Raw genomic sequence first — 57,671 nt, 5'->3', positions numbered from 1 at the left:
CGCATATTGAAAAACACGCTGATTCTCGCCATTTACAGCTTAGGTTTTTCATTTCCTATTCCGATTATATTGGCGTTACTGCTGAATGAGGTTCGGAAAGTTTTCTTTAAGCGGACATTACAGACCATCATCTATATGCCGCATTTTCTATCATGGGTCGTTATTGGCGGAATAGCCATTGAAATCTTGTCACCTCGAAACGGTTTTGTGAACAATATCATTACATCGCTTGGGTTTGATTCCATTTACTTTATGGGTGAGAATTCGTTTATTCGCACCATTCTGGTTTCCTCCGGCATATGGAAGGATGCAGGCTGGGGAACGATTATTTATTTGGCAGCCCTGACGAGTATCAATCCGGATTTGTATGAGGCTTCGGAAATGGATGGGGCCAGCCGCTGGAGACAGACGCTATCGATTACCCTTCCGGCAATTATGCCGACCATTACGATTTTGTTTTTATTGCAGATTGGACATTTTATGGATTTCGGGTTTGAGCGAGTTTCTGTGTTTTTGAATACGCTTAACTCCAATAAGGGCGAGATTCTGGACACTTACATTTATACGATCGGTCTGCTCGATCGACAGTACAGTTATACAACGGCCATTGGGTTGTTCAAATCTGTAGTTGGGCTTGTGTTAATTATGTCAGGCAATGCAGTAAGCAAGAAATTGACCGGCGAAGGATTATATTAAGGAGGAGACCTCATGCTAAGAATAAGCACCGGGCAGCGGTGGTTTAACATTGTGAATTACGCATTTCTCATTATACTCGGACTAAGCATGATACTGCCGATTGTGCATGTTCTTGCTCAGTCATTAAGCAGCAATACCGCAATAAACAACGGCAAGGTTTTCTTTCTGCCGGTCGATTTCACGCTATCCAATTTCAAGGCGGTTGTCGGTGAGAAGCTCATCTGGCGTTCATTTGGAATTAGTGTATACGTTACGGCATTCGGAACTTTCATCAATCTTGCAATGACGGCTATGCTGGCTTATCCCTTGTCACGCTCGGAATACGTATATCGGAAGCCCGTACTCATTCTCGTGCTGCTTACGATGATTTTCACTGCGCCGCTCATACCGAACTTTTTGCTTGTTAAACAATTAGGACTTACCGATACGCTTTGGTCATTGATGCTTCCAGGGGCAATCAGCGCATTTAATCTCTTTGTAATGCGGTCTTTTTTCATGGCGCTGCCAGTGGAGCTCATTGATTCGTCACGAATTGATGGCTGCGGGGAAATGCGTATTTTATGGAATATTATATTGCCGCTTTCGAAGCCTGTTATGGCGACAATCGGAATTTTCTATGCGGTGGCACATTGGAACAGCTATGCGAACGCCCTTTATTTCATCAATAATAGGCAGCTGTATCCGCTGCAGGTGAGGCTGCGGGAGTTTATTATTACCGATAGCTCCTCTATTACAGCACCTGCGGAGGAAGTGTTGATGTCTTCGCCAGAGGGAATCAAGATGGCGGTAGTCATTATCGCTACTATTCCAATTATGCTCGTATATCCATTCTTGCAAAAACATTTTACTAAAGGGATGATGGTCGGCTCAGTGAAATCATAAGCAGCGTAAAAAAAACCATTAGACCATAAGTAAGCACATGTGAATAGATGGAAGGCCATGATAAGTTAGTAAACGAAAGATGTAAGCGCTACAAAAATAAGAAAGGGGATCTTAATATGAAAAAAAAGATGATAAGCTTCCTGTGCATTATGCTTCTAACTGGTTTATTAGCAGCTTGCCAAAACTCAAACAAGGGTGCAGAGAGCAGTAATAGCGCTAAGCCGGGCGAAGGAATTAATCCAACAGAAGCACCAGCGAAACCGACTAAATTCTCCATCGCTAGAGGAACACTCGCTTTGAAAGCAGTTGAATCAGTAGAGGATATTAATAAAGATAAATGGGTACTGGAACTAGAAAAGCGTACAAACACAGATATGGATATTCAACTGCTTCCGCATAAGGACTTCAAGCAAAAGGTTTCATTGATGTTCGCGGGGGGCGGCCTGCCAGACGTGCTTGTAGCATACCAATCGATGACGCCGGCAAGTAAAGATATGAAAGGCGCTGTAGAAGCTGGCATATTCATGCCGCTGGACGATATTTTGAAATCGCATGGGCAAAATTTGCTGAATGTTATTCCGAAGGAAGCATGGGATGAAGTTACTTATAACGGCCATATTTATTCGATTCCACAATACTTGAGCGTTCAATCTCGTCGTGCGACGTTTGTACGTTCTGATCTTCTGGAGAAAGCCGGAATAGAAGCGCCAAAAACGATTGACGATTTGCTTCCGATGCTTCGTGCATTTAAGAAGCTTGGTATTGAACAGCCATTTGGATTCCGTGAAAACTTCAAATATGCTGATTTCATATTGGGAGCTTATGATGTACTTCCTTACAGCACAATGTATGAGAAGCAAGGGGACGAGATCGTTCCGAAATTTTTCGACAGCGAGAACATGATGAAGGCGTTAGAGATGTATAAAGCTATGTATGATGAAGGCTTAATGGCGAAAGACTTCGCGACGATTACTGGTGCAATGTGGACGAAGAGCCGTGATGCAGGAAATCTTGGCATTTATAATGCCAATGCGAACCAACTAGGCACTTATCAGACTGAATTAACGAAGAGCGTAGCAGATGGGAAGCTGCAAATGATTCCATCGCCGACGGGTCCCGACGGCAAAGGCGGCATGATGCTCTACAATATGACCTTGGAGCAAGCCTATCTAAATGCAGAGCTAAGCAAAGAAAAAGCGGAAGCAATTGTCAGCTATTTCGATTATATGGTTAGTGAAGAAGGAAAGACGTTCTTCACATTTGGCAACGAAGGTGAGACGTATACGAAGGAAAACGGTAGAATCTCTTATCAGGTTCCAACGGATGAAGAGGAGCGTTATTCCGAACAGCGTCGAAATTGGTTATGGATTGCTCAAGATGGTGCATATAATGCGGACAGATTGCCTTTAGAAACAAAAGGCGAGGAAATGCTGAATGGCTTTGTATCGATTTTGCCAAATGAAGGCCGCGGCGGTGTATTTTTTGATCCGGAGTTGGACAGCTACACTAAATACCCTGATTTGGCTCCTAAATTCGATGAGCCTTCGAAGTTTCTTCTAGATCACATGATAAAAATGGTTTATGGTGATGAGAATATAGCAGATTGGCCAAAGGTCGTTGAAGCTTGGAAGAAAGCTGGCGGCAATGAAATTATTAAAGAAGCAACCGAACGCTTTAACAATAAATCAGGCGTTGTCATCGGGCCGGATGCTAATGTTCAATAATTCATAAGAAAGCTTAATGAGCGTCCGCGAGGGCGCTCTTTTCAAAACAAGAGATAGGAGAACGAGCATGCATAAACAAAGATTAATAGAGGGATGGCAGCATTTCACCGGAGGGCTCGGCGGAATCTGGGAAGTATGGCGAGCGGATAAAATAAACAATCACTATAATGTCCCTTGGCATGCTGTTGCGCTTCCACATAGCTATAATGCTCTCGATGTGATGGACCCCGATCGAACTTATTATCAAGGCCAAGGGTGGTATAGACTCAAAGCTCCTATTGCTAATCCATATCCGAGAGGGCGTACGCTGCTGCATTTCGAAGGAGCTGGGCAGCGAACGGATGTATACGTGTATACAACGAAAGTGGGTTCGCATCTAGGCGGCTATGATGAATTTACAGTGGATATCACAGAGGCGTCATTAGAAGAGAGTCAGATGGATCGTTATCCAGATGTCGTGCCTATTGCAATATGCTGCGATAACAGCCGTGATTTGGAGACTATACCGTCGGATGCTAATGATTTTCATGTTTACGGTGGAATCTACCGTTACTTGAACCTCGTCTATGTACCTGCCGTCTCTATTGAGCGTGTCCATGTTAAGACGGAATGGGCCGCCGCAGCCGAGGATGTGAAGGAAGGGACTTCGCGAGAGGTCAAAGTAACCGTAGACGTTTCTTTGTATAATCCGGAGCAGTACCAAGAAGAGCTGAAGGTTAAAGTAAGCTTGAAAAACCCTAATGGGGAAGAGATTATTTGCTTGAAGACTCGCATATCCCCGTGGGAGGGAATGGAAACAGCAGCACAATTTCATCTTAGTGATCCGCTCATATGGTCTACGGACACACCTCATTTGTATACAGCAGTTGTTTCACTGGAAAGTGTATATGGAGAAACATCTGTAAGTGAACGTTTTGGCTGCCGGACATTTGAATTTGTAACGAATGGTCCGTTTCGGCTCAATGGCGAGCGTCTGCTGCTTCGCGGAACTCATCGGCATGAGGATTATGCAGGGGTCGGGCCTGCGATGACGGAGAAGATGATCCGTGAGGAACTGCTGGTGATTAAGGAGATGGGTGTGAATTTCATCCGGCTAGGACATTATCAGCAGTCGCGTATCGTTCTGGAGCTTTGTGATGAGCTGGGCATTCTGGCATGGGAGGAAATTCCATGGAGCCGCGGCGGTTTGGGAGGAGCGGGATATCGGCAGCAATGCCGTGATATGCTGGAAGCTATGATTACTCAGCATAAGAACCATCCTTCCATTGTATTATGGGGTCTTGGCAACGAAAATGATTGGGAATGCGACTTCGATCATTTCGATCAAGAAGAGATTAGAGCTTTTATGAAGGAGCTTAATCGGCTCGCTCATCAACTGGACCCGTCCCGGCTTACAGCCATTCGACGCTGCGACTTCTGCAAGGACATTGTCGATGTGTACTCCCCTTCTATTTGGGCAGGCTGGTACCGTGGCATATATACCGATTATGAAGACAGCTGCATAGCGGCCGCCCAAGAGGTTAAATCCTTCTTTCATGCTGAATGGGGTGCAGATAATATGGCGACACGGCATGTGGAGGAGCCTTATACGGGGTTTGCAAGCATCGGCGCAGGGGCAGGCGCGACAGACGAGCGCGATGGGGACTATCTCTTGGTTGGTGGTGAGCCCAGAGTGTCTCGCGATGGAGATTGGTCAGAGACATACTTCTGCGACATGATCGATTGGTATTTAAGCGCGCAGGAAAGAATGGATTGGCTGACCGGCGCGGCTCAATGGGCTTTCAAGGATTTCGCTACGCCCGTGCGCCCGGATTCCCCGATTCCTTATCTGAACATGAAAGGAGTCGTGGAGCGGGACTTAACGAAGAAGGATGCATTCTATGTATTTCAATCTTATTGGTCGGAAGTGCCGATGGTTCGTATATATGGCTCGAATATGCCGGTTCGATGGGGAGCAGCAGGTGAGAGCAAAACGATTAAGGTGTACTCAAACTGTCCATCTGCCGAGCTTTTTCTTAATGATTCCAGCCTAGGAACAAAAAAACGTGATTCAAATAATTTCCCTGCTGCCGGACTGCGCTGGGAGGCTGTGTTTAAGCCGGGTTTGAACCGATTACGAGTAATCGCGGAACGGGATGGCATTCTCGTGGAGGACGAAATGACGTTCGAATACCAGACAGAGGTCTGGGGAGAACCTGTTTCTCTTCAATTGACAGCGGAGGAACGGAATGAAGGGTTATATGAAGTGTTAGTGGAAGCATACGATGCTAACGGAGTGTTCTGTCCAGATGCAGCGAGTTTCATTCGTTTTGCCGCAGCAGGAGACGGCAAGCTGCTCGACAATCTCGGCACCGTTCGCGGGTCGAGGCTGGTACAGCTGGCAAGCGGCAGGGCAAGCATTTATGTCGATCCTTATGGAGCGCCGCCTCCCCATATCGAGATAGGTGAGTTTTTCACGGCAGGTGGACCGGCTTCCTCGTTGTACAGTATTAAGGACAATGGGAAACAATCATCTACTATCGTTAGCGCAGCGTGTGACGGCATATCGACTGCTTTTGTAATCATTCATTCAACTAGAGAATCTCTAGATAAAGAAGGTGGATTAAATGATGCAAATCATGGATAAGATACAACATGATTATTCGGAACCATTAGCTATGCTTGTGGAGAAGGGGGAGCGAATGCTCCTTCAAATAGGTCATAAATCGCCTCATGCAGCGAAAGCAGACGGTATTTATGATGATATGCGGCTTGATTGGTGGACAGCAGGATTTTGGCCGGGAATTTTGTGGATATTATATGATGTTACAGGTAAGGAACAGTTCAAAGAAGCTGCATGGAGCTGGGATGAGAAGCTGGAGAGCAAGATGATGCAGGCTAATAATTTCCATCATGATGTAGGATTTCAATTTCTTCCTACAGCAGTGATCAAGCATAAATTAACAGCGGATTCGGATGCTCTGCGCCGCGGCTTGTTTGCCGCAAACTTTCTAGCAGGACGTTACAACATAGCAGGCCGCTTCTTAAGGGCCTGGAACCAAGACAAGCGAGGCTGGTCCATTGTCGACTCGACCATGAACCTATCGTTATTATTCTGGGCTGCAGAAGCCTCAGATGATCCAAGGTTCACGCATATCGCCAAAGCTCATGCAGATACAGTCGTAGAGCGATTTATTCGGGAAGACGGCTCTGTTTGTCATATTGTAAGTTTCGATCCCGAGACGGGTGAGTACTTAGGTGCAATTGGCGGACAAGGGGCAGGACCGGATTCAGCCTGGAGCCGAGGTGCAGCATGGGCTCTTTATGGAATGGCGAATGCGTATCGATATACGGGAGATGGGAAATATTTGCGGGCCTCTCAGCGCGTTGCCCATTTCTTTCTTGCGAACCTGCCTTCCGACGATGTACCGCATTGGGACTTTAGAGCTTCGGAAAGCTTGAATGGCGAACCAAGAGATAGCTCAGCTGGCGCATGCGCTGCATCCGGCCTCTTGGAGCTTGCAACTTTGCTTCCTGATAATGAGGGGAGTATATACCTTAGAGCAGCAGAGCGCATTCTTATGTCGCTGCATCATAACTACGCTACCTGGCATCTTCCGACTCACGAGGCTATTCTGCTTCAAGCAACGGGGCATCGACCTGCTGGAGAAAATGTTGATGTGTCTCTAATCTATGGTGATTACTTCTTTGTTGAGGCGATCGCCAAGCTGAATGGCTGGAACAATCGGATATTTTAAGCGGCGTGAATATAGCAGAAAGAGACTTTCCATAAGTTCACTGAACTTGTGAAAGGTCTCTTTTTAATTTCTTTTGATAAATATAATGACGAGGAAACGAGGAAATACTAAACAAACCGGCGTGGCGGAACCCCATAATGGTTCTTAAACAATTTGACGAAATAGCCTTTATTATCGTACCCCAGCATTTGTGAAATGACATCAATTGTTTTGTCTGATTCGTTCAGCAGCTCTTTGGCCTTCTCCATCTTCACACGCGTTACATATTCGGTGAAATTCTCGCCTGTTTCCTTCTTGAACAAACGGCTGAAATAGCTCGAATTCAGAAACAAACGTTCTGCGACATCTTCTAATGTAATTTTTTGATCCAAATTTAAAAGAATATATTTTTTGGCATCCACGATTTCGACTTTTTTGCTCTGTTTAGAAATTTCCTCCATTAACGTGACAGCCTCTTCAAGAAACCGAATGATCCATTCCTTCAGCTCTCTGACGTTAGTCATTTGATCCAGCTGGCGCTGCGTTTTCTCATTATTATATTGATGATTGAAGGTCAATTTCATTTGAATATCCAGCATCAGCTTAAACAAAAATTGTTTGACGGTGACAGGCTGGAATCTTCTTGCCGTAATGAAATCAAGAAATTGATCTACAGTTGGTTCAACATTCATATTTCCTTCTATTATAAGACGATTCATGCGCTCACTGTAGGTGGAGTAATGGGACAATAACTCTTCTTGATTCCCATTTGCTTGGATCTGGTTTAATTTGACGATTTCAGGCTCCGTGGAATAGAAGAATGCATCGGTTGTCTGAATTAATTGTAGAAATTGTTGTTTAATTCCGGAGTTGCTATGATCCATTGCCCCGATGAGAATGGAAACTTGAAGCTTTAGCACCTTAGTCAAGGATTGCTGAAGCTCTCTACAAAACCGATTAATTAAATCGTAAGGATCAAACTTCAAGTCTTTCCGGCAGGCAAACAGGATGAAAAATTGTTGGGCTGTATAGGAGAAATAGATCGCATGGGGTTCCTGCTGCAACAATTCTTCCACAGCATTATCTATAATGAACTTCAACATGTTTTCATTCTTAAAGCGAGCCAGAGCATCCTGATAACGATACACACTGCACACAATTGGAATGAAATAATCTAGATCTGATTTCAAGCCGTATTCTACTAATTGCTGGTTCCACATGGCTTGATCCATGAGCGGCGTACTCAAAAAATCACGAAGCCATTTTTCTTTCAGACTTGACTTGCTTTGGACAACTTGCAAATGAAGCTTTTCTACTTTTTGCAACAATCGATCTTCTTCATTTATTCGATCATATATACGCAGGAGTATATCCTGCATCGTTTCCATACTAAGTGTTTCCTTCAAAATATAATCCTGAACACCTAATTGTACGGCCTGCTGCGCAAATTTAAATTCATCATGGCAGGATAGAATAAGGAAACGAGGATGACTGCTGCAATCCTTCAGTACTTTGATAAACTCTATTCCATCCATGCCTGGCATGCCGATATCCGTAACCACGAGGTCCGGTGTTAATTCCTTGCTCATTTCGAGCGCATCGTGAGCGTTCGTATAGGCGCCAACTAAGCGGAAGCCGTATTTCTCCCAAGGAATCATTTTGCTTAAAAACTCAAGCACTGCCACATCATCATCAACTACAAAAACAGTATACATGGGCAGATTCCTCCTCATTTACGGAAAGTGGCAGGGCAATTTCATCGTAATCGTAACACCTTTGCCTGGCAAGCTTTCCAGATTCATTTCATATTTAGAGCCGTATATAATTTTAAGCCGCTCATTCACATTACGCAGCCCGATGCCCGATATATGCTCCCGAAGGTGCTGTGGGGAACCAACTTCAATCTTTTCTTTAAAAACATTCCAAATACTGCTTAATTCCTCTTCCGTCATTCCCTTACCATTATCCTGAACCGTAATATATAAGGACCCGCCTTGTTTTCGAGAGGAGATGGATATTTCACCGCTCTTCTGACTTAATCCATGAATATAAGCGTTTTCAATTAACGGCTGCAGCGTAAACCTTGGAATAGTTTCCAATAAAGTATCTGAAGCTAAATTGATTTCTAATCGAACCTCATCTAAATGTCTGAAGTTCATTAATTTCATATAATGCTCGACTGTACTGACTTCCTCGTGCAAGGGCAGGAACTCGTTATTCCGATTAATCGTCATTCGAAGCAGAGTCGAAAGCGACTCAATCGTTCGAGCAATGTCCGTTTCACCTTTCATCATGACCTGAAGACGAACCGAATTCAATGTATTGAACAAGAAATGGGGGTTGATCTGAGCTTGAAGCAGCTCTAATTCCGCAATTCTTTTCCGATTTTGTTCCCACTCGATTTGCAGCACCATTTCTTTAATTCGGTCCAGCATTCGGTCAAAGGATAAACCTAATTGTCCAATATCGTCTTGACCTTCGATCTTGGACCGCACATCTAGATTGCCGGCTTCTACCTTTCTAGCCGTTCTGGAGAGACGCGTAATGGGATAGGTCAACTGCCGCAATAAATAGAACATAACGATCGAGAAAACGAGAAAAAATAAAATTTGAAGAATAAAGGTATAGTTAATGAAATTTCCGATATTTCCTGTGACATCTTTGGATGCCGTTAAGCTCTGCATACTCCAGCCTGCAAAACGCAAGGAATGGTCTACCGAAATATATTCGGTACCGTTCCATTGAACGATTGTATCTTTCCCCTTCACATAAGAAGGAGGGATGGTTTGTCCGATAAGGCTTTCATCCGATTGGGAGAGAATTTTTCCTTCTGAATCCTCTAGCATCATAATCTGATCTGGCGCGTACTTATTGAAGATCTGATGAAACTGCTCTTCAGGCTTGCTTACAATAACGTACGCATTCGGCCTGTTGGCAAAGAGCTTAAAGGTACGGACTATGGATATGATTTTCGTATATTTATTAGCATCAGTAAGCACATAATTTTTTTGAGATCCTAACCAATGCGTTCGATTAATGGGATCCTCGGACATTTTCTTCAACCATGGTTCATCGTATAAATAGGTTAAATCAGATTTATACGTAGAATAGTTAGTGAAATACAACCCTCCGGGAAGCAGTATGGTTACATAAGTTTTTTCGCCGAAGGTAGTTAAATTGTCTAATTTCTCGGAAATTTGCTTGAAGGAGAAAAACTCAATCTTTTTGCTTTGTTGATCATATTTGCTCCAGGCTGTTCGCAAGTAAGTAATCATTTCGCTATCATATTGAATGGCGTTTAATGCGGTAACCATATCATTCAAAATATTGGAAATATATAGATCTGCTACCTCCAGCGATTGCTCGGATTTGAGAATAGCTTTTTTTTTGAATTCATTTTTAGCTTGAAATCCTGTAAGGGCAAGTGTAATGATCGATGGAAGAACTAAACATAAGAGAGAGGTATTAATTAATTTTTGCCTCCAGCTCATGGTAGGCAATAATTTCATGATGCCCACTCCCTTCTGAATAAAATGAAAAAAAGGGGGATGCCAGTAAAGGGCATCCTCCTCGTTAGTATAACTCAGAATCTACTTGTTTGCATCGATGATCTTCTGCAGAGAAGCCTTAATATTATTGATAGTTGTGTCAATATCTGTTTGACCTAGCATATATTTCTCGGATTCAGCTATATAAGCATTCTCAAGATCAGCGCTAAAGGATACAACAGTAGGAGGATTCGGCAGCTTAGTAACAGCTAGCGTATTCATCAATGAAGCTTTGTCGATTTTCTCAGGTGATTTAGTGGATGCAATAATCGCATCTACTTCCTTCTCAATATCTGCTTTCTTCCATGCTGACAGCTGTTTAGTCAACGACATGCCTTCAGTAGAAAGGAATCTGATAAATTCATAGGATTCTTTCTTATGCTTCGATTTCGCTGAAATTACAAGTGAATCCGCACCGCCGAACGAGTAGATATCGTCGCCCTTGTTATTGGAAGGCCAAGGTGCAAATGCCGATACGAATGTAGCAGGAATTTTATCCGTTCCGCCAGACTCGGCAATCATCCATGGACCTGTTGGAAGCATGCTTGCTTTTTGTTGGAAATACTGATCACGGTAAGGAATTTTTTGTGTAATAACATCTTGGTAAGGAGTTGCTGAAAGGTCAGTATACTCCATATCATATCGAAGCTGAAGCGATTGCTTCATCAGCGGGTTATCCGCATTCATTCCTGTACCTTCATCATTCATGATGCCTTGGTTGTTAGACGAGCTATAAAGACGTAATAAGAAATAGTCTTTCCAAGTATGGAAGAAGGTTCCGTAATGCTTGTTAACGCCTTCACCATTGGTTAATTTCTTGGAGTATTCGCGGAATTCATCCCAAGTCCAGCTCTTAGGCACTTCTAGACCAGCTGCATCCAGCTGCTCTTTGTTGAGCAGAATAAGCCATGGACCAAATTTACCAGGAAGAGAGTAGCGTTTTCCATCTACTTTCATTTGTTCAGCTTTGTATTGCTCGTCGTAGTTCATGCCTTCATCGCTAATATAGCTGTCAAGCGGCTCAAGCATACCGTTGTTAGCACGTTGACTGAAGTTAGGAGTGGAGTTTAGAGAAAATACGTCAAAAACCTCACCTGAAGCATACATAATATCAAGCTTTTTCAACGTTTCATTGGAGTCATTTTCTACAAGCGGTACATATTCTACTTTAATATTAGGAAATTTTTGTTCAAATGCATCGATAGCCGGCTGGTATACCGAAGGGCTTTCCCAGTTAATGAATTTAATCGTAACCGGTTCAGCTTTTGGTGCGTCCGTTTCCTTCGTAACATTAGTGCTTGGACTGTTTGTTGCTGTGTTCTTGCCCTGATTGGATCCGGAACTGCCGCATCCAGACAGCAGGCTAGTCATTAATGCGGTTAATGCAATCATTACTATCCACTTCTTCATTTAAAAAACCCTCCCTAGAAACTCTCTTTTCTTTACATCTGAATGTTAACACCTTAAGAGATGTGAACAAAGTTACTATTTTTACTACTATTGAATTTTTTTTACCATATCAAATTTATCCTTTCACGCCGCCTAAAGCGATACCTTCAATAACCTGCTTCTGACCAATTATAAAAATAATGATCAAAGGAATAATCGCAGACACGGTGCCCGCCATAACGAGTGAGAAGAAGGCGCCGCTTTCAGATGCGAATTTCTGAATCCCGATTTGTATCGTTTCCAGGTTATTGCTTCTAAGGAAGATAAGCGGATTGACATAGTCATTCCAAGTCCAAATAAATCGGAGAATGGCATAGGTGGCTAGAGCAGGCTGGACCAACGGCAGCGCTATCGTCGTAAATATTTTGAATTGTCCAGCACCATCGATCCTTGCCGCCTCAAGATATTCTTTATGAATGCCTAAGAAAAACTGCCGCAGCATAAATGTGCCTAGCGCACTGAAAGAGCCGATTATGATGAGTCCAAGATGGGTATCGATCAAATGAAGCTCTTTCAAAATCAAAAACTGAGGAACGATAATCGATGTGTTGGGCACCATAAAAGTCATTAATACAATAAGGAACATAAAGTTCCTTCCTTTAAACGCCAAATGCGAAAAAGCATAAGCGGCCATACTGGAAACGGTTAAAGAAACCAAGGTGGTAATGAGAGTCACTTTAATGGTGTTCCAGTAATAAAGGCCGAATGGATATTCGCCGAACCAGACATCGTGATAGTTCTGATAAATCTGCCAGTTTTTAGGAATCCATTCAATTGGATATTTAAATACATCGATTTCGGGTTTAAAGGAAGTCGAAATCATCCAGATGAAGGGCAGTAAAAAAAGCAATCCGATTAGCAGCATAAGTAAAGTAACGAGAATTCTCCCGAAATCATACGTCTTTTTCATAAGAACCCCCAGCTAATTTAATAATTCACCCATTTTTTTTGTCCGTACAATTGAACGAGCGTAATTAACATGACACATCCGAGCAATACCCAAGCCATGGACGAAGCATAACCCGTTTTCAGACCTTCGAAAGCAGTATTGTACAGATAGTGAGTCACGACCGAAGTAGAATGGGCAGGACCTCCATCGGTCAGTACTTTAATAATATCAAAGGATTTAAAGGTGCTGATCAATCCCGTAACAAGCAGAAAGAAAGTAGTTGGCGATACGAGCGGAAATGTTATTTTGCTAAACTTGGTCAAGGTGCCTGCACCATCAATATCTGCTGCTTCATAGAGATCCTTTGGAATCGCCTGCAATGCGGCTAAATAAATAATGAGACAGAAACCAATGCCTACCCAAACCAATATGATCATAACCGAAGGTAGCGCATAATGTATATCTGCAAGCCATTTCGGAGGATTCGCGAAACCAAGCGCTCTTAATGTCTGATTAATCGGTCCGAATGACGGGCTGAATAACAATTGAAATACAATCGCGACAGCTACGATACTGGATATATAAGGCATAAAGAAAACGATTTTCAGCAAGCTTTTTAGATACACATATTTATCGATAATAACTGCAAATATTAATGAAAAAATCAATTGCACTGGCACAACTAATAATAAGATGAGATTGTTTTTAAATGAAATTTTGAAAATGTCATCGTCTAACAACTGGGCATAATTACGTAAACCAATGAATCTGATTTTGTCGAACCCGGAGATAAAGCTCCAATCCGTGAAGCTTAGGATTAGGGTTAGAATAGTAGGAATAATGGTTAGCACTATTAATCCAATCATCATCGGAGCAACAAAGATATAACCGGCTAAGCTTCCTTTTTCTACCGACCTTTTAGTCCGGCGCGATGCTTTGCGGCTTGGCTCGGTTTTCAACATGATTTCCACCTCGATTTAGAAGATTTACTTTTGTTATTCTTGTTAGATTATTTATTCTTATAAAACTCCTGCATAGCGTAAAACGCAGGTTTTTTGTAGCTTTTGTCCTCAGATAGCAGACCCTTTGTATTGTAATAATTTTGGATAGTGGGATGCAATCTGCGCGGACAGCGGAAGTCATATAAGATCCAAGGACTCGTTCCTTTCACATAAGGAATTTGGCCCAGCACATCTATTTGTTTCTGGTAAATGTCGAGCTGGCAGTCTTCCGTTCCCTTCTCATCGACAGATCCTCTGTATCCCGCTTTAGCATCGGCACCGAATTCCGTAATGACAACGGGCTTGCTTGGGCGACTGTTCTCAAACAGCTTGATTAAATTATTGAAATCAGTTTGATACCAGCCGTAATATTGATTGGCGCCTATGATATCCAAGTAATCGGCTAATCTGTCATTAATGATATGGTTATCATGATCCAATAGACAAGCTGCGGATACTAAACGGGTCGGGTCCAATTCCTTCGCCTTCATGGCGAGTGAGCTCATGAACGTAAGTCTTGCTTCCGTATCTGCATTCTCATTGCCTACCGACCATATGATTACGCTTGCTCTATTGCGGTCTCTTTTGATGAGCTCGGTCAATTGATTCTCGGCATCTCGATACGTAGCCTCATTATGGAATTGAATAGCCCAGTAGACCGGGATTTCCTCCCACAGCATTATTCCCATTTCATCGGCAAGCTTAGCAGCCTTTTCGGTGTGAGGATAATGAGCCAATCGCATGTAATTGCAATTCATTTCCTTTGCCAGCTTGAAGTTTTCCATAATTTCTTCGTCTGACACAGCTTTTCCATTCAGGACACTTTCTTCATGCGCGCTAATCCCTTTCAAATAAATCGGGCTGCCGTTCAATAGAATGTCTGTACCATCCACGCGAATTTCTCTGAAACCGATTTTTTCTGAAATCGCGTCCCCGCTGAAAGCGATGGCTACGTCATAAAGCTTAGGATTGTCAGGACTCCATAATTCAGGATTTGCATCAATTACAGCACAGCCTTTGCCGTCAACTACTTCGATGGGGAATGAAATGCCAAGCTCTTGTATCGTTAAATGAGCTGTACCGGCAAGCACAGATCCATCTATTAGAAGCTCAACCTGTATTTTTGAAAATTGTGTGCCAGGTACAAAGCTGATAACGAAATCTTTAATAAAGGTTTGGGGAAGACGGATCAATTCCACATCCCGATAGACACCGCCATAGTTGAACCAATCTGTATTCTCATTAGGAACATGGCTCGGCTTGCGAGTGTTATTGGCTACCACAAGTATCCGGTTAGAATCCTTTAGGTCGTTCGTTACTTCAATATAAAAAGGAGTAGATCCGCCTTTGTGAAAGCCAACATATTGCTTGTTTAAGAAGATCTTGGCGTCATAATTGACGGCACCAAATTTCAGAAAAACCCTTTCATCGTCTTGGAACGTATATGGGAAGGTTCGAGTGTACACTGCACTGCCTTCATAGTAAAAAAATTTCTCTTTTTGAGTATTCCAACTGGATGGAACTTTGATTTGCTCCCATTCGTCGAAGCTGAAGTCCATGGGGTTCGTTCTACCCTCATCATCCACGTATTTTTCTTCGAACCATCGGGCTCTTACGCATGTATCATATTGATCAATTCCGAAATTCCAAAGACCATTTAGAGAAATCTTCTCTCTGCCGCTATCATAGACCATGCTATGGTGTGTAATGCTTTGCGATAAGTAGCGGTCTTCATAAGATTCATTATGGAGGTGATCGACAAAATTGGCAGCTTGTTGTTGCATCGGAAAACTCCTCTTTCTGTGATTAATTATTTATGATACCTATTTAACCGCGTACTGCATTCATTTAAAAGAAAGAGATTTGACCATTAATAAATTTTTTCTACTTTTAAAAAAGTTTTTATTTTGTCTGCGGGAAGGTAGTCAAATATTTTCTAGATCAGTCAAATTTTTAGCTTCTCAATTCCATAGTAAAACGGTTAAATAGGTAACTAGGCAAAGAAAGCGCTTACGAAAAAAGCGCGATAAATCAATCGAAAAGGGGCGATTGAATCTAGCCGATTGTAAGGACATCAAGTGCTTCACTAACTATTTTGGGGAGGTAAAGAAATTGCTAAAAAAAGGATTATCTATTATTCTCACTGGTGCATTATTCGTCAGTCTATTCGTCACTGGACCAAGCGTTTCCGTTGCTGCGGATGCACTAGAAGCATCAACAGGGCCTTTTGGTTCGAATGTGTATGTATTTGATGAATCAACACCACAATCAGAAATTCAACGAATTAGCACAGAAGTGTTTAAAAAACAAGAATCAAATGAATTTGGCAATGAAAGATATGCGATTTTTTTCAAGCCGGGTACATACAACGCTAACATCAGAGTAGGCTTCTACACACATGTAGCAGGACTTGGACAAAATCCCGATGATGTCACTATTAATGGCGGGGTAACCGTTGATGCAGATTGGTGGAATACACCGCCTGGAAATGCTACCAAAAACTTTTGGCGGGCAGCAGAAAATTTTGCAATTAAGCCTACATCAGGCACGAATAAATGGGCCGTCTCACAGGCTGTTCCTTTCAGAAGGATGCATGTTAAAGGTAATCTCCAGCTGCATGATGGAGGATGGGCAAGCGGCGGCTTCCTCGCAGATTCCAAAATTGACGGCCAGATCGTTTCTGGAGGACAGCAGCAGTGGTTCTCTCGAAACAGCAATATAGCGGGATGGTCGGGCGGACAATGGAATACCGTTTTTGTTGGTGTCGATAAAGCACCTGCGGTTAACTGGCCTACCAATGCGCATACTGTTGTTGACCAAGCACCTATTATGCGCGAGAAACCGTACCTCACCATTGATGCGAATAATAATTACCAAGTATTTGTTCCAGATCTTCAGACGAATGCCAAAGGCGCAAGCTGGGCGAATGGGCCTACGCCAGGCAAAGCCATATCTATCGACGACTTCTATATTGCAAAACCGGAGACATCCGATGCAGCAGCGATTAATGCTGCGCTCAGCCAAGGCAAAAATCTGTTATTTACGCCAGGAATCTATCATCTCAATGAAACTATTAAAGTAACAAGACCTGACACTGTCGTGCTTGGCATTGGGTTCGCTACTCTGATGCCGCATAAAGGCGTTACAGCATTATCAGTTGCTGACGTAGACGGCGTTATCGTTGCTGGCCTCCTCTTCGATGCAGGGACAGAAAGTTCACCCTCCTTATTGGAAGTTGGCCAAAAAGGCAGTTCAGCCGACCATTCTGCTAATCCTACCTCTCTACATGATCTATTCTTTAGAGTTGGAGGAGGAGAGGAAGTAGGGAAGGCTGAAGTAAGTCTGCAAATTAACAGCAATAATGTGCTTGGAGATCACTTCTGGATTTGGCGTGCAGATCACGGTAAAGACGTTGGCTGGGATCTTAACACGACCAAAAACGGCTTAGTTGTAGATGGAAACCATGTAACGATATATGGCTTGTTTGTTGAGCATTATCACGAATACCAGACGCTTTGGAATGGCGATCATGGCCGGATGTATTTCTATCAATCCGAAATTCCTTATGATGTTCCAGACCAAGAAAGCTGGATGAGCAACCATGCAACCGTGAATGGCTATGCTTCTTACAAAGTGGCTGAATCCGTGAGCTCGCATGAAGCCTGGGGTCTAGGTATTTATTCCTTCTTTAGGGATGCCGAAGTGAAGCTTCATAGCGCGATTGAAATTCCTGAAACCGCAGGCGTAAAAATTCATCATGCGACTTCCGTTTTTTTAGCGGGCAAGACAGGCAGCGAAATTACTCATATTGTGAATGAATTCGGAGAAGCTGTAACCTACGCCGGCAACAGAAAAACCATTATAGATTACAGCAGTGAGCTCGTCAAAGTTTCCAGTATTCATCTAACCAGCTTAGACGACGCAACGAAGATCGCTACAAGAGCGGGTACGCTGCAAATGTCTGCTTCGGTAATGCCTGTGAATGCGGACTATCCAGCGGTCTTCTGGTCCGTAGAAAACGGAACAGGCAAAGCAACCATTGATTCATCTGGAATGTTAAGAGCTCAAAGCGATGGTATAGTGAAAGTCATCGCAACAGCCCAGGACGGATCCGGAGTTAAAGCTGAAATGAAGATTCATATTACTGGTCAAACAATAATTCTAAACAGCGGATGGACATGGGTGAGAGAAAGTCAAGGAAACTGGGATGTTGATTCCAAAAATATAAATGTTTTAAAATTAACAACAGAGGAAGGAAGCTGGACAGGAACGAAGCCGAAAAATATTCTTCTAAGAAATCCTGGAACTGAAGCGGGTGACTTCACAATCTCCACCAAGCTGGAGTTTGATGCATCTCGCAATTTCGAATGGGCGGGCTTGATCGTTTATCAGGATGATGGCAATGCAATTACCCTAGGACGCTCTGCGGTTAATCAGATTCGGTTTTCACAAATAAAGGGCGGCTCGCAAACGGATAAAACCTTTGCTGATCCTACAGCTGCTTCTAAAGATATTTATTTGAAAATCCAAAAAACAGGCACCGATTACAGTGGGTATTATAGCAGCGATGGTGAAACCTGGACAAAGGTGGTCGACACCTTTACCAAGTTTACGGCGATAACAACCCCTAAGGTTGGAATGTTTGTAAGGAAATTAAACACAGCGATATCAGCCAAAACAGCTGTATTTTCAAATTTCCAAGTAAACGATGCTATTGTGCAGTTTTGGAATCCTGTTAAGTCCATAGAGGTAACTGCTGAGAGTGATGCTGCCGAGATAACGAGCTTTGGCGGGACCTTGCAAATGTCTGCTGGATTGCTGCCTGCGAATGCAGACAATAAATTGATCCTATGGTCCGTTGAAAACGAGGACGCTAAGGCAACTGATAAGGCAACGATTAGCAGTGAAGGATTATTATCAGCAGTGAAAAACGGTAGGGTCAAAGTGGTAGCCTCTGCCACTGACGGTTCTGGCGTAACGGGAAGCGCAATGATTGAAATTAGCGGACAAGAGATCGCAGTTGCTTCTATTCATGTAACAGGTGCAAACGGAGCAACAGAAATAACTTCCAAAGGCGGCACATTACAAATGATTGCCTCGGTGCTGCCGGAAGATGCAGATTTCCAAGACGTTACATGGTCCGTCGTGAATATGGACGATACGGCTACCGACTTGGCGACGATTAGTGAGGAAGGGATATTGACCGCTGTTGGAGATGGAACGGTAAAGGTTGTCGCAACAGCAAATGACGGCTCCGGTGTTGAAGGCGTATTGTCGATCAGCATAAGTGGACAAATGGTCGAGGAATGTACATCTGATTGCGGCATCGATCCGACACCGACACCAGAACCAACACCAGAACCAACACCAGAACCAACACCAGAACCAACACCAGAACCAACACCAGAACCAACACCGACACCAACACCAACACCGGTGCCAACACCGCCGACAAACAATGGGCATCAGCAGTTGGTTAGTGTCGCGGATCTGCAGAATGTGAAGGATGGCAAGGCAGTAGTGGCATTAAAGAACGGTCATATAGAGGCTGTTCTTCCAATCGGACTTACCCAGAACATCAAGCATTCCTTGGAAGTTCAAGCAGGTGCTGTATCGATTATTATCCCGCCAGCAGTACTGCGCGAAGCTGGAGCAAATGTAAGCATTGCGAATATTGTCGTACGGATCGAGGAGAACCAGAGCGGAATCCCAGGTATGGACGGCTCGAATCTGAAGCTCAACAAGCAGATTTATAATCTTGATTTCATACTAGTAGATAAGGACGGGAAGGAAACGAAATTAAATACGTTCTCGGAGCCAGTCTACGTCAGCTTGCCTTACGATGGGAACCTTATGGATGAAGAATTGCTCGGCATCTATGTCTATGATGAAGTGTTAAAAGAGTGGACATACACGGGTGGAGTAGTCGACTCTCATACGAATAAACTGACTGCGGCCGCACCACACTTTAGTAAATATGCAGTAATGGAATATAATAAAACATTCAAGGACGTTCCTTCCGAGCATTGGGCACATCGTACGCTGCAAGTACTGGCGGCAAAGCATATCATCTCCGGCCAGACGGAAACCGAGTTTAACCCAAGTGGAAAAACAACGCGAGCACAATTTGTGACGATGCTGGTTAAAGCACTCGGATTGAAAGCAACGAATGCGAATACGCCATTTACGGATGTTCATGCAACGGATTGGTATGCATCAGATATTGCGGCGGCCTATGAAGCAGGGCTCATCTTAGGCGTTTCTGATCATGACTTTGCACCGAAGGCTCAAATCACCAGAGAGCAAATGGCGGCATTAATCGTCCGGGCTTACGAGTATGCCAAAGGCGCGAAATCCTCAACTACTGATCATGTTTCATTGTTAAAAGATCAGAAGGAAGTGTCCTCATGGGCGACAAAAGAGGTGAACAAGGCTATCGAACTCGGATTGATGAAGGGAACAGCGGTTCATGTATTTGCGCCGCAGATTCACGCAAAAAGAGCGGAAACCGCACAGGCAATTTTGAATTTGTTCAACCTGATTCAAACAGTTAATTCATAGGCATTAATCAATAATAGATAAATTTTGCAAAATAGTACTAGAACACTGAAAGCCTTGTGAACCAAGGCTTTTTTTGTTTGCAAAAAAGTCCAATAGACGGGGCTCTTAACCAATAATAGGATGAATGTAGATTTAGTATATTTAAAGTGGTAGAGGTGGTGATGATGAGCAAGGTGGTTAGAAAGTTGAAAGTCACTTAACATGAATAAGGGAGTGAGATTGAACTTGGCTAATCGAATCAAAATAAGAGGAGCTTTAATTATTTTATTAATTTTTACTCTCATGTGTACATCTGTTCCCGCAGTATTTGGTGCAGACAGCGATACATTGGACAGCAGTCGAAATGATATATTAGCAGGCTATGATGTCAAATACTTTACCGATTTTGGCGACACGGAAGAGCTGATCCCCAATAATTGGGGTTTTACAACTGCCAATGCTGCTCTATCCATTAATACGAATGATTTGGGCGGCAATAACAGCCCCAAGCTGCAATACAGTATCGTCAATCAAAGCGGTGGGCGAGTTGCAAGTAAAATCTTTGATACCGCTGTTAAGGGAAACCAAATACTTGTTGCATTCGACTGGTATCCGGGCAAAGTCAATGATAAAGGCGGCAGCGCGAATGAAAACAGCGGCGAATTTAGAATTCTAGACAGCTCTGACCACATCATATTTACAATAAACAATACCAACAATGCTCCGCTCACCTATTTTACAGGCGGAAAGTCGGAAACAGCTGCGGTAACAGGCATGACGAATCAAGAGACCTGGTATAGAGTAGAGGTTGTTATCGATTTAAATACGAATGAAGTGAATTTAACGCTTACCGACCAAGCATCGGATACAAGTGAAACATATACCGTATCGCTTGCTGGGACAGCCTTTGACGGTTCAGTCGCTTCGGTCAGGCTGGTAGGTGTGCGTACATCAGGAAATAATATTACTTGGACGACATATATGGATAATTTCGGTGTTTATAATGTTTCTATCCCTGCCAATACCATCACAAAGGTAGATAGACTGCCTTATCATAGGGTTTATGTAAACGAAACGACAGATGCCATTGATTCAATCGGTTTACCGGATACGGTGACAGTTACGCTTGCGGATAATAGTAAGGTGGAAGCAGCTGTAACCGAGTGGAGCACTGTTGATAGATCATGGACTTCCGGAGAAGCAGGCGTCTACGAGTTTAAAGGCATTCTAGCTGACACAGAAGGATTGGTAAACAGCTTTGACCGTTTTGCAACAATCTATGTATATAACCGCCTTGCTCCCTCTGACTCTGCAAGGCAGACCGAGTGGCTAGACCTTGGAGTTATTGCGCTAAAATCGGAGGATGGCATTTTTATTAGCTGGCGATTGCTTGCGGATGAATATGATCAGGATGTGACTTTTAATATTTATCGCAATGGTGAGAAATTAAATACGGAGCCTTTATGGGTGACCAACTATGTTGATCGGGAAGGGACCCCCGGAGACATCTATAAGGTGGAAACGCTTCTTCAGGGGATTTCTGCCGAAACCAATGAAGCAACTGCAGCAGGTACGGATTATCTTTCAATCCCGATGCAAAAGCCAGAGGGAGGTACAACAGCCTCTGGAGCTTACACATATAGTGTGAATGATGCTAGTGTTGGGGATCTAGACGGCGACGGACAGTATGAGGTGATTGTGAAATGGTACCCGTCCAACGCCATTGACAGCTCGCAGGAAGCCATGACAGGGCCGACGATTTTTGATGCATATCGATTGGACGGTACGCTGCTTTGGCGGATTAATATGGGGCTTAACCTAACGTCGGGCGCCCATTACAATCAATTTATCGTTGCTGATTTCGATGGAGACGGGAAAAGTGAATTTCTTATTAAAACAGCAGACGCTACAACAGTATATGGAACAACAAATGGCAAGTACGATAGCAGCAAGGTGGTTAGCGTTATTGGAAACCCGGACGATGATGGGAAATGGGTTAACGATAGCGGGCATATCTATGGTGGACCAGAATATATGTCCGTATTCAATGGCGAGACAGGAGAGGTTATCGATACGATTGATTATGCGTTTCCGCTTGGGGATGTTGCATCATGGGGGGACACATGGCATAATCGTTCCGACCGTTTCCTAGCCGGCTTGGCGTATCTAGACGGAGTGAAGCCAAGCGCTGTATACGGCAGAGGCTATTACGCCCGAACAACATACGTTACCTATAATTTGGTTGATAACAAGCTTCAGGAATTATGGAGGTTTGATTCGGCTGTGGAAGGCAGAGGCGGCGGATTGGGCTATCATAGCTTGGCGACTGGCGATGTTGATAATGATGGTTTCGATGAGATTATAGCTGGTTCGTTGGTGCTGGATCATGATGGCACTATTCTATATACAATGGATGGCGATATGGGGCATGAACCGGGATCGCACGGGGATGCGCTTCATGTAGGGGCATTTGATCCTGACCGTGAAGGACTGCATGTCATAGGTGTTCATGAGGAGCCGGCAGTAGCATCCTTAGAATACCATGATGGGGCAACGGGAGAAACGATCAAATCGTTTAACGCTTATGTCGATGCAGGAAGGGGCCTCGCTGCCAATATCACTTCTCTTCCAGGATACGAGTTCTGGGGTGCCGCGGGTCCTGACGCGCAAACAGGGGGCGGCATTTATAATGTTCAAGGCAGCGTAATCGCAGACAGCTTCAGAAATGCCGGTCTTTCTGTTAATTTTGCGCTTTACTGGGATGGAGATTTGCTGCATGAGCTGCTTGATCAGACCTCCATTACGAAATATAACGAAACGACAGGCACTGTCGATGTAGTTAAAAGATTTGATGGAGTGGTAAGCAATAATGGGACGAAAGCAACGCCAACTTTGCAGGCGGATATACTGGGCGACTGGCGAGAAGAAGTGCTGTTGCCAACTACGGACAGTTCCGAGCTTCGAATATACAGCACAACAATTGCTACTGATTACAGACTGTATACATTAATGCATGACAGTGTATATCGGATGGGTATTGCTTGGCAGAATACAGCCTATAATCAGCCGCCGCATATAGGGTTTTATTTGGGCGAAGACATTAAAGAAAAGATATTGGCAGGCAAGCTTAAAGCGCCGAACGTCGCTTATACCAATAAACCTGCTGGAGCAGAACCGAATCCTGGCGATGGAGGATCAGCAGCTCCTGGTCAATCAAGCAATACGGGCGGTGTTCAAATCGTAGTAGGAGAAAATGGATCAGTATCCTTTAATCTTCCGAGCAAACTTAACGAAACCACGCAAAGGCTTGAAGCTGAAGTGACAAAGGAGACTTTCGATAACGCGCTGCAGAAAGCGCAGAGGGATTCGAATGGGGATAAGAATGTGATCGTTAAATTGAATGGTGAAGGACAGGCTTTTGCAATTCGATTGCCAGTAAGCGCGCTCCATTCTTCGTCAGGCAACCATTTATTAACGATTTCTAGTTTTCTAGGGGATTTCGTACTTCCTGCTAATATGCTGGAGCATGAAGCATTGAAAGAAGATGATATTGTTGAGTTCTTGTTTAATAGTCAAGAACCGGAAATGGATTCTGAGAAGAAGATTATTCAACTTTCGATTAACGTGAATGGTGTCAAAATAGAATGGAAAAATCCGAGTGCTTCCGTTCGAATTTCACTGCCATATTCGCCATCCGATCAAGAAAAAGCGCAGCATGAATACCTTACAGTGGTCTATGTGGATGAACAGGGCAAGCGAAGCCCCGTTTACAATGGAGCATATAATACGGCTGCGGGAACGGTAGATTTTACAACGAATCATTTCAGCAAATATGTTATTTCTTATGTTCATAAGACCTTCTCGGATCTAGGGAAATATTCATGGGCACAGAAGGAAATTGAGGTTCTAGCCTCCAAAGGAATCATTAGCGGAACTTCGGAAGTAACCCGCACCTTCACTCCAGAAGCTAATATTTCTCGAGCTGATTTTATCGTTCTGCTCGTAAAAACGCTTGGATTGCACGCGGAGTTCATAGAGAACTTCGAAGATGTGCTGCCCGGGAATTACTATTATGAAGCAGCTGGCATCGCGAAGAAATTAGGTATCGTGAATGGACTTGGGAATAATAATTTAAATCCAAAAGCAGCCATCACTAGACAGGATATGATGGTGATTACGGCAAGAGCGATGGAAATCGCTGAAACGGGATGGAAGGCTGGCGAGCTTTCAACGTTAGATGCGTATCTTGATCATAGTGAAATTGCAGACTACGCGCTTCAAGCTGCGGCAGCAATGGTAAATCATGAATGGATTGTTGGCGCGAATGGTAAAATCAATCCTCTAGGAAATACTTCTAGAGCAGAAGCGGCAGTATTATTGTATCGGATTTATAATAGGTAGTGAGCTATACAATGAAAATCGTGCATTTGCTGCACGATTTTTTTTGTGCGATAACTGTCTCGTTTAAGCACCTGCCAAAGTAGAAAACAAGACCGATCACATTATGCTTGTGATCGGTCTTATTGACGTTATCTATTTTTGGGGAGCCGCTTTATGCTGCTTGAGCTGAGCTTCTTTTTGAGCGAGCAGCTTGGATAAATCAGCTTGCAGTCTGGTTAATCTGGCAACCTCATCCGTTAATTTATTGATTTGAGTCATTTTACTGCTTAAATCGCTGGGGGATTGGCTAATCTTGCTGTCTTTTTGCAGCTGTTTGATCCTGGAAGCTGCCTTATCCAGCTTTTTTCTGTCGCTGCTGCATTGCTCCTTAAGCTCTGTAATTTCCCGGTTTAATCGATTTATTATAGACGACGTAAAACTAATAGCCATTCGAACACCTCATAATTAAATAGTGTAGCTTCGTGTTCATTCTACTATATATCGCTTATTTAAGCGAGGCTGGACACTAACATATACCTATGCTGACATGCTATAATAGAGCTTTACGGCAGGAGGGGAAAGGCTTGGCTAAGGCAAAGGGACCTAAACGTCCAACAAGAGATGAATTTGAGCTTGAAGAGCTGGGTGAGAGGCTGGTGGAAGCCATGCAGGAGAAAGCCGAGCTTCTGCTCACGATATGGGCAGCGGAGGAGCAAGTCCGTGGCGTCATAACAGAGCTGGACTCACGAACAAAAAAGGTGCATGTTGAATATATGGGTAACATCACGAAAATTCCTTTTTTGGATATTATGAAGGTAGATCATGCTCGTTAAATGCTAATTGTGCAATCACAGCAGTGCTTGATATGGTAAATAAAAACAGCTATTACTCAAAAACAGCCGAACAGGATGGCTAATCCTGCTCGACTGTTTTTTTGATGGGCTTATTAATAATAAAATTTCTGCATTTCAATGGGAACATCATTGCGCATCAGAAGCTCCTCCAGCGTCTCGCTGCGTGCAGGGGAATCACCGGCTGTGAGCAGTCGGACAGCGAACTTACTCGCTTGCCGTTCATACTTCCCGACATTGAAAAACGATTGTTCATCAAGCCAAAAACGGTTGAAGCCAGGGTGCAGCCTGTCATGTCCAAGCTCATGCGCACATACGAATCTGCGCCAATTATCAGGCAGGCTCTCATGTATAACGATAAATCGCAGCCGCAATTTTTTGAAATAGAGGCCCCGTGTGCCTTCCCCGAGATCCGCATAACGGATATGAATGCCAAGGCCTTCAGCGATAGTGAAGGGGTCATTGGTCTTGTATTTGCGGATGAGCCTCAAAATCATCTTATCCATAGCATCACCTACCCTTTGGCATCATCAGGAGCATCGTCGTTCGCATGCGGCTCGGTCTTTTTTTTGTGTTTATTCATTTGCTTAGCCTCCCAGAACAGCCCGGTAAGCACATCCATTACGCGCTGACGATCTGTTAAGCTCATGGGCACGCCGTCAAACATAATTTCTCCATCTTCTTCTAACAGCTTCTTGAAATCACGCTTATCTCTATACGTTGCCCAATCGGGAATAGTTGCCGAAGCAGCCTCTCGGCCAAGTAAATAATCGGTTGTTGTATTTAATATGTCGGCCATTTTTTGCAAATCTTCACTCGTTGGCGTTACCCGATCATTCTCGATATGCCCGAAATTCGATCTTCCCATCTCCAGCTTGGAGGCGACATCCTGCTGCGTTAATCCACGATCGACCCTCAGTTGTTTGATTCTGCTTCCCAATGACATTTTGAATACCCTCCACTTATTTAAATATGGTATTTTAAGTACTTGACGGTAATTAAAATACCAAATACAATAAATTACACGTCATGATTTTAAAATACTATATTAAAAACGGTATTTTAAATACTATCACATTTAGTATATTTTCGTTAGTAAGTATTGTCAATACCCAATAAAGACTAGAAATCTTTAACCCTCTATTATTTTTTTGTACAAAATAGAACATATGTTCCTATTTTGGTTGTGTGAATTCAACCATTCTACACTTTAATTGATATAACATTCATGAAGGAGAGATCGATATGAAAACACCCCTTGTTCTCGAACGAAAGCTCTCAGCAGATGAAGAAGCATTTCTTGCTTATCGTTCGACAAACCCGCACATATTCAAAAATAAAGTGATAAGTTACTTTTTTGAACAAAAGCAACATATTCAGTTGTTTGGAAAGCTGCTAACAGAGCCTTCAATAGAGATTAACGATGAACTAGAACAAGCATTTCGGCGTTTTTATTTCAATATACGATTCACTAAGTATTTAAGCTCTTTAGTTCAATATGCTGATATAGATTTCCACAGAGCATGCAGAAGAAATGCAGTACGGAACCCATTAATTTTTGATAGGGGGAGGGATGAAGCAGGTGAAATGGGATATGGGGAGTTATTAATAAGCTTATCATCTCAATCGGAAACTGAAGAAATTGGAAAAGTTTATTGCGATCCTGCGGACTTCCAATCTTCTATTGAGAACCCAAATCTATTCTCGGCCTTCACTGCTCTTACACAAAAGCAAAAAGTAGTAATAACGCTTGCTTATGCTGCAGGCATAATGGACACCGATATCGCATGTGCAATGAAGGTGACCCAGCAAGCGATTACGAAGACAAGAATTACGGCTCTGCGAAAGATGAAAGGGAGTTTAAAGTCTCAAGATGAAGGTATTTGCTCTAGAAAGGGGATTTGCTGATATGGAAGATACTTCACTTCTAACCCTCTTATCGACCTTGGTATCCAATCTAGGCTTTCCTATTGTGCTAGCCGGCTACCTTTTATTGCGTTTTGAGAAGAAGATCGAAAGTCTGAGCCAAGCGTTTCTAGAATTACTACATGTTATTCGAGAAGAGGTGCATAAGAGAAAATGATTGAGACCGATTTATTTCTGCTTGTTCTAAGAGCAAAGTCCGGTGATAAAGAAGCGTTGAGCAGCATAATCACTATGTTTCATCCCATCATCAAAAAGAACTCTCAACGAGCAGGGCCGAATGAGCAGAGCGATCTTCAGCAGCACCTTTCAGAGATGATTATTCGAGCCGTACTCCGTTATGATATGAATACGATACCAGACTATTCTGCTTTTATTGAAAGCATTAATTTTGAATAATTTGGGCTGAAGCGGTCAGCATGCATGATAGTCTTACAATTGGTAGGCAAATGCGCAAATTATTCAGAGGCCCATACACTTTCTGTCCTTATTCATAGGATATTGTACGCTAATAAAAAGGAGTTGAAAATATGGGCTATGGAGTAGCAGGTGTCGGTGCAGGAAATTGTGGAGCAGTGTCACCAGTGGCAGTGGGGCCAGTGTATGGCGGTGGATGCTCGAGCATAGGTTTTATTCTTGTGCTTTTCATTCTACTTGTCATTATCTCGCGTTCTTGGTTATTTTAGAGAAAACGAGGATAGCTCGGTAATCGTTCGGGCTTTCGAGAAAAATTGAGCAAAACGCACATTTTGTTTAGTCGCCTATACCCTTTTCGTCCTGAATCATAGGATACTGTACCTTAGTAAAAAGGAGATGAACAAATGGGCTATGGAGTAGGAGGGGTTGGCGCAGGCAGCTGCGGACCAACTTATCCAGTTGCAGGTGCTAGTTGCGGACCTGTTGTTGGCGGAGCATTCTCAAGTATTGGAGTTATTTTAGTTCTTTTCATTTTACTTGTCATTATTTCCCGAGCATGTTCTTGGTAATCAACGAAAATTGCTCGTAAATCGGTAGATTGCGTTTCCACTAAACCTAAATAAGCTAACAATCCCCAAGTGCCTGAGCCTTGGGGATTTGGCATAATAGCGTTACTCGCGTACCTCAGCGATAAGCTCAATTTCAACCGGTGTATGAAAGGGAAGGTCGCTTGTCCCTATAGCGGAGCGGGCATGGCGTCCGTTTTCGCCGAACACCTCGATTAGCAAATCGGATGCCCCGTTAAGCACATAGGGTTGGTCTCCAAAGCCGGGAGCGCTATTAATAAAGCCGAGAATTTTGACGATTTTGACGACGCGGTCCAGATCGCCTAAATGAGTCTTCATAGCAGCAAGCAGGTTGATGACGACTTGGCGGGCGGCTTCTTGCCCTTGCTCGATCGTTAGATCGGAGCCGATTTTCCCTTCGTACATCAGGACGCCGTCGATACGGCAGTCGAAGCCCGAAGTATAGATGAGATTGCCGGTCTGGTTGACCGGAATGTAAGAAAATTAGGCTTTGTTGTTTCAGGTAAAATAATGCCAAGCTCCGCAAGGCGTTTCTCAACAATAGACATAGTGAAACAGCTCCTTTTCATAGATTTTATTAGTTTGTGCAGCAATGCTGCGCGCGAATGAGCTGGCCGGCCACGATAACATGCGAGATACCGCTCGGATATTAACGCGGCTCCTCGAAGGTTGCCGTATCTTGGATTGTCGCCGGATCGAACACGGTAATATCTGCGGTGTAGCCTGGTACGAGCAGTCCTCTTTTGCCAAGCTTAAAGCGCTGACAGGGAATGAGGTAAGCTTTCGAACCGCTTGCTCAAGTGATAGAATCTTGTCATCGCGCACATATTTGGCAAATACGCGCGGGAAGGTGCCGTATGTCCGCGGATGCGGCTTGCCAATCTCGCAATTTAGACTATCGGAGGCGATCAACGATTTCGGCCGGGCTTTACGTCTGTTGCGAACGTTTTGCTGCCACCATCGATAATGATCAAATCGTCCGAGGGGCGGGCTATTTTCCGAGAATTGTTCAAATGCTTCATTAAGTAAGCCACCCTATTTATGTCTATACTGATCGTGGCAAATATTTCCTACAGGAAATTCAAGTAAAGCTTAAGGGATTATAAACTATTATTAAAAATTGATTCTATCCGGACCCCATATAAAAAGATGAAAGAGCGTAACAATTACGATATAATAATAGCAATCATGCTGCTTTAAAATATGGCATACGGGAGATATCACGATGAAAATTAGAGAACAAAATATACCGATACATCTGCTATCGGGCTTCCTAGGGAGTGGCAAGACTACGCTTCTCAGAAGGCTGCTTGACTATTATACAGCCCAAGGCAAGAAGCCAGCTGTCATTATGAACGAACTGGGAGATATTAATTTAGATGGCCAGCTGGTAGGCGACGAGGTGCCGATGGCGGAAATGCTGAGCGGCTGTATTTGCTGTACAATGCGGGGCGATCTAGGTATGGAAATTAGCGCGTTGATCAATGATCACCAGCCTGATGTCATTTTTATTGAATCGACAGGTGCTGCGAATCCGATGGAAACGCTGGATGGAGTAACTGAGGCGGCCATGTACAAAGCGATTGACCTGCGCAGCGTCATTACGGTAGTTGACGGGCCGGAGCTGCTTGAGCGCAGCAAAAACGGAAAAGGACGCACATTCAAGCTGATGGGGGAGCAAATCCGGTGCGCTACTATATTGCTCTTGAATAAAGCAGACAAGCTAGAGCCGGATCAGCTCGTAGAAGCGCAGCAGCAGCTCCGCGAGCTGAATGCCCATGCAGAGATCATTGCGACCGTACGCTGCGCAATCGATGATTGGAGCTGGCTGGATGCGGAGGCAGATTCACATTCAAGGCAGCACTCGCTTAAGAAGACGGATCATGCCAGTCCGCATACTCATAACGAAGGTGAGGCATGTACAGCGGTGGACTGTACGCATGATCATCATCACCGCGATCATGATGAAACGGTTCATCATCATTCGCATGATCATGTGATGGTCGTGACGCATTATTGGCGCGGTCCGGTCAGCAGTGAGGCCTTTGAGTTGCTGCTGCAGAAGCTGCCTGCTAACATTTATCGTGCGAAGGGTATTGTAACCTTTGCGGATACGAGAAGCCGCTTTCTGTTTCAATATGCATTTAAGGAATCAGACTTTATGAGAATTGAACCGCAGGGTCATGTTAATGATGTTGCGGTATTTATTGGTGAGCATTTCAATAAGGATTGGCTGCTTAGCGAGCTGGAGCTTTTAGAACAAACAGAGAATATAGATAATTAGGATTACTATGGAATGATCATTTGTTGGAATATGTCGAAATTCACAGATGGAATGTCTATTCACCGCGATGCATGGGTAAAATAATCCAGACGAGGCTTGCTCAGCCTCTGCATCACGATTGAATAGAAAGGTGTGACAACAAATGATTAGAAAATGGTTCGTTCCAGCTTTGGCTCTCGCTGTGCTGTTCTCGGTTGCCCCTGTTTGGGCTGCACAATCGGTAGCGGCACTGCCGGATACAGCGTTTGTCAATCAGCACCCTAAACTTTCCGATGAGGAGAGCGATCATAAACAACACAAGGGTAAAATGACTCGCAAGGATTTTGAAGCTTATCGTTTAGAGAGGCTGAAGGAATTAGCAGCGTATTTCGGCATTAAGAGCGAAGGTAAAACGGCTGAGCAGTTGAAGAAGGAAGTAGAGGCAGCGAAGGTAGCCAATAAAGATAAATGGGAAGCCTTCAAAGCAGAGCATCACGCCAAGCGCCTGGAGCAGCTGCGTAAAATTGCTGATGAACACGGCATTAAAACAGAGGGAAAAACGGCAGAGCAGCTCCGAGAGGAGCTTTATAAGCTGCATGGCGGCAAGGGAAGACGCCCGCATAAGCTAGAGGATCATGACCGCGCCATTGAAGACAAGAAAGACAAGCAGAAGGAACAGAAAAACCAAGTATAGCAGCAGGATATAGGACCGTCCCTTCAGTTCAACCGACTAGGGGCGGTCTTATTTTTGTCTATATTTATATTTGATTTAGCGAAACAAAGAATTGTTTCTAAATAAGTGACATCAGACTCTTGAGATGTCGACAACATGTGGTAAAAAGTAGGTTTATGTCGAATTTTATAGTAAATTTATCCTATGTTTTGCATTGTATTCAGGGTTAAATGTCAAGTATACTAGAACCATATCATAATTTGACATTTTACGTCGTTTTTTTGACTTTCTCCGACAACAAGGGGTTGATAGATGAGATGAGGAAGATAAAATTAAGCATCGCTCAAAAATTAATATTTTCACTAGGGATGCTTGTTCTTCTTTCATTTAGTATCTTGGTATCAACTCACCTCATGAAGCTCTATCATGCAAATCTTCGAAAAAGCGAGCTCCTTGCACAATCACAAGCTATGGAATATATTTATCCTTTTTCCCAAATGATGAACCAATCGATCGCATTGGTTGACAAGCTGGAGGCAACCATTCAGCAGATGGTTGAAGATGGCAAGCAGGATCGTGAGACGATTGTCCAGATGCTCCAGCAGGCGCTAAATGAAAACAATCAATTGCTGGCCGTATACACGCTTTGGGAGCCTAATGCATTTGATGGAAAAGACGCAATCAATCGAAATAACCATATATATAATGATCATACCGGCAGATTCATCCCCTATGTTGTTCGCGAGAATGACATCGTTAAAGTTATGGCCATAGAGCATTATGAAGATCCAGAACGGGGAGATTTCTACCATATTCCAAAGCAGACAAAAGCCTTCTCACTAATAGAACCCTATTCCTATATGGTAAACGGCAATTTAATAACGATGACATCTTTGGTGCTGCCTATATTAGATGAAGCAGGCCGTTATATAGGAATGGTAGGCGTTGATCTTTCACTACAATCCGTGCAAAAGGAAATCGCGGCTGTTCGTCCGTTAGGCGGTTATGCCAATATTATTACTTCAGAGAATATCTATCTAGCCAACGGTGGGAATCCAGAGCTGGTTATGCATCCCTACCAGGTATGGTCAGATGATTTTGATTTGGAATCTATGAAGGGTACAACCCTAAATTATCGATATACACCGGATGACAATGGAAGCGGAATTGTGCTTCACATGTTTTATCCCGTAGTGATTAAGGATTCCGTTTGGTATGTTGAAACGGTCATTCCAAAGAAGAATATGCTGTCTGATTATTATAGAAGCCTAAAGGAATCAATATTCATTACATCGATTGCTTTGTTCTTTATGACGATTATGATGGTACTGCTCGTTCGTAAAATTATATTAGTCAATATTCATAAGGTGGTTCAGGCGACTTCAGCTGTTGCACAGGGAAACGCAGACCATAAGCTTATCATTCAGACCAATGATGAATTTCAATTTTTGGCGAACCATTTCAATCATATGATTGACCAGCGCAAGGAAGCAGAGGAGTTAATTAAGTATCAATCGACGCATGATCTATTGACTGGTTTGCCTAATCGTTACGCTTACCATCAATATTTAAATGAAAAGGGTTCAAAAGATGCTCCTGCACAGGGACATCATGTTCTGCTTTTTATTGATCTGGATAGGTTTAAAACGATTAATGATACGATGGATCATGCTATGGGTGATGAATTGCTGCTGCAGGTCGCCAAGCGCATTGAGCGTGTTGTTGGCGATAAGGGTAAAGTTTTCCGCTTTGGCGGAGACGAATTTATAGCGCTGCTGGAAGAAGCAGCACAGATGCATCAAGCTATGCTTATTGCGGAAGATATTTTATCAGCTATTTCAGAGCCCATCATGCTTAAGGATCGCATATTTTATATGACTGCCAGCATAGGGATGAGCGTCAGGCATGAATTGAATCATAGCACCAGCAATGAACTGGTGAAAGAGTCGGACATTGCGATGTATGTGGCTAAGAAGGAGCGCAATACTTGTAAAATTTATTCTCCTTCCATGAACGATGTGCCAAAAAAAGAGCTAATGCTGGAGAATAGCATGTTCAAGGCTTTGGAGCTTGGACAATTCATGCTTTATTATCAGCCCAAAATCGATGTTTCAACTGGCAGCATCTATGGAGCGGAAGCGTTAATTCGCTGGATGCATCCCGATTATGGCATGGTATCACCGCTTGAATTCATACCGATTGCCGAGAAGACAGGCTTTATTATTCCGCTTGGAGAATGGGTGCTGCATAAAGCATGTCAGCAAATTAACGAGTGGGAGCGCATGGGGCTGCCGAAGCTATCCGTTAGCGTCAACATGTCGATGATACAATTCCAACAGAAGCAAATTGTTCATACAATTGAACGAATCATATCTAATTCCGGTATTCGTCCGGAGCAGATCGAGTTGGAAATTACTGAATCTATTTTTATGGATAATCCCGAGCACACGCTCAAAATATTGCATGAGCTCAATCAGTTAGGCGTCAAGCTTTCGCTAGATGATTTCGGTACTGGCTATTCATCGTTAAGCTATCTTCAAAATATTCCGCTGCATACGTTAAAGCTTGATAAATCATTTATGAATGATATTGTTCGCGATTTTAAGAAGCAAATGATTTTTAAATCCGTTATTGTTATCGCACATAATTTAAATTTGAAGGTTGTTACGGAAGGCGTCGAGACTGAGGATGAGCTTCGAATAATTCGTCAGCACAAATGTGATGCTGTACAAGGCTATTACTACAGCCCACCGGTGCCGGCACCAAGGTTTGTACAGATTTATATGGAATATGATAGAGAGAAATACTGATTTCATTCTGTCCTCCGCATGAAGCGGAGGATTTTTTTATGTCTATATACATTGTGAATGAAGATGATTTTTTACGGGGCGATAGGGTTGTGATGTTTATTTGCGTCTGTTAAAATGTAATTATTGTTCAGTAAATTTATTAACTAAATACGGAGCGTGTCATGGCGACTATTAAAGATATTGCAAAAGAAGCGGGCGTATCAGCTGCTACCGTATCTAGAGTGTTAAACAATGACGGTACTTTAGCAGTTAGTGAGGAAACACGGGAACGAATATTCAGCATTGCCGAGCAGTTGAAATATAAGCCATCGAGACTGCGAAGAATGAGACGGGAAGAGCAGCTTTCCAGGCAGCAGATTGGCCTGCTCCTTTGGTCAACAATTGAGGATGAGAATAACGATCCTTACTTCTCATCCATTCGCAAAGGAATAGAAACTAGATGTGAAGAACTTGGAATTACGATTGCGAAAGTGCTGCGGGGCAGGAGCGGCGCTGAGCTCCAGCCTGTCAATGAGCTGGACGGATTAATTGTCGTTGGATCTATCGATGAGCAGGATGTCTGTCAACTTTACGGACAGGGTAATCGCATTGTATTTGTAAACCATTCGAAAGAGTTGAGTGAATTCGATACGGTGAAGCTGCATTTTGAACAAGCTACCAGGGCTGTTATTACGCACTTGAGATCACTTGGACATGAGTCCATTGCGTATATTGGCGGCAGTGATGACGTTCATCGGCTTAACCGATTCGAAGAGGATGCTGTAGGAATCGAACCTCGCCGTGCTTATTTTGAACAGATATTAAGCGAATACGGACTTTTGGATAGGCAGCTCGTCTTCCAATCGGACTGGTCCTCTAATGGCGGGTATGAATCGATGAAGCAGCTATTGAATAGAGAGAGCTCGGCACGGCCGACAGCATGCTTTATTGGAAGCGATCCCATGGCGGTTGGCGCATTGCGTGCGCTGCATGAGGAGGGATTTAGCGTACCTCAGGATATGGCAATCATCGGTTTTGATGACATCGAAATTTCCGCTTTCCTCAATCCGCCATTAACTACGGTTCGGGTGCACACTGAGCTTATGGGCAAAACAGCGGTTCAACTGCTCCTTGAGCGGATCGAAGGCAGAGAGGCGGCTGTGCATATGACGATTAATACGACATTGGTCATCAGAGAAAGCTGCGGCAATGGCTTGCAATAATACGAAGCCACAAAACTTTGAGCGTATGCTTACGAAGCTAGTTTTGCTTCACAAAACTTTGGGAGGTATTCATTTGACTATTCTATATGATCAGCAGCGTTCATTATTTCATCTACAGGCTCGTGATACGAGCTATGTGATTCATGTAACGAGAACAGGCTATGTAGCTCATCTATATTGGGGAAAAAAGGTTCGCGATGTTCAGCTTGAGCGTTTACTTGAATTGAAGGAAAGAGCCTCGTTCACGCCTAGCACGGAGCTGGATCAGCTCTCCTTGTCTTTGGACACTCTCCCTCAAGAATATCCAGGCTATGGCAACTCTGATTTCCGGATGCCTGCTTATGCGGTTATGCTGCCGAACGGCACTACTGTAACGGATTTGCGTTACGAATCACACACTATTGTGAACGGAAAGCCGGCGCTTATTGGATTGCCTGCTACTTATGTGGAAAGCGACGAGGAAGCAGAGACGCTGGAATTGACGCTTAAGGATGAGCTTACAGGACTTCTGGTTGTATTGTCCTATACGGTATTTAATGCATTTAATGCGATTACACGTTCTGCAAGAATCGTTAATAATGGAGAAGAGACGCTTCAATTGCAGCGTGCATTCAGCTTGAGTTTGGATTTCGCTCATGACCGTTACGAGATGCTTCAGCTTTCAGGCGCTTGGACTCGCGAGCGTCATGTGCATAAACGGAAGCTAGAGCCGGGTCTTCAAGCGATAGAGAGCCGCAGAGGCTCCAGCAGCCATATGCAAAACCCGTTTATTGCCTTGCTTTCAGAAGGAGCGACCGAGGATCATGGCGATGTGTACGGGGTTAACCTTGTATATAGCGGTAATTTCACAGCGGGTGTTGAAGTAGACCAATTTCATTCCGCAAGATTGTTTATGGGCATCAATCCTTTTGATTTTAATTGGAGACTCCAGCCAGGTGAACAATTTCAAACGCCGGAAGCAGTTATGGTCTATTCGGAGCAAGGGCTTGGGGGCATGTCACGCAGCTTCCATGATCTTTACCGTTCCCGCTTAATACGCGGAGCGTTCCGTGATCAAGTGCGTCCAATTTTGGTTAACAACTGGGAAGCGACGTATTTCAACTTCAATGCGGACAAAATCGAATCAATTGCGCGCACCGGTAAGGAGCTTGGAATTGAGCTGTTTGTGCTCGATGACGGCTGGTTCGGCAAGCGTGACAATGACACCACGTCGTTAGGCGATTGGTTTGTTGATCGCAATAAATTGCCGAATGGCTTGGAGGACTTGGTAAGCCGTGTGAAACGTCTGGACATGCAGTTCGGACTATGGTTTGAGCCGGAAATGATTTCACCGGAAAGCGAGCTCTACCGTGCTCACCCGGACTGGTGTCTTCATGTAGATGGCCGCAGAAGAACACAAGCTAGACATCAGCTTATTCTGGATATGTCGCGGACCGACGTGCAGGATTACATTGTGAAGTCTATATCGGATATTTTGTCGAGTGCGCCGATTACGTATGTGAAGTGGGATATGAACCGGAACATGACGGAAATTGGCTCAGCGCTGCTGCCGCCAGAGCGTCAACGGGAAACCGCCCATCGCTATATGCTTGGTCTTTATTCCGTACTGGAGAAAATCACATCCTCCTTCCCGCATGTTTTGTTTGAAAGCTGCTCGGGAGGCGGCGGCCGCTTCGATGCAGGCATGCTCTACTATATGCCGCAAACATGGACAAGCGATAATAGCGATGCTGTATCCCGTCTCAAAATTCAGTATGGAACAAGCATTGTTTATCCTGTCAGCTCCATGGGTGCTCACGTATCTGCCGTTCCAAATCATCAGGTTGGGCGTATGACTTCTCTTGAAACGCGCGGGAATGTCGCTTTGTCTGGCAACTTCGGTTATGAGCTTGACCTTACTCGTTTTACTGAAGAGGAGAAGGTTGCGGTCAAAGCCCAGATTGAGCTGTATAAGGATGTGCGCCATCTTGTGCAATTTGGAGATTTCTATCGTTTGCTAAGCCCATTTGAAGGAAATGAGACTGCATGGATGTTCGTTTCGAAAGATCAAAGCGATGCATTTGTCGTATTTGTATCCGTCCTGCAGGAGCCGAATCCGAAGCTTAACCGGTTCCGTCTAAAGGGACTCGATCCGAACCGTGACTATAGGCTGCAAGGCGAAGAAACGGTATACGGCGGCGACCAGCTTCTATATGCGGGGCTTGCAACACCACAATTCAATAGCGATTACGCAAGCAAGGTTTATCGCTTCCGTGCGGTAGAATAGAGGATCAGGCAGCTGCCTATCTTAAAAAAAGGGGGAAGCCTCATAAGTAGATGGTCTACTTATGGGGCTTCCCCTGTTTGCTTATGTGTTTATTAACTAAAATTCGAAGATGCAGCAGCTGCGATTATAATAATGAAAATAATTAAATAAATAACTAAAACGATAGCAGCCCACAGAAGTGAAGCTTTAAAATAGTTTTTCTTTGTTGGGTTTCCTTCACCGAATGCCCAAACGAACATCATAATGATGTTTACGATAGGAATGATCATAATAAGTGTTGTCAGCATCCATTCTTTAACGGTAATGACAGGGGAAACCTCTTGCTGTGGGTTGCCGTAGCCGGGAACTCCGGGATTCACCGGTGGTTGTTGAAAATTATCCATTTCATTCTCTCCTCAGTTTATATATCTTTGTAACATTTTGTTCACAAATTTATTATACAGTTTACTCCATTCTTTACAACCCCTTCATTAGAAAAAATAATATAAAAATTACATAGGTTGTCCTCTATTTTTTAGAAATAATAGTAGTTTTTTTGTGGAATACAATGCTTCTATTAAAAAAATGTAAACGTAAATAATGGAATCGAAACAATAATAATATATTTAAGGAGCAAATAAAACTATTGTGCTGGATAATGGTTAAATATTTGGTGAGGGCACACACGTCGAACTGGTTGAAAACCATGCTTTGCGTTTATTTTGTTCAGTAGCAGCTATGAGCTCATTCGACGAAAGCCCCAAAGGCCACAAACTTCGAGTAGAGACCCCTGATATTATCTTTTTGGATCACTCGACAACACCTTTTGGTTTATTGGTTTCAAACGCTATGCAATCGAGTAATGGTTTAATGCAATTTGTATCCTATTTCCGATTGAAGGTGTGCGACTATGGGACCATTGACGCACTGAAAAATGCCATGTTACCCTAAATTTATATGGATACAAATGGAGGGATTGGCTTGATTGAAATTCGCTTATCGGTAGGCTACGACGAATATGAGGATGGCTTAAGAATGTCTGCTTTAATTGAAAAATTAGCATCAAGTGAGGATGGCAAGCAGCTTTCCATCTTGACGATTGGCGAGTGGGGCCAGGCTTACGAAAACTCTCCGGACAGCTTTCTCGATACGCTGATTCAATATAAGGATTCCTTCCCAAACTTAACAAAACTATTTATAGGAGATATGAGCTTCGAGGAATGCGAGGTATCCTGGATTAATCAGACGAACCTGTCACCTTTGCTGCAGGCATTTCCAAACCTGCTATCTTTATCGATCAAGGGAAGCCAAGGCTTAAGCCTGCAGCCGCTTGAGCATGGAAAGCTTCAAGAGCTTGTCATTATATGCGGAGGACTTCCGAAGTCCGTGCTTGACGAGATCGCCAACGCCAAGCTGCCGGAGCTGCAGAAGCTGGAGCTATATCTTGGCGTAGAGGATTACGGCTTTGATGGCGGCTTAGAACATATACAGCCACTTTTGCAACAAGGTCTTTTTCCAAAGCTGAAATATTTGGGTCTTAAGGATAGCGAAATTCAAGATAAAATTGCGGCAGCAGTTGCCGATGCGCCTATCTTGGATGGGCTGGATACATTGGATCTATCCTACGGAACTCTGTCGGATGAAGGGGCAGAAGCACTGCTTGCAAGTGCCCGTATTAAGAAGCTGAAGCATCTTAATCTAAGCTATCACTATATGTCTGATGAAATGATAGAGCGCTGGAAACAGTCCGGCCTATCCGTAGATGTGTCCGATCAGCAGGATACGGATGAGGATGACTGGCGTTATCCTTTTCTTACGGAATAATGCGCAATCTTTATGAAGACATCAGCGGAGCGGGCCCCTTCATACTAATAGGCAACCCGAATAATAAACGCACTTCTCTGCTGCAAGCAGCAAGGAACAAGCTGGGACTCAAGCCAGCGGTAGTCGTTTCTTATGAACAGCTCTTAAAGCGCATCATCCATATAGGTAACGTGCTTGAGTTATATGCAGGGCTTGGAACCGTTATCCTTCGCCTTGATGCGCCTGGTGAGGATGAAGCCGTGGAGCGGGAATTAATAGCTTGGGGCGCCTCTGACCATGAGGGAGACGACGCATTCTGGACTGCATCGTTTGTGCAGGACTCCATTTCGGCAGAACAGGCGCGCTCACTCCCCTCGGAGCATGGGAGAATCTTGTATCCTGGGCAGTGGTACCGCGGATATTGCAGATTTCTTGCAGCTATGCAAAAAGAAGTGAAGGCAGCGGGAATTGCTGCAAGGTGGATGAACCAGCCTGATCAGATCGCGAGCATGTTCGATAAAAGGAGCTGCTGGCAGCTGCTGTCGCGTCAAGGCGTATCCGTGCCGAGCTTGCCCGCGCCGGTCGGCTCCATTCAAAGCTACGATTCCTTAAGGGCTGCAATGGTTTCCAGCGGAATGAATCGTTTGTTCATCAAGCTCGCTTGCGGCTCGGGAGCTGCAGGCGTTTTGGCTTATCAATATAACCCTAGAACGGGTGCAGAGCTAGCGATTACAACCATTGATTTCGAGTTGCGTCAGGACGAATCGTTTTTTTATAACGCCGGCCGCATGCGGCGCTACCAAGAGCATGCGGTAATCCGAATGATCATTGACTATATATGCATGCAAGGAGCACATATCGAGCGCTGGATTGAGAAAGAGAGCCTGGATATGAAATCATTTGACGTAAGGCAGCTTGTTGTGAATGGTGAGGCATGCCACACCGTTCTTCGTCTAAGCAGCTCGCCGATTACAAACCTGCATTTGCGTAATGAGAGAAGAATGAACGAGGGAGAGCTGTTACCAGAAGAGGTGGAGCAAGCCGTTAGAAATACTGCTGAAGCTGCGCTGTTGTCCTTTCCTGGCTGCTCTACAGCAGGCATCGATGTTCTCGTTCAAAGAGGCAGCAGCATGACATACGCAATTGATATTAATCCCTTTGGCGATTTGCTTTACGGCGCTTTATATAAGGGCTTTAACCCATATGAGTGGCAAATGCTGCAGCTTCCCAGAAAGGAATAGGAATTATGCTGGACATGAATGAAATCGTGGGCTCCCACGATATTTTAATGATTACGCTCGATACGCTGCGTTATGATGTGGCGAAGCTGGAGGAGGATAACTGTCCTAATCTGTGCGCAGACGGCGGCTGGGAGAAGCGTCATACGCCTGGCAGCTTTACCTATGCGGCGCATCATGCCTTCTTCGGCGGCTTCCTGCCCACTCCGGCGGACACGGATAAGGCCTCTCATGTCAGGCTGTTTCATACGAAAGATACAGGGTTAAGAACACACCCTCACACATGGCTGTTTGACGCTCCGGACCTCGTGTCCGGCTTGCAGGAGGCGGGGTACCGAACGATCTGCATTGGAGGCGTTATTTTTTTTACAAAAAAGAATAAGCTGGCTAAAATACTGCCGGGCTACTTCCAAGAAAGCTACTGGCGAATGACCTTCGGCGTTACGAATCCGCGCTCAACCGAGCATCAGGTGGAGCACGCGCTTAAGCTGCTCGAGAAGGCCGATCCAGCAAAGAGACTTTTTTTATTCATGAATATTTCTGCCATTCACGGACCTAATCATTATTTCATTCCCGGCGCAAGGAAGGATTCGGTTGAGACGCAGCGTGCAGCGCTTCGTTATGTGGATAGTCAGCTCGGCGTACTGTTTGAAGCGATGCGAAGAAGAGGCAGGACACTATGCTTGGCATTCTCGGATCATGGAACAGCATATGGCGAAGATGGCTATGAGGGGCATCGACTCGCCCATGAGGTTGTATGGAATGTGCCTTATCGTCAATTTATATTGGAATAGAGGTGGTGAAAGCAGAATGTTCATAACTAATTCGTCACAACTGCAATCCTCGCATAAGGAACAGGTATTACGCTGGACTGGCGCTCCTTACCGTTCGTATTTGTACTCCTATCCGCATAAAACGGCATATCGCGAGCTGAAGCCCTCTCAGTCGCTTAAGGAGTTATGGGAGCGAGACGAGACGGACTATTACTTTCTATATATGCATATTCCTTTCTGCGGGGCTCGCTGCGGGTTTTGCAATTTGTTCACGCTGCCTGACCGGCGAGTGGATGTCCATGAGCAGTATGTGGATGCGCTCCAGCGTCAAGCTGAGCAGTGGGCGCCGTGGTTTCAGGGTCGAGCATTCTCGCGATTTGCGATCGGAGGCGGAACGCCTACATTGCTTGAGGCTGGGCAGCTAAATCGCTTGTTTGATATTGCTGAGGGAATCATGGGGCTCAATCCGCTGAAGGCGTCCATATCTGTAGAAACTTCGCCGGAAACGGTGACCGAGGCGCGTATGCGCGTGCTGAAGGATCGGCTTGTCGATCGTGTGAGCATAGGTGTCCAAAGTTTTATTGATGAAGAAGCTGCAGCTATCTATCGGCCTCAAAAGCCACATATGGCAGAGGAAGCATTAAATCAGCTGATGAGCTATTCCTTTCCGCTTGTTAATTTAGATTTGATATATGGACTGCCAGGCCAGACAGCTTCTACTTGGCTTTATTCACTTGAGAAGGCGATTAGCTATTCTCCTGGAGAAATTTTTATTTATCCTCTCTACACACGGGAGAATACGATTCTGAAGCCGGAGCAAATTCGAAGCGGCGGTACGGATATTCGGCTTGAGCTTTATCATATTGCTCGCCAGCGCCTTGAGGAAGCGGGTTATAAGCAGTATTCGATGAGGCGCTTTGCAAAGGATATCTCCTTCTCGCATAAGAATGTGCTGCCCTTCAGCTGCCAAGAAGAAGGAATGGCGGGACTTGGCTGCGGTGCGCGCTCCTATACCCGGGATGTTCATTATGCTTCGCGCTACGGAGTAAGCGTTGCAGCCGCCAAAAGTATTATTGAGGATTATGTAAAAGCTGAGCGATATGATACGGCTGATTATGGATTTATATTAAATGAATCTGAGCAGAAGCGCAGATTTGTACTCAAAGCGATTCTACACAGTGAGGGCCTTACACTGTCCCAATATGCCGAGCGTTTCGGGTCGGATGCCATGAGGGATCATAGCGATTTAACGGAGCTGATAACGATTGGGCTCGCAGAGCTGAGAGATGGGGAATTTACTCTTACTGCGCATGGAATGGCCTATTCCGATGCGATCGGGGATGAGTTTATTTCAGGTGATGTACGAGAGCTGATGAAAGGCTATATTGTAACATGAAGGCGACCCTTTATTATCGTGGAGTACTGTCGTCCTGCAATTATGATTGCCCTTATTGCCCATTCAGCAAAACCAAGGACAGCCGAGCAACGCTGGAGAAGGATAAAGAGCAGCTTCAAGCTTTCATGGATTGGGTTCGCGGGCAGGAGACAGCGGGACACAAGCTTTCGATTTTTTTCAATCCGTATGGCGAAGCGCTGGTACACCGCTGGTACCTTGATGCGCTGATCGAGCTGTCACATATGTCTCATGTTGATAAGGTAGCGGTACAAACTAATTTGTCAGTTAAGCTTGATTGGACGGAGCAGCTTAATCGGGAGAAGGCAGCTTTCTGGGCAACTTATCATCCGGGACAAACGACTGAGGAGCAATTTGTTAAACAGTGCATGAAGCTGTATGATCAGAAAATTGCTTTCAGCGTAGGAATAGTTGGGGTGAGAAGCGCTTTTGACGCTATCGCTCACATGCGAAGCCGACTCCCGAAAGATATCTATTTATGGATCAATGCCTTCAAGGATCAGAAGCATTATTATACATCAGCGGAAATTGACCAGCTAACGGGTATTGATCCTTATTTCCAGCTAAATGCAACGGATTATGACAGCTTCAGATTGCCATGTGATGCTGGCTCAACCGTGTTCTATGTGCAAGGCTCAGGTATGGTTAAGCGCTGCTACAGCGATCGGAGAGTTATCGGACATCTTTACCGTGACGGTCTGGAAGGCTTGTCAGCCGAACGTCCTTGCGGGATGAAGAAATGTGGCTGCTATATAGGATACATCCATATGCCTCAGCTTTCAATGAAGGAGATTTATGCGGAGGGGCTATTGGAGCGGATACCTGCTGGATATGCTGCTAGGTCCTAATGATGGTGAAATAAAATGCTTCAAAATGGTTCCATTTGGGTAAAGTAATATAAGTTTTGAAACCCGAAGGGAGCGCTGCAAATGACAGAAGCAAAGAAGGTAGCTTTTCTGCTGGCTAACGATTTTGAAGATTCCGAAATGAAAAATCCCTACGATGAAATGGTGAAAAACGGCCACGAGGCTGTTATCATCAGCTTGAATAGCAATGAAGAGCTGAAGGGCAAGAAAGGTACAATCTCATATAAATCCCATATGGGAATTAAAGAAGCAAATGCGGCTGATTATGCGGCAATCATTATTCCGGGCGGGAAGTCCCCTTCGCACCTGATGGATAATACAGACGTTCAAGCATTTGTTCAAAAGGCCGATCAAGCAGGTACGACTATTGCGGCTATTTGTCATGGTCCGCAAATATTAGCAGCTGCAGGCCTGCTTAAAGGCCGTACGCTAACCTCATATCCTGGTATTTCGGATGAGATTACAGCAGCTGGCGGACATTTTGTAGACAAAGAGGTCGTCGTTGACCGCAATTTAGTAACATCCCGTACACCAGAAGATGAGCCTGCTTTCATTCGTGAAACGATTGACAGGCTTGGCGTAAATGCCTGGTAATACGTATTTAATCTAGCAATATAGAGCAGGGGGCAGTTCACCATGTCTAAAGTAGACTCGGGAGAAACGGCCCCTTTTTTTGCGCCATCGTGGTTAGTTGGCCATCGAATGTGTTCACAGCTTCTGTGCTATAATGAGGATCAAATATAAATAATAGTGTAAGAAAGAGGACGGCGTATACCGATGCCCCAATTCATGAATAGCAGTAAGAAGGACGATTCAAAGGCCGAAACCCCATCATCCTTTCATATAAGCAGACAGAGTACGATTGAGCAGGGCATTGCCGCTTTTAATGAGCTAGGGATGAATCATATTTGTAAGGTTTGTATAGCAAATAGCGGCTCCTGCTGTCACGATTGCCTACATTTAAGAGACGGAATAGGCTGTCAGAAACGAAATACGAGCTGCACAGCGTGGTTATGCGGATTCCATAAATATTTTTTGTATGAGATTGATCAATTAAAGCACTGGAAAGAGTATTGGAAGCAAATACCGGGACAAGATTATCGTGAGGACTTCACACCGGAGATGGTGAAGCTCAAGCAGCCCTTGCTTATGGATACATTAAATGTAGAACATCTTGCTGAAGAGCTGGCATATGATTTGCAGGAAATTGCCCACACTCATCTCACAAGAGGCTTCATTCTTACGCTGCGGGAGAAGCTTGACAATAATATAGATCAGCTTCTTGATGGAGATTATGATGACAAGAAGAGAGCCGTTCTAAGAAGAAAAATAAAAGTGCTTTCCAGCCCGTTGTATCGGTTTCAAAGCGCATTAGCAGACTACCGTGAAAGCCGATCCCATACAATAAATTCATAGTGAGCGCATACCCTATTCTAAATTCGTAAGATAAAAGGGGCATTCCCAATAAAAGCAGCTTTATCTCCTTTTGGAAATACACCCTTACAGAATCGGCCTAGGAGCCAAGAAAATCGAGAAGCTCTTTATTAAATCTGACTGGCTCATCGAAGAGCATACCGTGACCGCTTCGCTCGAATGTAACTAGCGTTGAGCCGTCGATGCCGTTAAGCAGCAGCTTAGCGAATTCAGGAGGGCAAATGGAGTCAAGCTGGCCTTGAAATATAGTGGTCGGCGCTTTGATTTGTACAATATCGGCTCGCAGATCTTCATCGCGGAGCGATTCGAAAGTGCGAACCGTTCCCCAAGCCGATGCATCCAAGCCAAGCTGCTGCAGCCAGTTTCCGAAGGGCTCGCTTATGCCGTTATCGACTCCTTTCGCCAGAAAATGTTCGTTGAAGTCACGGATCATCTGCGGCCGATCCTTATAGATAGCGGCTATCTGCTCATTGGCAGCATCCTGTTCTATGCCGTACGGATAATCCTCCCGCTGAGTGAATACAGGGGCAGCAGCGCCAAGCAGTGCTAGCTTCTGTATACCGTATCCCCCATGGCGTGCCATATATCGGATTGCAATAGCGCCGCCTACCGAGAAGCCGATCAGAACAGCTTTATCCAGCTTCAAATAATGAATAACTGCCCTAACGTCATCAGACAGCCGATTATAATCATAGCCTGCTGCGGGTGCATAGGATTTGCCGAAGCCGCGTTGATCGATGCCGATACAGCGATAGCCTTGCTCGGTAAGCAAGGTGAATTGGTTCTCAAACATACGAGTATTTAATGGCCAGCCGTGCAGAAATATAACAGGCGTGCCTGTGCCGACATCCTCTACGAATAACCTTACACCCTTCTCAACCTCGATATAGTGTCCGATTGGAACCACTCCTCTCTTCTCATACTTACCCGTTCACAGCTTATTTGAAAATGAATTTACTCTCACCGAAGTTTACTCTTTACCCTTTTGCCTTTAGGAGTTAACATGTAACCTGCAATCTTATGCTGGCTTATAAAAAATACCATTCATGAAGCACGGAGGTGTAGCAGTGACAGCATGGCTGAAGACGGCAGTCGTAATTATTATCACTGCCTTTTTGACCCGACTGATTCCTTATTCTGAATTTTTTCGAAATGTAAATACATTAGTACATGAGCTCTCCCATGCGCTCGTTGCTTTGATGCTCAAAGGAAGCGTCATGCATATTTACTTATTTGCGGATCAAAGCGGTGTAACCTATACGAGCTATGCGGACAATTGGATGCTCATACCGATTGCTTTGGCAGGGTATATAGGCTCCGCTTTGTTTACACTGCTGTTATTTGTTATGCAAGCGAAGGGCAAGTTCCGTGCAGGATTAGCATTAATTGCTTTAGCTGCTGGTTCCGCGCTTGCGCTTTTCATCCGAAACGACTATGGGATGGCTTGGTGTGCTGGCTTTACGCTGCTTACAGCGATCATTTATGCTTGGGCGCCCAATTGGCTGCGCAAAGGCTATTATTTGCTGATTGCTTTTATATGTTTGGTAGAATCCATTATTAGTCCGATTATTTTACTAGTACTGGCTCTTACAGACCCTGCATCGGCGGGAGATGCGGCAAGCCTAAGCTCAATCACCTTCTTGCCCGCGTTCGTATGGGCAGCGGTATTTACTGTTTTCTCTCTATGGTGTGCCAAAACCTCGATCAGCCGGTTGTCTTCCTAGTTTGTACAGAAGGTGTACAGAGCCATCTATTATTCTCATATCAGTGTGAAAATGGCTAAGTACTATGCATCTGGCTTTCAAAGTGCCTCAGTCCAGGAAGGAACAGTCTAGGCTGAAGTAATTTTTTGTAAATCGCTCTTGAAATGAGGTACACTATACATATAGAAAATACGACTTTGATTCTAGAAGGGTGTGAATGATATGGCAAATCTGTTCGTACTGCCGCCTAACGAAAAGGTTAATTTATCTCGAATCGATCCGAAGGATACAGGACAATTTCAGTCTAAGGAAGATATCGCAGAAGAGATGGATAAACTGAAGGTGGAGCTTGAAGCGCTGCAAGAGAAGCTTGTTGCCGGTAAGAAAAAAGCGGTGATATTTGTTTTTCAAGGAATGGATTGCAGCGGCAAGGACGGAAGCATCAAGCATGTTTTCTCAGGGCTTAACCCGCAAGGGGTATATTCGCATAGCTTTAAATCACCTTCTGAAGAAGAGAAGCAGCATGATTTTTTATGGAGAGCTCATAACAAGGTTCCTCCGTTAGGCTACATCGCTACGTTTAACCGGTCTTATTACGAGGAAGTTCTCATTACTCGGGTTCATGGTACGGTTTCGGACAAAGAAGCTAAGCAAAGATTCAAGCATATTAATAATTTCGAATCGATGCTTGCAGATAGCAACGTGAAGGTCGTAAAAATCTTTTTACATATATCCAAGGAGTTTCAGCTTGAAAAGCTAAAAAGCAGGATTGAGGATCCCAATAAAAACTGGAAGTTTGATCCGTCTGATCTTGCGGAACGCAAGTCATGGGATCACTATCAAAGCTGCTATGAGAAGCTGTTCAAAAATTGCAGCAGCAGCGCTCCCTGGCATATCGTACCTTCCGATAACAGGTGGTACCGTAATTATGCCGTACTCAAAATCGCAGTAGAAGCTTTGAAAAGCATGCATTTAAAAGATCCAAAACCTATACCGGAGCTTCAGCTCTATTTGGATGAAATAACGAAAGAAGCAGAAATCGTGGAGAAACCTAAAGCTTTTAAAAACAAGGAAAAGGAAAAGGACAAAGACCAAGATATGGAAAAGAACAAAGACCAGGACAAGGAAAATGTTAATGTGTAATGTTCAATTATTCTATTCATAAGCTGGATTTAAACTAACCGACAGCCTGCATAAATCCAGTATAGACAAAAGAGCCCGCCTTAATGGCGGGCTCTTTTGCATAAAATGAATAGCTGCTTTTCGGTTTATGCATAGAAAAACATAAACCGTTTTTTATAGGTCAAATAGCAGGGGATTATTAATTCACCTTGAATAGGTATATAGGACTACGGAAAATAACAACAATGAAAGCAGTGATCACCATTGACAGTGCCTTTGAAAATAAGAGCAAGTTTACTGACGGACGAGCAGGTAGTGCATACACATTCTGGCGGATTTAGTTTTAGCTCGATATCGGTCGTAGGCACGCATACCCTCTGCTTGACTAATCAAGGCAGAGTGTTCGTACATGATACAGGCGGCTTATTCGGGACGGATACGGTCCATAATATAGCTTGCAATCCCGGGAAAATTCGCATAACACAATTTATGGACAGACTCGTTACTCTAGAAGGTAAGGACTCTTTTCCCTTTGGCTTCAAAATCCTCCTGTCTATCCCAGATTTCGAGAAGTGCCTAAACCAGATGCCTGCTGAATGCTTTCAATTTCCAATCGATGCGGCGAGTGAAATACCGGTATATGCCACCTATGGAAGCGAGACGAACGCCTATATGAAGCTTGGGCTGAAGGCCGATCAATTTGAGCTTATGACTGGCAGTGTGATTGCGAATAAGATATACACGATTCCCTATCATCGAATTACAGCTGCCAATCGCATAGATGCGTTCCACTTAAAGCTCGACGGCTTTTTCGATTTAGAATGGACGACTATACCATCTATCCAATTGTTCATTCCGCAGCAGGACAAGCTGCTTGCACTGCTAGCCTTGCAGCAGAAAGCACCTAAGCTGCAAGAACTGATCGGCTCATTTCAGGAGCTTTATCCAATGTCATACAGCGGAAGGTTTAATGGAATCAAACATGAAGGGCAGGAGGGGACACTCGCTTTAGGTAATGATTTGACGATAACTATCGTTGATGAGAGCAAGTGGAGCGTCATTCATCGATTTCAGCTTAAAATGGATGACTGGTATTACGAGAATGAACTAAACCGTACATTGGTGGTACAGCAAGGCACGCCCTATGTAATTGATGTCAAGAGAGCTGATGCTATCACTTTTGCGAGGAAGACATGGATGAAGCCCGAACAAATTTTTCATCAACAAATTGGTACGCTGCAAGGCGTGTTATTTGGTGAGCAGTATGATGGCCAAGAAGTGGGTTTTCTCCTGAACCGCACAAAAAATCGAATGCAACTGCTGCTTAACAAGCAGATGAAGCTGCTGCCAGCTGTATCTTTACAGGAGTGCGGAATGATTGAAGCGGATAATAGGCTGTTTATGCTGCGCGAGCTGGAGATCGCAATGATAGTTGGGCAGGAGAGCAGCTACAGCTTGCTTTTTGGTTCAGGGATTGTAAAGCCACCTGATAGCCAGATGATGGGGTACACTTTGATGAATCAGCCGTTTTTTTATGAGCTGTCGGAGCGGGGCCTTACCTTTAGACAAGGGCAGAACATGGTGCTTCAAAACGTGGATAATGAGGAAATTACAAATATTTCAGTTTCGGAGCCACTTTCTGAGAACAGCTATTTTGTTGGAGTGACTATACGAATTAATTCAAATAAAGAAGGAATCTTATACAAACTTCCCACGCATGCAGTACCTGGTCTTATTTACGAGAAGTATCGGCAGCGGAAAGCACCTCTTCTGCCTCAAATTCCCCCAGCACAACTGTATTTGAGCTGGTGCCGGCAGATGAATGATTTCGCGTTGTATAACATGTTTGGGCAAATATTTGCACTGCAGGCAGGAATTCGTGAGATTGAGGATAATGTGACCAATCGGGAAGAACGCAATAACCGTCTGCTTAATTTCTTGTATTATGCCATCCAGAATCAGAAACGCAGACTAGATCAGGTGTCCATTTATTTGCCAGCGATGCTGGAGAGTAATTCTCGTGAGCTTCTTACAGAAGCGGGGCTTACTTCGAGCGAAGAGCCGTTCCGTCTTATGCAGCGCGGATTTATGGGAATTGGCTCACAGCTTAAGCAATCATTGGCAGAGATAGAGAGCATCCTCTCAGCAGTATATCCACTCCTAATACCAAAAGCGGATATGGAGCGTTTCATTCGTAAGGAAGAAAAGCAAGGCTATGCCCGGGCAGCCGTAACGACGGGTATCGGTTTGGCTGTAACGATTGGTTCTGGCGGCTTGGCGCTTCCTCTTCTGCTGGGTGGCGCATTTCTTGGTGTAGGCGCGGCTAGTAAAGCAAGAGATACAAGGGAAAAGCAATTGCTGAAGGCTGAGTATGATCACGACCGACTGGATTTCTACATGACGAAGGCACTCGATACGCTGGAGCATCTGATGAATACGCTTATTCCTTTCCATGTGGCAGAGGCCAATCGGTATATGAGCGCCAGCTTCGAGCGGCTTGCACCGCCATATAAAACCGCGCTTCTTCAACAAGAAGCGGTCGAGCGATTGTTCACAGATATTGCACGACATTACACCTATAAGCAGCTTCCAATCGACGATTCCGTTGTCATGTCGAGATCGGAGCTAATGGAAAGCGTACAGGCCAGCACAGGTACAGCGAATGAACTGATACAACTATTCCAACAAGAGGTGAACTACGATGTTTCAAAACAAGCTAAGAGACCACAGCTCCGCAGCATCTGATCCATTCGCAACGATGGGGGGAGATGGCGAGGCGATTTTTTCGGAGGAAGGGGCAAATCCGTTTGAAGAGATGTTTACCCAGACGGAGGGTGATGCAGCATTTACAGTTAATCCAGAGCAGCATTTCGTAAATCCTCACTATGTTGAGTCCTATTATAGGGAGGATGGAACGTATGTCGAGGGCTATTGGCGTGATGGCGATGGCGATACGAGTGTAGATCTTCAGGTGGAGGATGGCGGCGGCTATATGCAAACGAATCCAGATGACGATCTTACTAATAATCTCGATTTTAGCAATGTGCTTGCGGATTTATTCTAACGACAAACAGTCCATGAAAGGCAAGGCTTTCATGGGCTGTTATTATTTTAAATGAGCTAAGAAATCTCCATAAGAATCGCATCCTTTCCTTCCTCGATTACGCAATATAAATGTCGCTATCGGTGATGAATGGTTCTATTGACTATAACCATTCATTACAATGACTATCCTCCTTATTCTGGATATAATTAGGGAATCAGAAGAAGCTTGTTAGGGGGATGCCAATGGAAATCAATAAGAAAGAATGGTTAGTAGAAGCAGATATTTCTAGTATGCAATCCGCAATGGAAGCGGGCTGGTTGAGCGCAGAGGAGTTAGTAGGGCTGTATCTTGGTCGAATTAGCAGGTATGATCATCTACTCCGTTCAATTCTGGAAATTAATCCGGATGCGCTTGAAATTGCTAGAGCTTTGGATAGGGAACGAGCAGAAAAAGGCAGCAGGGGGAGTCTGCACGGTATCCCTATTTTGCTGAAGGATAACATAGATACCGGGGACAATATGCACACGAGCGCAGGCTCAGTGGCATTGGCGAATTCTTTTGCGGCGGCTGATTCGTTTGTAGCTTCGCAATTACGCGCTGCGGGAGCTGTGCTGCTTGGAAAAGCGAACATGACGGAGTGGGCCAATTTTATGTCAGATTCGATGTGGGCGGGATACAGCTCCAGAGGAGGGCTTGTGTTAAATCCTTATGGTCCTGGAGATTTGTTCATTGGCGGTTCAAGCTCTGGATCAGGCGCAGCGATTGCAGCGAATTTGGGCGCAGCAGCGATTGGAACGGAGACATCGGGCTCAATCATTAGTCCTGCTTGTCAGAATTGCCTTGTAGGGATTAAACCTACAATTGGGCTTGTCAGTCGATCGGGCATTATTCCGATAACAAATAGTCAAGATACAGCAGGCCCGATGACTAGAACAGTCGCAGACGCGGCAATAATCCTTGGAGCATTGACGGGTGCAGACGAGCGGGATGAGGCAACGTTATCAGGAGCAAAGCATGCTTGCCGAGATTATACGCCATTTTTGGATGCCCATGCACTTAGCAGCGCACGTATCGGAATTCCGCGTTTTTATTATAAGCACTTGGATGAGTCTAGGCTGGCGATTATTGAAGCAGCGATAGAAGTATTGAAGCAGGCGGGGGCGACTATTGTTGATCCGGTTGAGCTTCCGTGCGAGCAAACGGAATGGGATAACCATGTGATGCGTTATGAATTCAAGAAGTATTTGAATGATTATTTAGAAAAGCTGGATGATACGGTTCCCATTCATTCCTTGCAGGAGTTGATAGCTTATAATGAAGAGCATGCACATATTGCTTTGAAATATGGGCAAGGCACGCTGATCTGGTCAGAAGAAACTAGCGGTACGCTGGCCGAGCAAGAGTATCTCGATAGTAGAAAGAAGGATAAAGAGCTGGCTGGTAAACAAGGCATCGACTTTGCGTTAGAGAAGCATTCTTTAGATGCGCTGCTGTTTCTTGGCAACGAGGAAGGTGATGATCTTGCCGCTAGAGCAGGCTATCCCGTCATCACTGTACCGGGAGGGTTCGCCGATAAAGGTATTATCGCACCAGGCGGCTATACAACCAAAGGACCACAAGGCATCACTTTTATCGGGGCGGCGTTCAGTGAACCTACGTTAATTAAATTAGCGTACAGCTATGAGCAAGCGACGAAGCACCGTTTCCCGCCGGAAGCTTTTAAATAATTATGATCCTGGAAAAAATAAACCCGGAATATCCTAATTGCAAGGAGTTCCGGGTTTTTCGTGAGCCTGTATGTTTTCGTTCATTCAGCGGTTTGAAGCAGCTAGTACCCTCGCCGGAAGGTCGGGTTATGGTAATTAATAATGCTCCTGAGATCGATTTAAAAGTATAATTTTACAATATATTCAATCGTTATGGCTCAATAGATGCTAGTCTGGTAATATAGTAGTAAGGCCTCTTTTGAAGAGGCCTATCTTTATATTATTTCAGGAGGAGATAAATATGATCAGCACATTTAGCAATCAAATTTGGTCTGGTAAGGCTCGTAAAGGGAGGGAAATCTACTATGAACCGTAGTCTTCAGCCTTCAGAACTTAAAGAGCAGCTGATCAAGCAGCTTATCGTGCTGGCAGAGGAAAAGAGCCGCTTCCTGGGTACATATTTCCCAAGGCCAGACAAAGAGCGTGCAGACATGGATCAATTTTTGAATCTTTATACGCACAATGTAGAAAATTATTTGGCTTCGAAGCAATTTGAGACGGAGTCTTTAGTGCTTATTGGCAGCAAAATAACGATTGAATATTTAGATTATCAAGCGAGTGATACGTTCACTATTGTATTTCCAGAAGAGGCTGATCCGGATGAGAACCGCATCTCATTCCTATCGCCAGTTGGACGGCAGCTGCTTCTCTCGAAGCTGAATGAAACATTGGCAATTGCAGCGCCTGCCGGCTCCATGCAGGTGCGAATTACGAATATTGAATTTGAAACAGACGAGAAGCTGGCTGAGGACGTTGTACGCAATGAATCGTAGAGGATTTGCTCCGCCGGAGTAAGCAGCTCACGAACACAAGTTACAGACGGAATAGATTATTCCTTTTAAAAACGAGTATAGCCCTTGACGCTGCGTCAAGGGCTATACTCGTCTCTTTGTCGAATCAAAATAAGTTCTTCTAAATTTTGTTGAAAGAAGCTCGAATCTGCACGATTTCAGAGCGGGATCCAGTTCGGATAGGAGGACCCCAGAAGCCGTAGCCTGAGGACACGATTGAATGGAATTGATCCAATTGCAAAAGTCCCCAATCATTATCAAATATACGCTTGGTGATAAGATGTGCAGGTGCGATCTGTCCGCGATGTGTGTGTCCGGAGAGCATTAAATCAATACCCTGCTCCTTCGCATGAGCAAGACCGTAAGGCTGATGGTCCAATAAAATAATCGCATTGGCATGGTCGATATTCGCTGTAAGCTTCGACAGCTCAGCCCTTCCGTTATCGCTGTAATCCTTGCGGCCGATTAGAGTTAGCCAGCCGTCAAGTGTAACGATCTCATCATACAATACGTGCATATGGCTCTCTTCTAGAAGTGAAATCAGCTCCGTCGTTTCCCCGCTAAATCGGTCATGATTGCCTAGAGAGGCATAAACGCCATAGGGTGATTCGATTTGAGCTAATACATTCCCAATATCCTTTTGCTTGTATGGCTCAATATCATCATCAATAATATCGCCTGGAAGAAGGACGATATCAGGCTTCAATGCATTAATTTCCTTAATCATTCGAATGGCGTGCTTCTTGCCGGATAAGTAGCCAAAGTGCATATCGGAAACCATTACAATATTAAGAGAACCGCTCGGTGGTCCTTGCTTTGACAGTGAAATATCATAGCTACGCACACTAGGACTATAAGCATTAAAGCTGCCGTAGGCAATAAGAGATACGAGAGCAAGGAGAGTGACAATGCCGGACCAATTCTTGACATGGTGGCGAGGAAGCGAGGTTAGCTTCGTAAGCCATACAAGGAGATGGATGGGCGGCAGAATTAGTAAGAGCAAGCAGAATACGGCCAGCCAATAAGAGCCGACAACATTTAGAAGAACGGAGCCTTGCACTACACGAGCCAGTATGAAGGAGCTTGCGAACAAGATCAGCATAATGATATACAACGGACGAAGACGCGGGGAAAGCACAGCCTTCAACCATGTCCAGCCGCTCCATCCGATATAAAACACAAGAGCAGAATAAATGACGATGAATATGATCCCTACTAAAATAAACATGAGCTCCTCCTTAATGATGTTGCTGCTATTATACCATTAGGCTTAATAAGAAATAGATTATAAAACGCGAGGTATAATCGTTCATAATAAATACGCAGGCTGTTTTTTGTCGGTGCTATAATATGAATAGCTTCAATATGAAAATAATGACATATGATTTGTGATGAATGGCAGATTATTAAAAATTCGGAGGATGCTAATGGACAAATTCAGACTTAGGGCAGGAGCTTTGATTTTGAAAGATGAGGCAATACTACTAATCGAATTCAAGAATGATCATGATGATGGCGTTCATTACAATCTTCCTGCGGGTGGGGTAGAGGCTGGTGAGACGTTAGTTGAGGCTGTCATACGCTAAGCGAAAGAAGAGGCTTCAGTTGATATTGAGGTTGGTTCAGTCGCATTTGTATATGAATATCAGCCTGCCAAAAACAATAACCTTTATGGTGATGTTCATTCTGTTGGCATTACATTTGAGTGCACTTTAGTAGAAAACTCCGTTCCAAAGCTTCCTGATTGTCCAGATCCTCATCAGACGGATGTTAAATGGATACCGCTCTCTGAATTAAGTTCAGTTCAACTCTATCCTGAAATAGCACATGATATTATTAATTTCCATAGTAGAAAAAGCTACCGGAATTATGTAGAGGAGCACGAAATTCAGGCGGAGAAGAGATTGATAGATTGACGTTTGAAAGATTACGGTCAAGTCTTGAAGTGATCAGATTCATAGAAAGCCTACTAACCAATCGAGTTGATTCTATATGAATACTCTATTATGATAGAAAATAATAGCTTGTGGCGAAGAACGTCCCGGGATTCCTCTTAAATGAGGGATTTCGGGATTTTTTTGTGCACATATGGAGGTTTGATGTGGATGGGATTTGTAGAAGAACATAAGCGTTGGCTTAATGGTCATATTCGAAGCAGAGTTGGTGAGCGTAAGGGAAGACTTGAACGGGGACATGGGCATGGTGAGAAAATGTTTTTGGAGCGAGTTTGGTGGCCGATTTTTGGCAGCTTAGAACATTTGCATCCGGAGTACGAGGTTTTGGATTGGCGTGGGAATGTGTATTTTGTTGATTTCGTGTGGTTTCAAGGACAATATAAATTCGCCTTTGAGGTGAAGGGCTATGGCCCGCATGTACAGAATACGGATCGAATTCGCTACCGGCGCGAACTGAATCGGGAAACCTTTTTGCAAGCACTTGGTTACCGGGTAGTGGCAATTCCTTATGATGATTTAGAAGAGCAGCCTCAGCTCATCATAACGCTGTTGAAGTCTTTGCTTTCTCCATATCTGGCTAATGAATCGCAAGGACAAGCTTATACGCGGTTGGAGAAGGAGGTGCTCCTCCTTGCAGCAAGGTCAGCGAAGTCCATCCGACCTAGTCAAATTCAAAGAGAGCTGATGATCAATCATCGGACGGCTGTTCGTTCATTAACGGGTTTATGCGAAAAAGGAAAGCTGAAGCCGATCGTTTCAATTAAAAGTGGAAGAGTTATGCAATATGAATATGTTCGTTCTATATTTGATAATTGGTTAGTTTAAGTACAGCTTTTAGTTTTGGAGCGCAGCGGCGGTAGAGCGGCGAAAGTGATGCAGAAATGCAGCATATGGTGCACGGAGCGGTGGTAGAGCTTCGAATGTGATGCAGAAATGCAGCACATGGAGCTCGAAGCGGCGGTCGTGCGGCGAAAGTGATGCAGAAGTGCAGCACATGGAGCGTGAAGCGGCGGTCGAGTGGCTAATGTGCTGCAGAAATGCAGCACATGGAGCGCGGAGCGACGGTCGAGCGGCGAAAGTGCTGCAGAAGCGGCTAGGCCCCCTAATTCTGGAGTCTTGCCCTACAATTTTACTGGTTTCGTAGACTCACTTGTTTTTTTGAGTTATTACATGGCTTTATGGAAGGCAGATGAGTCTTCCAGTGTATTGACCCACGCTGAAAACTTAACTGGAGGCATCAGCTTCAAGCTGCCGTGCATCTTGCGATTATTGTAAAAGTCCATATAGTGATCGAGTGCCTCATAGGCTTCCTCAAAGGTCATGAAGCTCTTAAGGCTGAAAAGATCTCGTTCAAGTAGGCTATGGAACGACTCGATGTAGGCATTCATATTCGGTGTCCGGGGTGGGATGCGTTCATGCACGACCTCCAGACTCTCGCACGTGTCTCCAAACAATTTGCTAACGAATTGCGGTCCGTTGTCTGTTCGAATCACCGGCATCGTATCGCCTGATTCTATGCGGTTCTGAAGCGCCCCATATAACGTTTGGACAGCATGCTTGGCTTCACATACCGGCCCCCTATATTGTCCAACGACAACGCGGTCAAACACATCGATGATACTGAGCACGAAAAAGAAACGCTCCTGTCCGATGACATAGCCGTATTTAATGTCCATTTGCCACAGCTGGTTAGCCCCCGTTACTACCCGGTTCTTTGGTAGTCTGCGCGGATGTGCCGGAATTCGTTTACGCTGTTTTTGAAGGATATCTAACTCATTGCAGAGACGGTACGCTTTCTTTTTGTTCAGAGGGAGCTCACGTTGGTTCCGGATGCAGTGTGCAAGCAACTTGTAGCCGTAGACGTGTTCTTCGCCTTCAATGAGCTCTAGCAGCCATTCCTTAATTTGTTCGTCACTAACTTTTTCCCCTGTTACTGTGAATGAATAGCCTGGAACAGGTCGACC

The 57,671-nt window shown here is 44.3% G+C and carries 47 protein-coding genes and 1 pseudogene (1 of these 48 cut by a window edge); 34 read left to right on the top strand and 14 right to left on the bottom strand.

Annotated elements, in window-relative coordinates; translation table 11 throughout:
- The 5 genes from CEF13_RS23550 to CEF13_RS23530 form a co-directional block, all read left to right on the top strand.
- Positions 1 to 696, top strand: partial view of an ABC transporter permease gene (locus CEF13_RS23550; protein ID WP_102714524.1) — the 3' portion only. It extends 264 nt beyond the left edge of the window; the window shows 696 of its 960 coding nt (coding positions 265-960); its start codon lies beyond the left edge, outside the window; the stop codon is at positions 694 to 696.
- Positions 697 to 708: 12 nt separating this feature from the next.
- Positions 709 to 1,578, top strand: coding sequence for a carbohydrate ABC transporter permease (locus CEF13_RS23545; RefSeq protein ID WP_102714522.1), 870 nt, complete (start codon positions 709 to 711; stop codon positions 1,576 to 1,578).
- A 116-nt stretch (positions 1,579 to 1,694) separates the two neighbouring features.
- The gene (locus CEF13_RS23540) at positions 1,695 to 3,302 is read left to right on the top strand and encodes an extracellular solute-binding protein (protein ID WP_102714520.1); all 1,608 of its coding nucleotides are present in this window, start codon (positions 1,695 to 1,697) and stop codon (positions 3,300 to 3,302) included.
- A 67-nt stretch (positions 3,303 to 3,369) separates the two neighbouring features.
- Positions 3,370 to 5,928, top strand: coding sequence for a glycoside hydrolase family 2 TIM barrel-domain containing protein (locus CEF13_RS23535; RefSeq protein WP_102714518.1), 2,559 nt, complete (start codon positions 3,370 to 3,372; stop codon positions 5,926 to 5,928).
- Positions 5,912 to 7,039: a glycoside hydrolase family 88 protein gene (locus CEF13_RS23530; RefSeq protein WP_102714516.1), complete on the top strand. Its 1,128-nt coding sequence runs from the start codon at positions 5,912 to 5,914 to the stop codon at positions 7,037 to 7,039. Before CEF13_RS23535 ends, CEF13_RS23530 begins: the two co-directional genes overlap by 17 nt.
- Positions 7,040 to 7,146: 107 nt before the next feature.
- Here the strand turns inward: CEF13_RS23530 and CEF13_RS23525 are convergent, their stop codons facing one another.
- From CEF13_RS23525 to CEF13_RS23500, 6 genes are all read right to left on the bottom strand, one after another.
- A complete protein-coding gene (locus tag CEF13_RS23525) occupies positions 7,147 to 8,733 on the bottom strand; it encodes a response regulator transcription factor (RefSeq protein ID WP_166742908.1) in 1,587 nt (528 codons plus the stop codon).
- 18 nt (positions 8,734 to 8,751) lie between these two features.
- Complete coding sequence (locus tag CEF13_RS23520) at positions 8,752 to 10,527, bottom strand: cache domain-containing sensor histidine kinase (RefSeq protein WP_102714512.1); 1,776 nt, start codon at positions 10,525 to 10,527, stop codon at positions 8,752 to 8,754.
- Between the two features lie 81 nt (positions 10,528 to 10,608).
- Complete coding sequence (locus CEF13_RS23515) at positions 10,609 to 11,976, bottom strand: ABC transporter substrate-binding protein (RefSeq protein WP_102714510.1); 1,368 nt, start codon at positions 11,974 to 11,976, stop codon at positions 10,609 to 10,611.
- A 115-nt stretch (positions 11,977 to 12,091) separates the two neighbouring features.
- Positions 12,092 to 12,925, bottom strand: coding sequence for a carbohydrate ABC transporter permease (locus tag CEF13_RS23510; RefSeq protein ID WP_102714508.1), 834 nt, complete (start codon positions 12,923 to 12,925; stop codon positions 12,092 to 12,094).
- A 17-nt stretch (positions 12,926 to 12,942) separates the two neighbouring features.
- Positions 12,943 to 13,866, bottom strand: coding sequence for a carbohydrate ABC transporter permease (locus tag CEF13_RS23505; RefSeq protein WP_102714506.1), 924 nt, complete (start codon positions 13,864 to 13,866; stop codon positions 12,943 to 12,945).
- A gap of 47 nt (positions 13,867 to 13,913) precedes the next feature.
- Entirely contained in the window at positions 13,914 to 15,689 is a 1,776-nt protein-coding gene (locus tag CEF13_RS23500) for a glycoside hydrolase family 2 protein (protein WP_102714504.1), read from the bottom strand.
- A 328-nt stretch (positions 15,690 to 16,017) separates the two neighbouring features.
- Between CEF13_RS23500 and CEF13_RS29075 the strand changes: the two genes are divergently transcribed.
- Positions 16,018 to 20,466 carry an S-layer homology domain-containing protein gene (locus CEF13_RS29075; RefSeq protein ID WP_208414686.1) on the top strand — a complete coding sequence of 1,483 codons (4,449 nt, stop codon included), beginning with the start codon at positions 16,018 to 16,020 and terminating at the stop codon, positions 20,464 to 20,466.
- 225 nt (positions 20,467 to 20,691) lie between these two features.
- Positions 20,692 to 24,846, top strand: a complete 4,155-nt coding sequence (locus tag CEF13_RS29525; protein ID WP_146022755.1) for a rhamnogalacturonan lyase family protein — start codon at positions 20,692 to 20,694, stop codon at positions 24,844 to 24,846.
- 132 nt (positions 24,847 to 24,978) lie between these two features.
- On the opposite strand, the gene CEF13_RS23450 is transcribed toward CEF13_RS29525, so the two are convergent.
- Positions 24,979 to 25,275, bottom strand: a complete 297-nt coding sequence (locus tag CEF13_RS23450) for a hypothetical protein (protein WP_102714498.1) — start codon at positions 25,273 to 25,275, stop codon at positions 24,979 to 24,981.
- Positions 25,276 to 25,409: 134 nt separating this feature from the next.
- Between CEF13_RS23450 and CEF13_RS23445 the strand changes: the two genes are divergently transcribed.
- Positions 25,410 to 25,658 (top strand): YolD-like family protein, encoded by a 249-nt coding sequence (locus CEF13_RS23445; protein WP_102714496.1) that lies wholly within the window; start codon positions 25,410 to 25,412, stop codon positions 25,656 to 25,658.
- A 113-nt stretch (positions 25,659 to 25,771) separates the two neighbouring features.
- Here CEF13_RS23445 and CEF13_RS23440 read toward each other — a convergent pair whose 3' ends face one another.
- Together CEF13_RS23440 and CEF13_RS23435 are read right to left on the bottom strand one after the other, a co-directional pair.
- On the bottom strand, positions 25,772 to 26,182 hold the full coding sequence (locus tag CEF13_RS23440; RefSeq protein WP_102714494.1) for an ImmA/IrrE family metallo-endopeptidase: 411 nt from the start codon (positions 26,180 to 26,182) through the stop codon (positions 25,772 to 25,774).
- Between the two features lie 8 nt (positions 26,183 to 26,190).
- A complete protein-coding gene (locus CEF13_RS23435) occupies positions 26,191 to 26,622 on the bottom strand; it encodes a helix-turn-helix domain-containing protein (RefSeq protein WP_102714492.1) in 432 nt (143 codons plus the stop codon).
- Between the two features lie 299 nt (positions 26,623 to 26,921).
- Here CEF13_RS23435 and CEF13_RS23430 point away from each other — a divergent pair, with 299 nt between their 5' ends.
- The 5 genes from CEF13_RS23430 (at position 26,922) to CEF13_RS28950 (ending at position 28,585) form a co-directional block, all read left to right on the top strand.
- Entirely contained in the window at positions 26,922 to 27,584 is a 663-nt protein-coding gene (locus CEF13_RS23430; RefSeq protein ID WP_102714490.1) for a sigma-70 RNA polymerase sigma factor region 4 domain-containing protein, read from the top strand.
- Positions 27,550 to 27,759, top strand: coding sequence for a YvrJ family protein (locus CEF13_RS23425; RefSeq protein ID WP_342352591.1), 210 nt, complete (start codon positions 27,550 to 27,552; stop codon positions 27,757 to 27,759). The genes CEF13_RS23430 and CEF13_RS23425 overlap by 35 nt, the downstream gene beginning before the upstream one ends.
- Entirely contained in the window at positions 27,756 to 27,998 is a 243-nt protein-coding gene (locus CEF13_RS23420) for a helix-turn-helix domain-containing protein (RefSeq protein ID WP_102714486.1), read from the top strand. The genes CEF13_RS23425 and CEF13_RS23420 overlap by 4 nt, the downstream gene beginning before the upstream one ends.
- 131 nt (positions 27,999 to 28,129) lie before the next feature.
- Positions 28,130 to 28,285, top strand: coding sequence for a sporulation protein YjcZ (locus tag CEF13_RS29760; RefSeq protein WP_166742894.1), 156 nt, complete (start codon positions 28,130 to 28,132; stop codon positions 28,283 to 28,285).
- Between the two features lie 135 nt (positions 28,286 to 28,420).
- Positions 28,421 to 28,585, top strand: coding sequence for a hypothetical protein (locus tag CEF13_RS28950; protein WP_166742909.1), 165 nt, complete (start codon positions 28,421 to 28,423; stop codon positions 28,583 to 28,585).
- 102 nt (positions 28,586 to 28,687) lie between these two features.
- Here CEF13_RS28950 and CEF13_RS23410 read toward each other — a convergent pair.
- Positions 28,688 to 29,151 (bottom strand): annotated as a pseudogene (locus CEF13_RS23410) (RidA family protein).
- Positions 29,152 to 29,828: 677 nt separating this feature from the next.
- Between CEF13_RS23410 and CEF13_RS23400 the strand changes: the two are divergent.
- The 5 genes from CEF13_RS23400 to CEF13_RS23380 all read left to right on the top strand — a co-directional run bounded on the left by CEF13_RS23400 (position 29,829) and on the right by CEF13_RS23380 (position 37,817).
- Positions 29,829 to 30,887, top strand: a complete 1,059-nt coding sequence (locus CEF13_RS23400; protein ID WP_102714484.1) for a CobW family GTP-binding protein — start codon at positions 29,829 to 29,831, stop codon at positions 30,885 to 30,887.
- A 142-nt stretch (positions 30,888 to 31,029) separates the two neighbouring features.
- A complete protein-coding gene (locus tag CEF13_RS23395; RefSeq protein WP_102714482.1) occupies positions 31,030 to 31,560 on the top strand; it encodes a hypothetical protein in 531 nt (176 codons plus the stop codon).
- A gap of 296 nt (positions 31,561 to 31,856) precedes the next feature.
- Positions 31,857 to 34,349, top strand: a complete 2,493-nt coding sequence (locus tag CEF13_RS23390) for a bifunctional diguanylate cyclase/phosphodiesterase (RefSeq protein ID WP_166742910.1) — start codon at positions 31,857 to 31,859, stop codon at positions 34,347 to 34,349.
- Between the two features lie 161 nt (positions 34,350 to 34,510).
- Positions 34,511 to 35,551: a LacI family DNA-binding transcriptional regulator gene (locus CEF13_RS23385; protein ID WP_102714478.1), complete on the top strand. Its 1,041-nt coding sequence runs from the start codon at positions 34,511 to 34,513 to the stop codon at positions 35,549 to 35,551.
- A gap of 73 nt (positions 35,552 to 35,624) precedes the next feature.
- Positions 35,625 to 37,817: an alpha-galactosidase gene (locus CEF13_RS23380; protein WP_102716523.1), complete on the top strand. Its 2,193-nt coding sequence runs from the start codon at positions 35,625 to 35,627 to the stop codon at positions 37,815 to 37,817.
- Between the two features lie 92 nt (positions 37,818 to 37,909).
- Here CEF13_RS23380 and CEF13_RS23375 read toward each other — a convergent pair whose 3' ends face one another.
- Complete coding sequence (locus CEF13_RS23375; protein WP_102714476.1) at positions 37,910 to 38,200, bottom strand: hypothetical protein; 291 nt, start codon at positions 38,198 to 38,200, stop codon at positions 37,910 to 37,912.
- A gap of 580 nt (positions 38,201 to 38,780) precedes the next feature.
- Between CEF13_RS23375 and CEF13_RS23370 the strand changes: the two genes are divergently transcribed.
- The 7 genes from CEF13_RS23370 (at position 38,781) to CEF13_RS23340 (ending at position 45,306) form a co-directional block, all read left to right on the top strand.
- Positions 38,781 to 39,620, top strand: coding sequence for an STM4015 family protein (locus CEF13_RS23370; protein ID WP_211297067.1), 840 nt, complete (start codon positions 38,781 to 38,783; stop codon positions 39,618 to 39,620).
- Positions 39,620 to 40,840, top strand: coding sequence for an STM4014 family protein (locus CEF13_RS23365; RefSeq protein ID WP_102714472.1), 1,221 nt, complete (start codon positions 39,620 to 39,622; stop codon positions 40,838 to 40,840). The genes CEF13_RS23370 and CEF13_RS23365 overlap by 1 nt, the downstream gene beginning before the upstream one ends.
- Before the next feature lie 5 nt (positions 40,841 to 40,845).
- Complete coding sequence (locus tag CEF13_RS23360) at positions 40,846 to 41,631, top strand: STM4013/SEN3800 family hydrolase (RefSeq protein WP_102714470.1); 786 nt, start codon at positions 40,846 to 40,848, stop codon at positions 41,629 to 41,631.
- Positions 41,632 to 41,647: 16 nt separating this feature from the next.
- Positions 41,648 to 43,006, top strand: a complete 1,359-nt coding sequence (locus CEF13_RS23355) for an STM4012 family radical SAM protein (protein ID WP_102714468.1) — start codon at positions 41,648 to 41,650, stop codon at positions 43,004 to 43,006.
- Positions 43,003 to 43,872, top strand: a complete 870-nt coding sequence (locus CEF13_RS23350; protein ID WP_102714466.1) for an STM4011 family radical SAM protein — start codon at positions 43,003 to 43,005, stop codon at positions 43,870 to 43,872. The genes CEF13_RS23355 and CEF13_RS23350 overlap by 4 nt, the downstream gene beginning before the upstream one ends.
- A gap of 81 nt (positions 43,873 to 43,953) precedes the next feature.
- Positions 43,954 to 44,484: a type 1 glutamine amidotransferase domain-containing protein gene (locus tag CEF13_RS23345; RefSeq protein WP_102714464.1), complete on the top strand. Its 531-nt coding sequence runs from the start codon at positions 43,954 to 43,956 to the stop codon at positions 44,482 to 44,484.
- A gap of 183 nt (positions 44,485 to 44,667) precedes the next feature.
- Positions 44,668 to 45,306, top strand: a complete 639-nt coding sequence (locus CEF13_RS23340; RefSeq protein WP_102714462.1) for a hypothetical protein — start codon at positions 44,668 to 44,670, stop codon at positions 45,304 to 45,306.
- Between the two features lie 97 nt (positions 45,307 to 45,403).
- On the opposite strand, the gene CEF13_RS23335 is transcribed toward CEF13_RS23340, so the two are convergent.
- Complete coding sequence (locus tag CEF13_RS23335) at positions 45,404 to 46,231, bottom strand: alpha/beta fold hydrolase (RefSeq protein ID WP_341806393.1); 828 nt, start codon at positions 46,229 to 46,231, stop codon at positions 45,404 to 45,406.
- A gap of 160 nt (positions 46,232 to 46,391) precedes the next feature.
- Between CEF13_RS23335 and CEF13_RS23330 the strand changes: the two genes are divergently transcribed.
- The 6 genes from CEF13_RS23330 (at position 46,392) to CEF13_RS23305 (ending at position 53,734) form a co-directional block, all read left to right on the top strand.
- Complete coding sequence (locus CEF13_RS23330; protein ID WP_244917115.1) at positions 46,392 to 47,048, top strand: M50 family metallopeptidase; 657 nt, start codon at positions 46,392 to 46,394, stop codon at positions 47,046 to 47,048.
- 201 nt (positions 47,049 to 47,249) lie between these two features.
- Positions 47,250 to 48,170, top strand: coding sequence for a PPK2 family polyphosphate kinase (locus CEF13_RS23325; RefSeq protein ID WP_102714458.1), 921 nt, complete (start codon positions 47,250 to 47,252; stop codon positions 48,168 to 48,170).
- Between the two features lie 243 nt (positions 48,171 to 48,413).
- The gene (locus tag CEF13_RS23320) at positions 48,414 to 50,894 is read left to right on the top strand and encodes a hypothetical protein (RefSeq protein WP_102714456.1); all 2,481 of its coding nucleotides are present in this window, start codon (positions 48,414 to 48,416) and stop codon (positions 50,892 to 50,894) included.
- Positions 50,851 to 51,213, top strand: coding sequence for a hypothetical protein (locus CEF13_RS23315; protein WP_102714454.1), 363 nt, complete (start codon positions 50,851 to 50,853; stop codon positions 51,211 to 51,213). The genes CEF13_RS23320 and CEF13_RS23315 overlap by 44 nt, the downstream gene beginning before the upstream one ends.
- 224 nt (positions 51,214 to 51,437) lie before the next feature.
- Positions 51,438 to 52,922, top strand: a complete 1,485-nt coding sequence (locus CEF13_RS23310; protein WP_102714452.1) for an amidase family protein — start codon at positions 51,438 to 51,440, stop codon at positions 52,920 to 52,922.
- Positions 52,923 to 53,266: 344 nt separating this feature from the next.
- Entirely contained in the window at positions 53,267 to 53,734 is a 468-nt protein-coding gene (locus CEF13_RS23305; protein ID WP_102714450.1) for a GreA/GreB family elongation factor, read from the top strand.
- Between the two features lie 139 nt (positions 53,735 to 53,873).
- Here the strand turns inward: CEF13_RS23305 and CEF13_RS23300 are convergent, their stop codons facing one another.
- Entirely contained in the window at positions 53,874 to 54,980 is a 1,107-nt protein-coding gene (locus tag CEF13_RS23300; RefSeq protein WP_102714448.1) for a metallophosphoesterase, read from the bottom strand.
- A 199-nt stretch (positions 54,981 to 55,179) separates the two neighbouring features.
- Here CEF13_RS23300 and CEF13_RS29600 point away from each other — a divergent pair, with 199 nt between their 5' ends.
- From CEF13_RS29600 to CEF13_RS28605, 3 genes are all read left to right on the top strand, one after another.
- Entirely contained in the window at positions 55,180 to 55,338 is a 159-nt protein-coding gene (locus CEF13_RS29600) for an NUDIX domain-containing protein (protein WP_341806395.1), read from the top strand.
- Positions 55,339 to 55,857: 519 nt separating this feature from the next.
- Positions 55,858 to 56,532 carry a hypothetical protein gene (locus tag CEF13_RS23290; RefSeq protein ID WP_102714446.1) on the top strand — a complete coding sequence of 225 codons (675 nt, stop codon included), beginning with the start codon at positions 55,858 to 55,860 and terminating at the stop codon, positions 56,530 to 56,532.
- 100 nt (positions 56,533 to 56,632) lie between these two features.
- Positions 56,633 to 56,851, top strand: coding sequence for a hypothetical protein (locus tag CEF13_RS28605; RefSeq protein WP_146022754.1), 219 nt, complete (start codon positions 56,633 to 56,635; stop codon positions 56,849 to 56,851).
- A 22-nt stretch (positions 56,852 to 56,873) separates the two neighbouring features.
- Here the strand turns inward: CEF13_RS28605 and CEF13_RS29065 are convergent.
- Positions 56,874 to 57,671: DDE-type integrase/transposase/recombinase (locus CEF13_RS29065; protein WP_211297047.1), on the bottom strand; the 798-nt coding region annotated here is incomplete at its 5' end.

The sequence above is a fragment of the Paenibacillus castaneae genome (genome assembly GCF_002884445.1).
In the GTDB taxonomy this organism is placed as follows: domain Bacteria; phylum Bacillota; class Bacilli; order Paenibacillales; family Paenibacillaceae; genus Pristimantibacillus; species Pristimantibacillus castaneae.
Note: the sequence above shows the minus strand (reverse complement) of the source record. Positions and strands in the feature narration are given on the sequence as shown.

What these genes read in the sequence shown, in the direction of transcription:
- CEF13_RS23545 (WP_102714522.1), top strand. Translation starts at nt 709, where the DNA reads ATGCTAAGAATAAGCACCGGGCAGCGGTGGTTTAACATTGTGAATTAC.
- CEF13_RS23540 (WP_102714520.1), top strand. Translation starts at nt 1,695, where the DNA reads ATGAAAAAAAAGATGATAAGCTTCCTGTGCATTATGCTTCTAACTGGT.
- CEF13_RS23535 (WP_102714518.1), top strand. Translation starts at nt 3,370, where the DNA reads ATGCATAAACAAAGATTAATAGAGGGATGGCAGCATTTCACCGGAGGG.
- CEF13_RS23530 (WP_102714516.1), top strand. Translation starts at nt 5,912, where the DNA reads ATGCAAATCATGGATAAGATACAACATGATTATTCGGAACCATTAGCT.
- CEF13_RS23525 (WP_166742908.1), bottom strand. Translation starts at nt 8,733, where the DNA reads ATGTATACTGTTTTTGTAGTTGATGATGATGTGGCAGTGCTTGAGTTT.
- CEF13_RS23520 (WP_102714512.1), bottom strand. Translation starts at nt 10,527, where the DNA reads ATGAAATTATTGCCTACCATGAGCTGGAGGCAAAAATTAATTAATACC.
- CEF13_RS23515 (WP_102714510.1), bottom strand. Translation starts at nt 11,976, where the DNA reads ATGAAGAAGTGGATAGTAATGATTGCATTAACCGCATTAATGACTAGC.
- CEF13_RS23510 (WP_102714508.1), bottom strand. Translation starts at nt 12,925, where the DNA reads ATGAAAAAGACGTATGATTTCGGGAGAATTCTCGTTACTTTACTTATG.
- CEF13_RS23505 (WP_102714506.1), bottom strand. Translation starts at nt 13,866, where the DNA reads ATGTTGAAAACCGAGCCAAGCCGCAAAGCATCGCGCCGGACTAAAAGG.
- CEF13_RS23500 (WP_102714504.1), bottom strand. Translation starts at nt 15,689, where the DNA reads ATGCAACAACAAGCTGCCAATTTTGTCGATCACCTCCATAATGAATCT.
- CEF13_RS23450 (WP_102714498.1), bottom strand. Translation starts at nt 25,275, where the DNA reads ATGGCTATTAGTTTTACGTCGTCTATAATAAATCGATTAAACCGGGAA.
- CEF13_RS23440 (WP_102714494.1), bottom strand. Translation starts at nt 26,182, where the DNA reads ATGGATAAGATGATTTTGAGGCTCATCCGCAAATACAAGACCAATGAC.
- CEF13_RS23435 (WP_102714492.1), bottom strand. Translation starts at nt 26,622, where the DNA reads ATGTCATTGGGAAGCAGAATCAAACAACTGAGGGTCGATCGTGGATTA.
- CEF13_RS23430 (WP_102714490.1), top strand. Translation starts at nt 26,922, where the DNA reads ATGAAAACACCCCTTGTTCTCGAACGAAAGCTCTCAGCAGATGAAGAA.
- CEF13_RS23425 (WP_342352591.1), top strand. Translation starts at nt 27,550, where the DNA reads ATGAAGGTATTTGCTCTAGAAAGGGGATTTGCTGATATGGAAGATACT.
- CEF13_RS23420 (WP_102714486.1), top strand. Translation starts at nt 27,756, where the DNA reads ATGATTGAGACCGATTTATTTCTGCTTGTTCTAAGAGCAAAGTCCGGT.
- CEF13_RS29760 (WP_166742894.1), top strand. Translation starts at nt 28,130, where the DNA reads ATGGGCTATGGAGTAGCAGGTGTCGGTGCAGGAAATTGTGGAGCAGTG.
- CEF13_RS28950 (WP_166742909.1), top strand. Translation starts at nt 28,421, where the DNA reads ATGGGCTATGGAGTAGGAGGGGTTGGCGCAGGCAGCTGCGGACCAACT.
- CEF13_RS23400 (WP_102714484.1), top strand. Translation starts at nt 29,829, where the DNA reads ATGAAAATTAGAGAACAAAATATACCGATACATCTGCTATCGGGCTTC.
- CEF13_RS23395 (WP_102714482.1), top strand. Translation starts at nt 31,030, where the DNA reads ATGATTAGAAAATGGTTCGTTCCAGCTTTGGCTCTCGCTGTGCTGTTC.
- CEF13_RS23390 (WP_166742910.1), top strand. Translation starts at nt 31,857, where the DNA reads ATGAGGAAGATAAAATTAAGCATCGCTCAAAAATTAATATTTTCACTA.
- CEF13_RS23385 (WP_102714478.1), top strand. Translation starts at nt 34,511, where the DNA reads ATGGCGACTATTAAAGATATTGCAAAAGAAGCGGGCGTATCAGCTGCT.
- CEF13_RS23375 (WP_102714476.1), bottom strand. Translation starts at nt 38,200, where the DNA reads ATGGATAATTTTCAACAACCACCGGTGAATCCCGGAGTTCCCGGCTAC.
- CEF13_RS23365 (WP_102714472.1), top strand. Translation starts at nt 39,620, where the DNA reads ATGCGCAATCTTTATGAAGACATCAGCGGAGCGGGCCCCTTCATACTA.
- CEF13_RS23360 (WP_102714470.1), top strand. Translation starts at nt 40,846, where the DNA reads ATGCTGGACATGAATGAAATCGTGGGCTCCCACGATATTTTAATGATT.
- CEF13_RS23355 (WP_102714468.1), top strand. Translation starts at nt 41,648, where the DNA reads ATGTTCATAACTAATTCGTCACAACTGCAATCCTCGCATAAGGAACAG.
- CEF13_RS23350 (WP_102714466.1), top strand. Translation starts at nt 43,003, where the DNA reads ATGAAGGCGACCCTTTATTATCGTGGAGTACTGTCGTCCTGCAATTAT.
- CEF13_RS23345 (WP_102714464.1), top strand. Translation starts at nt 43,954, where the DNA reads ATGACAGAAGCAAAGAAGGTAGCTTTTCTGCTGGCTAACGATTTTGAA.
- CEF13_RS23340 (WP_102714462.1), top strand. Translation starts at nt 44,668, where the DNA reads ATGCCCCAATTCATGAATAGCAGTAAGAAGGACGATTCAAAGGCCGAA.
- CEF13_RS23325 (WP_102714458.1), top strand. Translation starts at nt 47,250, where the DNA reads ATGGCAAATCTGTTCGTACTGCCGCCTAACGAAAAGGTTAATTTATCT.
- CEF13_RS23315 (WP_102714454.1), top strand. Translation starts at nt 50,851, where the DNA reads ATGTTTCAAAACAAGCTAAGAGACCACAGCTCCGCAGCATCTGATCCA.
- CEF13_RS23310 (WP_102714452.1), top strand. Translation starts at nt 51,438, where the DNA reads ATGGAAATCAATAAGAAAGAATGGTTAGTAGAAGCAGATATTTCTAGT.
- CEF13_RS23305 (WP_102714450.1), top strand. Translation starts at nt 53,267, where the DNA reads ATGAACCGTAGTCTTCAGCCTTCAGAACTTAAAGAGCAGCTGATCAAG.
- CEF13_RS23300 (WP_102714448.1), bottom strand. Translation starts at nt 54,980, where the DNA reads ATGTTTATTTTAGTAGGGATCATATTCATCGTCATTTATTCTGCTCTT.
- CEF13_RS29600 (WP_341806395.1), top strand. Translation starts at nt 55,180, where the DNA reads ATGGACAAATTCAGACTTAGGGCAGGAGCTTTGATTTTGAAAGATGAG.
- CEF13_RS23290 (WP_102714446.1), top strand. Translation starts at nt 55,858, where the DNA reads ATGGGATTTGTAGAAGAACATAAGCGTTGGCTTAATGGTCATATTCGA.
- CEF13_RS28605 (WP_146022754.1), top strand. Translation starts at nt 56,633, where the DNA reads ATGCAGAAATGCAGCACATGGAGCTCGAAGCGGCGGTCGTGCGGCGAA.